This window comes from Streptomyces bullii, assembly GCF_042657145.1.
GTDB classification, from domain to species: domain Bacteria; phylum Actinomycetota; class Actinomycetes; order Streptomycetales; family Streptomycetaceae; genus Streptomyces; species Streptomyces bullii.
Genome location: NZ_JBHSNY010000014.1, coordinates 1 through 57,671 on the forward strand (window position 1 = coordinate 1; position 57,671 = coordinate 57,671).

Annotated in this window: 42 protein-coding genes (1 of these 42 running past the window's edge); 16 read left to right on the forward strand and 26 right to left on the reverse strand. The window is 71.8% G+C overall.

Annotated elements, in window-relative coordinates; genetic code table 11:
* The 4 genes from ACFPZJ_RS33445 to ACFPZJ_RS33460 all read right to left on the reverse strand — a co-directional run.
* A partial coding sequence (locus tag ACFPZJ_RS33445; protein WP_381029613.1) for a flavodoxin-dependent (E)-4-hydroxy-3-methylbut-2-enyl-diphosphate synthase occupies positions 1-507 on the reverse strand: 507 nt, incomplete at its 3' end.
* 173 nt (positions 508-680) lie between these two features.
* Positions 681-1,973, reverse strand: a complete 1,293-nt coding sequence (locus ACFPZJ_RS33450; protein WP_381030069.1) for a M50 family metallopeptidase — start codon at positions 1,971-1,973, stop codon at positions 681-683.
* Positions 1,974-1,981: 8 nt separating this feature from the next.
* Complete coding sequence (gene dxr / locus ACFPZJ_RS33455) at positions 1,982-3,238, reverse strand: 1-deoxy-D-xylulose-5-phosphate reductoisomerase (RefSeq protein WP_381029616.1); 1,257 nt, start codon at positions 3,236-3,238, stop codon at positions 1,982-1,984.
* 91 nt (positions 3,239-3,329) lie between these two features.
* Positions 3,330-5,270, reverse strand: coding sequence for an acyl-CoA dehydrogenase family protein (locus ACFPZJ_RS33460; RefSeq protein WP_381029618.1), 1,941 nt, complete (start codon positions 5,268-5,270; stop codon positions 3,330-3,332).
* Positions 5,271-5,614: 344 nt separating this feature from the next.
* On the opposite strand from ACFPZJ_RS33460, the gene ACFPZJ_RS33465 reads away from it, so the two are divergent.
* From ACFPZJ_RS33465 to ACFPZJ_RS33475, 3 genes are all read left to right on the forward strand, one after another.
* Positions 5,615-6,628 (forward strand): LacI family DNA-binding transcriptional regulator, encoded by a 1,014-nt coding sequence (locus ACFPZJ_RS33465; RefSeq protein WP_381029621.1) that lies wholly within the window; start codon positions 5,615-5,617, stop codon positions 6,626-6,628.
* Between the two features lie 175 nt (positions 6,629-6,803).
* Complete coding sequence (locus tag ACFPZJ_RS33470; RefSeq protein ID WP_381029624.1) at positions 6,804-8,846, forward strand: glycoside hydrolase family 31 protein; 2,043 nt, start codon at positions 6,804-6,806, stop codon at positions 8,844-8,846.
* Between the two features lie 115 nt (positions 8,847-8,961).
* A complete protein-coding gene (locus ACFPZJ_RS33475; RefSeq protein ID WP_381029627.1) occupies positions 8,962-10,149 on the forward strand; it encodes a sulfotransferase family protein in 1,188 nt (395 codons plus the stop codon).
* A 31-nt stretch (positions 10,150-10,180) separates the two neighbouring features.
* Here the strand turns inward: ACFPZJ_RS33475 and ACFPZJ_RS33480 are convergent, their stop codons facing one another.
* The 7 genes from ACFPZJ_RS33480 to ACFPZJ_RS33510 all read right to left on the reverse strand — a co-directional run bounded on the left by ACFPZJ_RS33480 (position 10,181) and on the right by ACFPZJ_RS33510 (position 21,124).
* A complete protein-coding gene (locus tag ACFPZJ_RS33480; protein ID WP_381029629.1) occupies positions 10,181-10,894 on the reverse strand; it encodes a glycoside hydrolase family 12 protein in 714 nt (237 codons plus the stop codon).
* 35 nt (positions 10,895-10,929) lie between these two features.
* Positions 10,930-13,137 (reverse strand): glycosyl hydrolase family 95 catalytic domain-containing protein, encoded by a 2,208-nt coding sequence (locus ACFPZJ_RS33485; RefSeq protein WP_381029631.1) that lies wholly within the window; start codon positions 13,135-13,137, stop codon positions 10,930-10,932.
* Complete coding sequence (locus tag ACFPZJ_RS33490; protein ID WP_381029634.1) at positions 13,134-15,101, reverse strand: beta-galactosidase; 1,968 nt, start codon at positions 15,099-15,101, stop codon at positions 13,134-13,136. Before ACFPZJ_RS33490 ends, ACFPZJ_RS33485 begins: the two co-directional genes overlap by 4 nt.
* Positions 15,101-17,320, reverse strand: a complete 2,220-nt coding sequence (locus ACFPZJ_RS33495) for a 1,4-beta-glucanase (protein WP_381029637.1) — start codon at positions 17,318-17,320, stop codon at positions 15,101-15,103. The genes ACFPZJ_RS33490 and ACFPZJ_RS33495 overlap by 1 nt, the downstream gene beginning before the upstream one ends.
* Positions 17,321-17,424: 104 nt before the next feature.
* A complete protein-coding gene (locus ACFPZJ_RS33500) occupies positions 17,425-18,378 on the reverse strand; it encodes a carbohydrate ABC transporter permease (protein ID WP_381029640.1) in 954 nt (317 codons plus the stop codon).
* Positions 18,375-19,415, reverse strand: coding sequence for an ABC transporter permease (locus ACFPZJ_RS33505; protein WP_381029643.1), 1,041 nt, complete (start codon positions 19,413-19,415; stop codon positions 18,375-18,377). The genes ACFPZJ_RS33500 and ACFPZJ_RS33505 overlap by 4 nt, the downstream gene beginning before the upstream one ends.
* A 26-nt stretch (positions 19,416-19,441) precedes the next feature.
* A complete protein-coding gene (locus tag ACFPZJ_RS33510) occupies positions 19,442-21,124 on the reverse strand; it encodes an extracellular solute-binding protein (protein WP_381029644.1) in 1,683 nt (560 codons plus the stop codon).
* A 363-nt stretch (positions 21,125-21,487) separates the two neighbouring features.
* On the opposite strand from ACFPZJ_RS33510, the gene ACFPZJ_RS33515 reads away from it, so the two are divergent.
* Complete coding sequence (locus ACFPZJ_RS33515; protein WP_381029647.1) at positions 21,488-24,313, forward strand: glycoside hydrolase family 3 C-terminal domain-containing protein; 2,826 nt, start codon at positions 21,488-21,490, stop codon at positions 24,311-24,313.
* A 106-nt stretch (positions 24,314-24,419) separates the two neighbouring features.
* Here ACFPZJ_RS33515 and ACFPZJ_RS33520 read toward each other — a convergent pair whose 3' ends face one another.
* The 3 genes from ACFPZJ_RS33520 to ACFPZJ_RS33530 form a co-directional block, all read right to left on the reverse strand.
* Complete coding sequence (locus ACFPZJ_RS33520; protein ID WP_381029650.1) at positions 24,420-25,865, reverse strand: aldehyde dehydrogenase family protein; 1,446 nt, start codon at positions 25,863-25,865, stop codon at positions 24,420-24,422.
* A gap of 133 nt (positions 25,866-25,998) precedes the next feature.
* Entirely contained in the window at positions 25,999-27,663 is a 1,665-nt protein-coding gene (locus ACFPZJ_RS33525; protein WP_381029652.1) for a PucR family transcriptional regulator, read from the reverse strand.
* 137 nt (positions 27,664-27,800) lie between these two features.
* Positions 27,801-29,912 carry an ATP-binding protein gene (locus ACFPZJ_RS33530; RefSeq protein WP_381029655.1) on the reverse strand — a complete coding sequence of 704 codons (2,112 nt, stop codon included), beginning with the start codon at positions 29,910-29,912 and terminating at the stop codon, positions 27,801-27,803.
* Positions 29,913-30,151: 239 nt separating this feature from the next.
* Between ACFPZJ_RS33530 and gabT the strand changes: the two genes are divergently transcribed.
* Both gabT and ACFPZJ_RS39860 read left to right on the forward strand, forming a co-directional pair.
* Positions 30,152-31,486, forward strand: coding sequence for a 4-aminobutyrate--2-oxoglutarate transaminase (gene gabT, locus ACFPZJ_RS33535; protein WP_381029657.1), 1,335 nt, complete (start codon positions 30,152-30,154; stop codon positions 31,484-31,486).
* A gap of 141 nt (positions 31,487-31,627) precedes the next feature.
* Positions 31,628-32,656, forward strand: coding sequence for a phosphatase PAP2 family protein (locus ACFPZJ_RS39860; RefSeq protein ID WP_417801338.1), 1,029 nt, complete (start codon positions 31,628-31,630; stop codon positions 32,654-32,656).
* A gap of 20 nt (positions 32,657-32,676) precedes the next feature.
* Here ACFPZJ_RS39860 and ACFPZJ_RS33545 read toward each other — a convergent pair whose 3' ends face one another.
* The 7 genes from ACFPZJ_RS33545 to ACFPZJ_RS33575 form a co-directional block, all read right to left on the reverse strand.
* Positions 32,677-33,135, reverse strand: coding sequence for a hypothetical protein (locus ACFPZJ_RS33545; RefSeq protein WP_381029661.1), 459 nt, complete (start codon positions 33,133-33,135; stop codon positions 32,677-32,679).
* A gap of 124 nt (positions 33,136-33,259) precedes the next feature.
* Positions 33,260-34,678: an NAD(P)/FAD-dependent oxidoreductase gene (locus ACFPZJ_RS33550; protein WP_381029664.1), complete on the reverse strand. Its 1,419-nt coding sequence runs from the start codon at positions 34,676-34,678 to the stop codon at positions 33,260-33,262.
* A gap of 22 nt (positions 34,679-34,700) precedes the next feature.
* Positions 34,701-35,501 (reverse strand): ABC transporter permease, encoded by an 801-nt coding sequence (locus ACFPZJ_RS33555; protein WP_381029666.1) that lies wholly within the window; start codon positions 35,499-35,501, stop codon positions 34,701-34,703.
* Positions 35,502-36,431 carry an ABC transporter permease gene (locus ACFPZJ_RS33560; protein WP_381029669.1) on the reverse strand — a complete coding sequence of 310 codons (930 nt, stop codon included), beginning with the start codon at positions 36,429-36,431 and terminating at the stop codon, positions 35,502-35,504.
* On the reverse strand, positions 36,431-37,609 hold the full coding sequence (locus ACFPZJ_RS33565) for an ABC transporter ATP-binding protein (protein ID WP_381029671.1): 1,179 nt from the start codon (positions 37,607-37,609) through the stop codon (positions 36,431-36,433). Before ACFPZJ_RS33565 ends, ACFPZJ_RS33560 begins: the two co-directional genes overlap by 1 nt.
* A 5-nt stretch (positions 37,610-37,614) precedes the next feature.
* A complete protein-coding gene (locus ACFPZJ_RS33570) occupies positions 37,615-38,862 on the reverse strand; it encodes a polyamine ABC transporter substrate-binding protein (RefSeq protein WP_381029674.1) in 1,248 nt (415 codons plus the stop codon).
* A 72-nt stretch (positions 38,863-38,934) separates the two neighbouring features.
* Positions 38,935-40,470, reverse strand: a complete 1,536-nt coding sequence (locus ACFPZJ_RS33575; protein ID WP_381029677.1) for a gamma-aminobutyraldehyde dehydrogenase — start codon at positions 40,468-40,470, stop codon at positions 38,935-38,937.
* Positions 40,471-40,683: 213 nt separating this feature from the next.
* On the opposite strand from ACFPZJ_RS33575, the gene ACFPZJ_RS33580 reads away from it, so the two are divergent.
* The gene (locus ACFPZJ_RS33580; protein WP_381029680.1) at positions 40,684-41,241 is read left to right on the forward strand and encodes an NADAR family protein; all 558 of its coding nucleotides are present in this window, start codon (positions 40,684-40,686) and stop codon (positions 41,239-41,241) included.
* Positions 41,242-41,766: 525 nt separating this feature from the next.
* Here ACFPZJ_RS33580 and ACFPZJ_RS33585 read toward each other — a convergent pair.
* Complete coding sequence (locus ACFPZJ_RS33585) at positions 41,767-42,552, reverse strand: DUF4190 domain-containing protein (RefSeq protein ID WP_381029681.1); 786 nt, start codon at positions 42,550-42,552, stop codon at positions 41,767-41,769.
* A 97-nt stretch (positions 42,553-42,649) separates the two neighbouring features.
* Between ACFPZJ_RS33585 and ACFPZJ_RS33590 the strand changes: the two genes are divergently transcribed.
* Positions 42,650-43,771 carry an adenosine deaminase gene (locus tag ACFPZJ_RS33590; protein WP_381030072.1) on the forward strand — a complete coding sequence of 374 codons (1,122 nt, stop codon included), beginning with the start codon at positions 42,650-42,652 and terminating at the stop codon, positions 43,769-43,771.
* Between the two features lie 11 nt (positions 43,772-43,782).
* Positions 43,783-44,529: a glycerophosphodiester phosphodiesterase gene (locus tag ACFPZJ_RS33595; RefSeq protein WP_381029683.1), complete on the forward strand. Its 747-nt coding sequence runs from the start codon at positions 43,783-43,785 to the stop codon at positions 44,527-44,529.
* Here ACFPZJ_RS33595 and ACFPZJ_RS33600 read toward each other — a convergent pair.
* Positions 44,474-46,135, reverse strand: coding sequence for an RNA polymerase sigma factor (locus ACFPZJ_RS33600; RefSeq protein ID WP_381029685.1), 1,662 nt, complete (start codon positions 46,133-46,135; stop codon positions 44,474-44,476). The genes ACFPZJ_RS33595 and ACFPZJ_RS33600 overlap by 56 nt on opposite strands.
* A 523-nt stretch (positions 46,136-46,658) precedes the next feature.
* A complete protein-coding gene (locus ACFPZJ_RS33605; protein ID WP_381029687.1) occupies positions 46,659-48,098 on the reverse strand; it encodes a gamma-aminobutyraldehyde dehydrogenase in 1,440 nt (479 codons plus the stop codon).
* 164 nt (positions 48,099-48,262) lie between these two features.
* Here ACFPZJ_RS33605 and ACFPZJ_RS33610 point away from each other — a divergent pair, with 164 nt between their 5' ends.
* From ACFPZJ_RS33610 to ACFPZJ_RS33640, 7 genes are all read left to right on the forward strand, one after another.
* Positions 48,263-48,781 (forward strand): Lrp/AsnC family transcriptional regulator, encoded by a 519-nt coding sequence (locus tag ACFPZJ_RS33610; RefSeq protein ID WP_381029690.1) that lies wholly within the window; start codon positions 48,263-48,265, stop codon positions 48,779-48,781.
* A gap of 19 nt (positions 48,782-48,800) precedes the next feature.
* Positions 48,801-50,174, forward strand: coding sequence for an aspartate aminotransferase family protein (locus ACFPZJ_RS33615; RefSeq protein WP_381029693.1), 1,374 nt, complete (start codon positions 48,801-48,803; stop codon positions 50,172-50,174).
* A gap of 234 nt (positions 50,175-50,408) precedes the next feature.
* Entirely contained in the window at positions 50,409-51,149 is a 741-nt protein-coding gene (locus ACFPZJ_RS33620; protein WP_381029694.1) for an ABC transporter ATP-binding protein, read from the forward strand.
* The gene (locus tag ACFPZJ_RS33625; protein WP_381029697.1) at positions 51,131-52,549 is read left to right on the forward strand and encodes a hypothetical protein; all 1,419 of its coding nucleotides are present in this window, start codon (positions 51,131-51,133) and stop codon (positions 52,547-52,549) included. The genes ACFPZJ_RS33620 and ACFPZJ_RS33625 overlap by 19 nt, the downstream gene beginning before the upstream one ends.
* A 177-nt stretch (positions 52,550-52,726) precedes the next feature.
* Positions 52,727-53,143 (forward strand): VOC family protein, encoded by a 417-nt coding sequence (locus ACFPZJ_RS33630; protein WP_381029699.1) that lies wholly within the window; start codon positions 52,727-52,729, stop codon positions 53,141-53,143.
* 25 nt (positions 53,144-53,168) lie between these two features.
* Positions 53,169-54,290 (forward strand): LOG family protein, encoded by a 1,122-nt coding sequence (locus tag ACFPZJ_RS33635; RefSeq protein WP_381029701.1) that lies wholly within the window; start codon positions 53,169-53,171, stop codon positions 54,288-54,290.
* A 221-nt stretch (positions 54,291-54,511) separates the two neighbouring features.
* A complete protein-coding gene (locus ACFPZJ_RS33640; RefSeq protein ID WP_381029704.1) occupies positions 54,512-55,177 on the forward strand; it encodes an LAETG motif-containing sortase-dependent surface protein in 666 nt (221 codons plus the stop codon).
* 180 nt (positions 55,178-55,357) lie between these two features.
* On the opposite strand, the gene ACFPZJ_RS33645 is transcribed toward ACFPZJ_RS33640, so the two are convergent.
* Both ACFPZJ_RS33645 and ACFPZJ_RS33650 read right to left on the reverse strand, forming a co-directional pair.
* Positions 55,358-56,377, reverse strand: coding sequence for an ABC transporter ATP-binding protein (locus ACFPZJ_RS33645; RefSeq protein WP_381029705.1), 1,020 nt, complete (start codon positions 56,375-56,377; stop codon positions 55,358-55,360).
* Positions 56,377-57,671: the 3' portion of an ABC transporter permease gene (locus ACFPZJ_RS33650; RefSeq protein ID WP_381029708.1), read on the reverse strand. Its footprint extends 379 nt past the window's final position; the window shows 1,295 of its 1,674 coding nt (coding positions 380-1,674); its start codon lies beyond the right edge, outside the window — the gene reads right to left on this strand; it ends in the stop codon at positions 56,377-56,379. The genes ACFPZJ_RS33645 and ACFPZJ_RS33650 overlap by 1 nt, the downstream gene beginning before the upstream one ends.

Consider the following 57,671-nt stretch of genomic DNA (forward strand, 5'->3'; position numbering starts at 1 on the left):
CTCCACTAGGGCCTCGGGCGTGGCCTTGCCGTACTTCTGGAGCAGACGCCGGTCCAGCGAACCGGCGTTGACGCCGATACGGATCGGCGTGCCGTGGTCCCGGGCCGCCTTGGCGATCTCCTTGACCTGGTCGTCGAACTTCTTGATGTTGCCGGGGTTCACGCGGACCGCGGCGCAGCCGGCCTCGATCGCGGCGAACACGTACTTCGGCTGGAAGTGGATGTCCGCGATCACCGGGATCTGCGACTTCTTCGCGATGACCGGCAGGGCGTCGGCGTCGTCCTGCGTCGGGCAGGCGACCCGGACGATCTGGCAGCCGGAGGCGGTCAGTTCGGCGATCTGCTGGAGGGTGGCGCCGATGTCGGACGTGCGGGTCGTGGTCATCGACTGCACCGAGACGGGGGCGTCTCCGCCGACCGCCACGGATCCGACCTGGATCTGCCGGCTCTTCCGGCGCTCGGCGAGCTTGGTCGGAACGGACGGCATGCCGAGAGAAATCGCAGTCATCTGCTGTGCAACCCCAAGTCGTGGATCAAGGTCCGGTCCCGTGGCAGCGGGCTCCGACCCTTGAGATTACGGCACCGACATGAACGAAGGCACACGACGCTCTGAAGGTCCGGCTGGGTGCGGCGGGAGCGGGGCGGGCCGGCCGGTGGCCGGACCGCCCCGCTCCGGGCCCGTCAGGAGATGCGCACGGGGTTGACCACGTCGGCGACCAGCACGAGCAGGGTGAAGCAGATGAAGATGCCCGCCACCACGTACGCGACCGGCATGAGCTTCGCCACGTCGAACGGGCCCGGGTCGGGTCGGCGCAGCACCTTCGCCGTGTTGCGGCGCAGCGACTCCCACAGGGCTCCCGCGATGTGGCCGCCGTCGAGCGGCAGCAGCGGGAGCATGTTGAACAGGAACAGGGAGAGGTTGAAGCCGGCGACCAGCATCACGAACATCGCCAGCTGCTGGGTCGCCGGGATGTCCAGCGTGGCGATCTCGCCGCCGACGCGGGCCGCGCCGACCACGCCCATCGGGGAGTCGGGCTCGCGCGGGCCGTCGCCGAAGGCCGCGTCCCACAGGGCCGGGACCTTTCCGGGGAGCGCGGCGAGCGAGTCGGCGGCCTCGCCGATCCGGTCGCCCATCCACGTCACGGACTCGCCGAAGTCCTGCTTGACCACGCCCGTGGCGGCGCTGAAGCCGAGGAAGCCGGCGCTGACGTACTGGCCCTCGACGATCTGTCCGCTCGAGTCCTTCTTGGCGACCTGGTTGGTGGCGATCTTCGCGTGCAGGGTCACGTCCTGGCCCTTGCGGTCGACGACGATCGGCACCTCCTTGCCGGGGTTGGCGCGGATGAGGTCGGAGAGCTGGTTCCAGCTGTCCGTCGGCACGCCGTTGAAGGAGACGATCCTGTCGCCGGCCTTGAGCCCCGCTGCCGCGGCCGGGGAGGCGGGGTCGGAGGCCTTGCAGTCGTCGCGGTTCTCGCTCTGCGCGATGACGCACCGGGAGACGGAGGCGACGGTGGTGGTCTGCTGGGTGATGCCGAAGCCCATCAGGACGGTGAGGAACAGCGCCACCGCCAGGATCAGGTTCATGAACGGGCCCGCGAACATCACGATGACGCGCTTCCAGGGCGCGCGCGTGTAGAACAGGCGGGTCTCGTCGCCGGGCCTGAGCTCCTCGAAGGCGGCGGAGCGGGCGTCCTCGATCATGCCGCGCCAGGGCGAGGTGGAGCGCTTCTCCAGCCGGCCGTCCGGGCCGGGCGGGAACATGCCGATCATGCGGATGTAGCCGCCGAACGGAATCGCCTTGACGCCGTACTCGGTCTCGCCCTTCTGGCGCGACCAGATGGTCGGGCCGAAGCCGACCATGTACTGCGGCACGCGGATGCCGAACATCTTGGCGGTGGACAGGTGCCCCAGCTCGTGCCAGGCGATGGAGATCAGCAGGCCGACCGCGAAGACGACTATGCCGAGGATGAACATCAGGGTCGTCATGCACGGGCCTCCGCCGTCTGTGCCGCCAGTTCCCGGGCCCGGGTCCGTGCCCAGGCCTCCGCTTCGAGGACGTCCGACACGGTGAGCGAGGTTCCCGTGCGCGGTGTGCCGTGTTCCTCCACGACCCGCGTGACGGTCTCCATGATCCCGAGATACGGCAGCGCGCCCCGGCGGAACGCCTCGACGCACTCCTCGTTGGCCGCATTGAACACCGCGGGGGCGGTGCCCGCGAGCTCGCCGACGTGCCGGGCGAGGTTCACCGAGGGGAACGCCTCGTTGTCGAGGGGGAAGAACTCCCAGGTGGACGCCTTGCTCCAGTCGAAGGTGGGCGCCGCGTCGGGGACGCGTTCGGGCCAGCCGAGGCCGATGGCGATCGGCCCGCGCATGTCGGGCGGGGTCGCCTGGGCCAGTGTCGATCCATCCGTGAACTCAACCATCGAGTGGACATACGACTGCGGGTGCACGACCACCTCAATGCGGTCGAAGGGAATGTCGTACAGCAGGTGCGCCTCGATGACCTCCAGGCCCTTGTTGACGAGGGTCGCGGAGTTGATCGTGATGACCGGGCCCATGGCCCAGGTGGGGTGGGCGAGGGCGTCCTCGACGGTGACGTGCGCCAGCTCCTGCTTAGTACGGCCGCGGAAGGGGCCGCCGGAGGCCGTGACGACGAGTTTGCGCACGTCCGCTCTGGTGCCGGCGGCCAGCGCCTGGAAGAGGGCGGCGTGCTCGGAGTCGACCGGGATGATCTGCCCGGGCTTGGCGAGGGCCTTGACCAGCGGGCCGCCCACGATGAGCGACTCCTTGTTGGCGAGCGCGAGGGTGCGGCCCGCCTCCAGGGCGGCCAGGGTCGGGGCGAGGCCGATGGAGCCGGTGATGCCGTTCAGCACGGTGTGGCAGTCGGAGGCGGCGAGCTGCGTGGCCGCGTCGGGACCGGCCAGGATCTCGGGGAGCGGCTCCACGGCGCCGTACTGGGCGCCGAGCGCCTCGCGCAGCGCCGGTACGACGTCCTCGCGGGCGACCGCGACCGTGCGCGCCCGCAGCCGGTACGCCTGCTCGGCGAGGAGGCCGACCCGGCCGCCGTTGGCGGACAGGCCCGTGACCCGGAACCGGTCCGGGTTGCGCAGGACCAGGTCGATGGCCTGCGTGCCGATCGACCCGGTGGAGCCGAGGATCACCACGTCCTTCGGGCCGTCTCCCGCGACGGGGTCGTACACCAGGTGCGGGTCGGCGAGGGGGGCTGGAGAGTCGCTCATTCCCCCATTGTCCCCGCCCCGGACGCCCGCGGGGACAGCGCCTCCCCCGCGCGGATCGCCCGCGCGGGGGACATCGCCGCTGTGACGTCGGTCACCGGATCGGCCGGTGCACGTTCTCCCGTCGGGACGGTCCGGGTGTGGCGTCCGCGATCCACGGGCCGTCGCCGGACGGGTCGATGACGCCCTGCTCCAGCCACTCGTAGGTGCCGGACAGCACGCCCTTGACGACCTTGTGGTCGAGGTCGTCGGTGTTGGACCACAGGCGGCCGAAGAGTTCCTCGACGCGGATGCGGGCCTGGCGGCAGAAGACGTCCGCCAGTTGGTAGGCCTCGCGGCCGTTCTCGCCCCGGCTGCGCAGGAGTTCGGCGCGGACACAGGCGGCGCTCATCGCGAACAGCTCGGCGCCGATGTCGACGATCCTTCCGAGGAAGCCCTGCTTGGTCTCCATGCGGCCCTGCCAGCGGGACATGCCGTAGAAGGTGGAGCGGGCCAGTTTGCGGGCCGTGCGCTCGACGTAGCGCAGGTGCCCGGAGAGGTCCACCTCGTGCTTGAAGTCGCCGAAGGTTCCGGGCAGTTGACCGGGACCCGCGACCAGCTTGGGCAGCCACTTGGCGTAGAAGAGGCCCGCGTTGGCTCCCGCCCTGGCCTTGTCGGAGAGGGACTTGTCCGGGTCGATGAGGTCGCCCGCGACCGAGAGGTGGGCGTCGACGGCCTCGCGGGCGATCAGCAGGTGCATGATCTCGGTCGAGCCCTCGAAGATGCGGTTGATGCGCAGGTCCCGCAGGATCTGCTCGGCGGGGACGCCCCGCTCGCCGCGGGCCCGCAGCGACTCGGCGGTCTCGAAGCCGCGGCCGCCGCGGATCTGGACCAGTTCGTCGGCGATCTTCCAGGCCATCTCGGAGGCGTACAGCTTGGCGAGGGCGCCTTCGATGCGGATGTCGTTGCGGTCCTCGTCGGCCATCTGCGAGGACAGGTCGGAGACGGCCTCCAGGGCGAAGGTGGTGGCGGCGATGAAGGAGATCTTCGACCCGACCGCCTCGTGGTGGGCCACCGGCTTGCCCCACTGTTCACGGGCCGCCGACCACTCCCGGGCGATCTTCAGGCACCACTTGCCGGCGGCCACACAGGACGCGGGCAGGGAGAGCCGTCCGGTGTTGAGGGTGGTCAGGGCGATCTTCAGGCCCTGGCCCTCCGCGCCGACGCGGTTGGCGGCGGGGACGCGGACCTGGTGGAAGCGGGTGACGCCGTTCTCGATGCCGCGCAGGCCCATGAAGGCGTTGCGGTTCTCCACGGTGACGCCGGGCGAGTTGGTCTCCACGACGAACGCGGTGATGCCGCCCTTGTGGCCCTCGCTCTTCGGGACCCTGGCCATGACGACCAGCAGGTCGGCGACCACGCCGTTGGTGGTCCACAGCTTCACCCCGTCGAGGACGTAGTCGTCGCCGTCGGGTACGGCGGTCATCGCGAGGCGGGCGGGGTCGGAGCCGACGTCCGGCTCGGTCAGCAGGAAGGCGCTGATGTCGGTGCGGGCGCAGCGCGGCAGGAACCGCTCCTTCTGCTCCGGTGTGCCGAACAGCTTCAGCGGCTGGGGCACGCCGATCGACTGGTGCGCGGAGAGCAGCACGCCGATCGCGGGGCTGGCCGAACCGGCCAGGGTGAGCGCCTTGTTGTAGTAGACCTGCGTGAGCCCCAGGCCGCCGTACTTGGTGTCGATCTTCATGCCGAGCGCGCCGAGCTCCTTGAGCCCGGTGATCACCTCGTCGGGGATCCGGGCCTCGCGCTCGATGCGGGCGCCGTCGACCTTGGTCTCGCAGAAGTCGCGGAGCTTGGCGAGGAACTCCTCGCCGCGCTGGGCGGCCTCGTCGGCCGGGAGCGGGTGGGGGTGGATGAGGTCGAGCCGGAAGCGCCCGAGGAACAGCTCCTTGGCGAAGCTGGGCTTGCGCCACTCCTGTTCCCGGGCGGCCTCGGCGACCTGGCGGGCCTCGCGTTCCGTGACGGCGGGACGGGAGGAGGGGGTGCTGGGAGCGGACATGAGGGTCACCTCGCCGCATAGTGGGATGTCTGGGACCGTACGTTACCGACCAGTGCTACTGGATCGTTGGTACCCGAAACCGGACGCTCCCACCAGTCCTCGCGCGTCCGTTCAGCCGATGCCGGCACAGCGGGACCGGACCGCGGTCCTGGAAAGGGCTTGCCGGAGGTAGCGTCGTCGCGCCGGTCCGCCCCTCCGGGCGGCCACCCCGTCCGCAATCGGTATCGAAGCGCTTCGACAACCTATGGACACCCACCCCCGCTGGGGCTACTGTCGAACCACCCTCACTCCCCGTCATCTGCAACGCGCACTGTCGAAGCGCTTCACAAAGCTTGGAGAGCTGGATGGTCACCCTCGCCGAGGTCGCCCAGCACGCCGGAGTCTCGGCGAGCACGGTGAGCTATGTCCTCAGCGGCAAGCGGTCCATCTCCGCCACCACCCGGCAGCGGGTCGAGCGGAGCATCCGCGAGCTCGGGTACCACCCGAACGCCGGGGCGCGGGCCCTGGCCAGCAGCAGGTCGAACATCATCGCGCTGATGGTCCCGCTGCGCACCGACATGTACGTGCCGGTGATGATGGAGATCGCCATCGCGGTGGCCACCACGGCCCGCACCCACGGGTACGACGTCCTGCTGCTCACCGGCGAGGAGGGGCCGGACGCGGTGCGCCGGGTCACCGGCAGCGGGCTCGCCGACGGGATGATCCTCATGGACGTCGAACTCGACGACGAGCGGCTGCCGTTGCTGCGCGCGACCGACCAGCCGTCGGTGCTGATCGGGCTGCCCGCCGACACCACCGGCCTGACCTGCGTCGACCTCGACTTCAAGGCGACGGGCGCGCTGTGCGTGGAGCACCTGGCGACGCTGGGGCACCGCGACATCGCCGTCATCGGCGAGGCTCCCGCGGTCTACGAGCGGCACACCGGCTTCGCCGAACGCACCCTGGACGGGCTCCGGTCCCGTTCCCGGGAGCTGGGTCTGCGGCTGCTGCACCGGCCGTGCGAGGGCGGGTACGACGCGATGGCCGTGACGCTCGCCCGGATCCTCGACGAACGCCCGGACACCACGGGGTTCGTCGTGCAGAACGAGTCGGCGGTCGAACCGCTGCTCGCCCTGCTGCGGCAACAGGGCCGGGCCGTGCCGGAGGACGTGTCGGTGGTCGCGATCTGCCCCGACCAGGTCGCCACCCAGGCCTCGGTGCGGCTGACGTCCGTCGCGATCCCCGCGCAGGAGATGGGCCGGCACGCGGTGGAACACCTGGTCGCCAAGTTCGACGGGCGCGGGAAGGACGAGGTCGTGCTGATCGCGCCCGAACTGACGGTGCGGGCGAGCACGGGACCGGCGCCCGCCCGGTCGTAGGCACGCACTCCGTCCGCCCCTGCGCCTCCTTCGCACGTCCGTCGGCCCGTCCTCCGTCCTCCCGACACGTTTCTCCGTCCCTAGGCACTTCTCCGTCCGTCCGTAGGCACTTCCCCACCTACCGCCCGGCCGCGCCAGGGCACCCCATGTCTGCACTCCTCCAGGAGCACGCCACGTGAATCAGCCTGCCGAAATTCAGGTCAAGGTCAGCCTCGCCCAGTCCTCCCCCACCGTCGGCACGTTCCGCGAGCGGGACGGCGCGCTGGAGTGGAGCGGCCGCCAGGAGACCCTGCGGATCGAGCCGTGGGGGCCGGACGCGGTCCGGGTCCGGGCCCGGCTCGGCGGCCCGGTCCTGGAGGGGCTGCCCGGGGCGCTGCTCGACGAGGCGCCCGAGGCGTCGTCCACGGTGAAGATCGAGGACGGGCGCGGCCGGCTGACCGTCGGCGCGCTCACCGCCGAGGTCGACGCGGAGGGCCTGATCCGCTTCACCCGCACCGCCGACGGGAGCGAGCTGCTGGCCGAGGAACGCGCCCACTTCTGGTGGCCCGGACCCCGGCTGTACACCGCCGTCGGCAACGGCCACCACCGGCTGGAGCAGCGCTTCGCCGCCTACGACGACGAGAAGCTGTACGGCCTGGGCCAGCACCAGCACGGCCGCCTGGACCAGAAGGGCCTGGTCCTGGACCTGGTCCAGCGCAACGCCGAGGTCGGCATCCCGGTCCTCACCTCCAGCCGGGGCTACACCCTGCTGTGGAACAACCCGGCGATCGGCCGGGTGGAGCTGGCCCACAACGGCACCCGGTGGGTCGCCGACTCGGCCCGCCAGATCGACTACTGGATCACCGCGGGCGCCCCGGCCGACGCCCAGCGCCGCTACACCGCGGTGACCGGCCGCACCCCGATGCTGCCGGAGTGGGCGGCGGGCTTCTGGCAGTGCAAACTGCGCTACCGCACCCAGGACGAACTGCTCGCGGTGGCCCGGGAGTACAAGCGGCGCGGGCTGCCCGTCTCCGCCATCGTCTGCGACTTCTTCCACTGGACGCACCTGGGCGAGTGGAAGTTCGACCCGAAGGAGTGGCCGGACCCGGCGGCGATGGTGCGCGAACTGGACGAACTCGGCATCAAGCTGGTCGTCTCCGTCTGGCCGTCGGTGTCGCCGCTGTCTGAGAACCACCCGGTGATGGAGCAGCGCGGCCACTTCATCGGCACGCAGTACGGCCCGATGGCGCACGCCGACTGGCCGGACAAGGAGGTCGCCTCCACCGTCCAGGTCGCCTTCTACGACGCCACCAACCCGGACGCCCGGGACTTCGTGTGGTCGCGGGTGCGCGAGAACTACCTGGAGCCGTACGGCATCACGGCGTTCTGGCTGGACGCCTGCGAGCCGGAGCTGAAGCCGGGCTTCCAGGAGAACCTGCGCTACTGGGCGGGCCCGGGTCTGGAGGTCGGCAACATCTACCCGGCCGAGAATGCCCGCACGTTCTACGAGGGCCTGCGCGCGGCCGGCGAGGAGGAGATCGTCACGCTCAACCGCTCGGCGTGGGCGGGCAGCCAGCGCTACGGCGCCGCGCTGTGGTCCGGCGACATCGGCACCGACTTCCCGACCCTGCGCCGCCAGATCGCGGCCGGCCTCAACACGGCCCTGTCGGGCATCCCCTGGTGGAACACCGACATCGGCGGCTTCCACGGCGGCGACCCCGACGACCCGGCGTACCGGGAGGTGATGGTGCGCTGGTTCCAGTTCGGCGCGCTGTCCCCGCTGATGCGCCTGCACGGCTTCCGCGACCCCGGCATGCCGCTGGGCCCGGAGATGACCGGCGGCCCGAACGAGGTGTGGTCGTACGGCGAGGAGGCCGGGGCGATCCTGGAGCGGTACCTGCGGCTGCGCGAGCGCCTGAAGCCGTACGTCCTCAACGTCATGCGCGCGGCCCACGAGGAGGGGCTGCCCGTGATGCGGCCGCTGTTCCTGGAGTTCCCCGGAGACCATGCGGCCTGGTCGGTCGACGACGCCTACCTGTTCGGGCCGGACCTGCTGGTCGCCCCGGTGGTCACGGCGGGCGCCACCGCCCGCACGGCGTACCTTCCGGCGGGCGCCACCTGGACGGACGCCTGGACCGGCGAGACGTACGAGGGCGGCCGGACCGTGACGGTCGACGCCCCGCTGGACCGCATCCCGCTGTTCCTGCGGGACGGGGCGCGGCTGCCCGTGTCGGAGTAGCCGTCCCGGAGCGGGCGACGGCCGGTCCCCGGAGGGGAGGGACCGGCCGTCGGCTTTGCGCCATGAGCCTCAACTTCCGCACCGCGCCCGGCAGTTCGGCGATAGGGTCCCTGGCGTGTCCTCGCCTCCGCTCGCCCTCACCCTGGCCGACCTGCTGCTCCGGCCGGGCTTCGGCTCCCGCCGCAGGCCCGACCGGGTCTTCGACCGCATCCTCGCCGGGGCCGGGCAGGCGGAGGGTGACGAACGGTTCGTCGAGGACTTCCGCCTGCTGCTGCGCTGGTGGGCGCAGGCGGAGAACCTCACGCCGGTCGGCTGGCAGTCGGCGCGGGCCCACGTCCGCAGACACCTCACCAACCGGGCGCGGATCCGGCGGCTGATCGCCGAGCACCCCGCCATCGAGCGGGAGCCGATCGAGAAGCCGGTCTTCGTGGTGGGTCTGCCGCGCACCGCGACGACGCTCGCCCACGGCGTGCTGACCCTGTCGGACGAGCACCGCGGCCCCCTGCTGTGGGAGCTGCTCAACCCCGGCCTTGAGGTGCCGCCCGGACAGCGCCGCAGGGCGATGGCGCCCGCGCGCCGGCTGGTCGACGGCACCAACCTGCTCGCGCCGCGCTTCCGTGACATCCACCCGATGGTCGCCGACGGCCCCGAGGAGTGCACCTTCGCCCTGCCGCACGCCCTGATGCCGCTCTCCTCGGCCCGCCTGCCCGAGTACCAGGCCTGGCACTGCGAGCGGGACTTCGTCCCCGACTACCGCCACCTCAAGCAGGTCTTCCAGGTCCTGCAGTACGGCCGTCCGCGCCGCCGATGGATCCTGAAGTCCCCGGTGCACCTGGAGAACCTCGACGCGCTGCGCACCGTCTTCCCGGACGCCACGATCGTGTGGACCCACCGCGATCCGGTCACCGTCGTGGCGTCGTTCTGCAGCCTGATCGAGCACGGCATGGTCCTCAGCACCCGGCCCGTCGACCTGCACGGCATCGGAGCGACCTGGCTCGGCCTGCTCGGCCGCTCGGCGGCACGCGGCCTCGCCGCCCGGGCCGCCATCCCCCGGGAGGCGCTGGTGGACGTGCCGTACTCCTGGCTCGGCTCCGATCCCGCCCTCGGCGCCCCGAAGCTGTACGCCGCCGTCGGCGCCCGCTGGACCGACCGCGAGGCCGCCCGCCTCCCCGAGGTCGCCGCCCGCCCCAAGGGCACCCGCCCGCACCGCTACGACCTGGCCCGCTACGGGCTGACCCGCGCCGACGTCACGTCGGTGTTCGCCGGGTACGACGCGCTGCGGGCCGAGGTCGACCGCGCCTGACGGCACGGCCGGCCCCGGCCCCGCGCCACGGTCAACTGCTGCTGACCGTGAGGTTGTTGGTGGTGAAGTTCAAGCCGCCCGAGGACGAGGTGATCTCGTAGCCGAACTGCACGTCGCCGATGGTCTCGTTGCCCATCCAGCGCTTGGTGTCCTTGATCCACTTGAGGATCGGCAGGATGTTGACCGTGCCGGAGTTGGAGTCGGACGTGCGCAGGAACGAGAAGACCTCGTTGTGGCCGTTGCTGCCCTTGTAGACGTTCCAGGTGTGGCCGCCGAGGGTCACGGAGCCCTGGGAGGAGCCGAGCGGGCCGACGGCGCCGTTGTAGTTGACCCAGAGCATGATCTCGTAGTCGTAGTCGGTGTCCCAGATGTCGTACGACGTGTTGTACGCGCCGGACGACGGGACGGTGACGTTGTAGTTGCTGGTGAGCGAGCCGATCGAGGTGATCGTCTTGTTGATCACCTTCTTGGAGTTGGGGTAGGACTTGATGCCGCCCGTGTTGGGGTGGTCGGCCCACACGCCCCAGTTCGTGCCGGAGTTGGCCCAGATGCACTGGCTGCCGGCGCCGGAGCCCCAGATGTTGTTGTAGAGCGTGTAGCCGTTCAGGGACGTGTTGCCCCACTGGTCGCAGGAGTTCCAGACGGCGGCGGAGGCGGGGGCGGAGGCGAGGCCGACGGTGGCGCCGAGCGCGAGGGCGGGGGCCAGCAGGGCCTTGCTGATTCTGCTCAGTGTGCGTGTTGCCATGGTGTCCCTTCCATGGGTGGGGGGAATTGCGGGGGTCACCACTCCCTCAGGGCGAGGGCGTGGTCTTCTCCGGCCACCAGGTCGAGGGGCTCGGCGCCGGAGGAAGTCCTGAGTTCGATGCGCAGGGTGCGGGTCGGCCGGAGGACGGCTCGGGCGCCGTCCGGGGACCAGACCAGGTCGAGGTCCGCGCCGAACCGGGTGCGGACACCACGCAGTTCACCGCTCGGGTACGCCGTCGGCAGCGCGGGCAGCAGGACCAGCCGGTGCGGGGTCGACTGCACCAGCGTCTCGATCAGCACGGCGGGCAGGGTGTGCGCCGCGTCGGCGTTGTACACGTCGCGGTTCGGGTAGTGCGCGCTCATCAGGGAGGCGTGGAAGAAGTCGCCGTCGAGGACCTGGCCGAGGGCGTGGGCGACGCGCTCGCCGTCCCGGAGCCGGGCCGCGACGAGGGCGTGGTGCAGGTGTCCGTGTGCGGAGTCGTTCTCGGCGCCGCGCAGTGTGAGGGCGCGGTGGGCGGCCGCCGCGAGGCCGGGGGTGTCGTAGGGGGTGATCTCGTCCAGCGGCCAGACGCCGTAGAGGTGGCTGAGGTGCCGGTGGTCGTAGGAGTCCTGCAGGCCGGGCCAGGCCCACTCGGCCAGCGCTCCGTCCTCGTTGGTGCGGTGCGGTGGGAGGCGGTCGGCGAGGGCGCGCCAGCGGTCGGCGTCCGGGGTGCCCGGGTGGTAGTCGGCCGCCGTGCGCAGGGCGTGGCGGGCCGCCGACAGGTCCATGGCGGCGTTGAGGGTGCCCCAACTCGCGTTCGCGGGGCGGTTCTCGGGCGAGTAGGAGGGCACCACGACGAGGTGACCGTGCCGGTCCTCGCGGGTGAGGAAGTCCTCGTAGAAACGGGCGACTTCGGCGAGGGCGGCGGCCGTGCGCGGGTCGCGTTCGCCGCGCGTCTCGTCGTGGTCGACGAGCGGCTTGAGCAGCCAGTCGGCGCCGGCCGTCCACAGGTGCAGCGGGTACTCGCGGCTGAAGTGGTAGGAGTGGCCCGACTCTCCGTCGGTGTGCGCGGGCGCGACGACGCCCCGGGTGCCGAAGACGGCGGCGGCGTTGTCCCGCCAGTGCGGGAGCTGCCGGTGGACGAGGGAGGCGAGGGCCTCGGTGACCTCGGGGAGGGCGGCGGCCGCCGCGGAGGACGTCTGGAGGTTGAGGTTGGCGTCGTTGGTGAAGGCGCCGGACCAGGCCGTGTTCCAGTCGCCGGTCCACAGGCCGGTGAGGCGGGGCGGGTTGAGGCCGCTCGCGGACAGCAGGTGGTAGCGGCCGGCCGCGAAGAGCCGCTCCAGCAGGGCAGCGGAGCGGGTCCGCTTGAGCAACTCCGAGCCGGGCAGGGCGCGTTCGGCCGGGTCGGCGGCGAGGTCCAGGGTGACCCGGTGGTAGGCGGTGCGGTGCAGGGCGAGGTGGCGGTCGAGGAGTTCGTCGTACTCCGCGGGCAACTCGCGCAGGCTCCTGCCCTCCGCCACCACGTCCAGCTCGCCGGTGTGCCGCCGCACGCGGGTGAGGAGCAGTACGGCCGCGGCGCCCTCGGCGTGCACGCCCGGCGGAGTGAGCGTCGTCGTGCCGCCCGTGACGGCGACCAGGGTCACGCCGGTGAACGCCCGGTCGCTGTCCGGGTAGCGGGCGCGCAGGCTCAGCAGGGCGCCTTCGGGGGTGAGGACGGCACCGTGGCCGATGCCCAGCCCGGCGGGCGCGCCGGGCAGACGGTGGTCCAGGGAGAGGTCGAGGGTGAGGCCGGGGGCGGTGACGTGCTGGACGATCACGTCGTCGGCGCGGGAGACGAAGACGCGGCTGGTCCACTGACCGCACGTCGCCTCCACGACACCGGTGGCGAAGTCGACGCACCGGCGGTAGGCGTACTGCCGGCCGGCACCGGACGGCTGCCGCACCCGGACCTGGAAGGCGGGGTGGAAGGGCTGCACCCACTGGTGCGGGCGGCCGTCGGTGAAGTCCTCGGCGGCGGTGAGGTCGCCTGCCAGGAGACGGTCCTGGAGAGCGGCGAGACCGGCCGCGAGCCGCGGGGGGCGGGTGTCGCTGCCGTTGGGCCGCACCAGGGTGTGATGGGTGACGATGACACGGTCGTCGTTCGGATCACCGAACACGAGGGTGCCGTGCCGGCCGTTGCCGCTCAGGAAGGCGTCCTCCCAGCGGGCGGCCGGGTGCGGCTCCCAGGTGCCGTGGACGGGTCCCCGCGTCGTGGAGGCGCTCATCGCCGCAGCACCGCCACTCCGTAGCGGCCGAGGGTCACCCGGTCGGTGACGGCTGTCTCCGCCAGCAGGTCGTGGTGGGTGCCGGGAACGTCGACGGTCACCGGCTCGCGGCCGTGGTTGAGCAGGAACAGCAGCTCACCGCGGCGCACGGCCTCGACCTGGTCCGGCAGGCCGTCGAGCACCGGGCGCACGCCCGCGCCCTCGGCGATCCGGGCGAGCAGCTCGCGCAGCGCCTCCGGCTCGGGGAGCGTGGAGACGTACCAGGCGCGGTCCTTGCGCAGTACGGCGGGCAGTCCGTCGAGCTCACCGCCCCTGTACGGGACCGTCTCGGCCGCTGTTCCGTCGGCCTCCAGCTCCTCCGACCACAGGGTCCCGCAATAGCCCTCGCACGCGACGGTCTCCTCGGCGTCCAGCGGCCACCACTCGTGCAGCGTGCGGATGCCGAACAGCTCGCGCAGCCGGGCGTCCATGCCGCCGGGCCGGACCCGGTCGTCCTCGTCGGCGACGCCGGTGAGGAAGCCGCACACGAGGGTGCCGCCGCCGTGGACGTAGGCGAGGAGGTTCTCGATCGCCGCGTCCGTCATCGCGTACAGCTGCGGCACGACCACCAGCCGGTACGCGGACAGGTCGTGTTCGGGGTGCGCGAAGTCGGTGGTGAGGTGGGCCTGCCACAGGGCGCGGTGCCAGGCGCGCAGCACGTCCGCGTGGTCGACCCGGGTCGACAGGCGGCCGTCCTGGGCGCCGGCCCACCAGGCGTGCCAGTCGTGCAGGACGGCGACGCCTGCCGTGTCGTGCCGGCCGGTCACGTGCGGGCCCAGCCTGGCCAGGTCCGCGCCCAGCTGCTTGACCTCCTGGTACGTACGGCCCTGCTCCCCCGCGTGGCTGACCATGCCGGAGTGGAACTTCTCGGCGCCCTGCCGGGACTGACGCCACTGGAAGTAGCAGATCGCGTCGGCGCCCCGGGCGACGGCCTGAAGAGACCACAGCCGGTTGAGCCCACGCGGCTTGGGGTGGTTCACGCCCCGCCAGTTGACCGGCCCGGCCGCCTGCTCCATGAGCATCCAGGGGCCGCGCGCCTGGGAGCGGGTCATGTCCTGGACGAGCGCGCCCGTCTGGGCACCGAGCGGGTCGCGCGGGTCCGGGTAGAGGTCGACGGAGACGACGTCCTCCTCCTCGGCCCAGCGCCATGCGTCCTGGCCGAACCACAGCGGCATGAAGTTGGTGGTGACCGGGAGGTGCGGGGTGTGGCGGCGCACGATGTCGCGCTCGGCGACGTAGCACTCCAGCAGCATGTCGGAGGTGAAGCGCCGGAAGTCCAGGACCTGGGTGGGGTTGCGCAGGTAGTGCGGGAGGCGGGGCGGCAGGATGCCGTCCCAGGTGTCGTAGCCCTGGCTCCAGAAGGCGGTGCCCCAGGCGGTGTTGAGGGCCTCCAGCGAGCCGTACCTCTCCCGCAGCCAGCGGCGGAAGGCGGCCGCTGCCTCGTCGCCGTAGTCGACGGTGCAGTACTCGTTGTTGATGTGCCACATGGTGAGGGCCGGGTGGGAGCCGTAGCGGGCGGCCAGGTCCTCGGTGATGGCGGCGGCGTAGCGGCGGTAGGTGGCGCTGGAGTGCGAGAAGTGCTGGCGGCCGCCCCACCACTCGGTGCGGCCGTCCTCGGTGACGGGCAGGGTATCGGGATGCAGCCGGCCCATCCAGGGGGGCGGTGCGGAGGTGGGGGTGGCCAGGACGACGCCGATGCCGTTCTCGTGCAGCAGGTCCATCAGCCGGTCCAGCCAGCCGAACTCCCGTGCCCCCGGCTCCGGTTCCAGCTTCGACCAGGAGAAGACGCCGAGGGTGACGGAGTTGACGCCGGCGTCCCTCATCAGCCGGACGTCCTCGTGCCAGACCTCCTCGGGCCACTGCTCGGGGTTGTAGTCACCGCCGTAGAGGACGCGGCCCCGGGTGACGCCGCCGAGCCCGGGCATCAGACGGGCTCCCCGTACTGGACGCCGCGCCCGTTGGTCGCGAGGTACACACGGCCGTACACGCGCGGGTCGCCGGTGATCGTCTCGCCGATCCAGCCCCACTGGTGCTGGTCGTCGTTGATCCGCACCCAGGTCTTCGCCTCGTCGTCGGAGCGGTGGACGGCGGTGCTGTCCTCCGTCGAGCCGACCTGGTAGATCGCCGGGTAGGAGGCGCCGTCGGCGGCCTTGCCGAAGCCGAGGCAGTACGAGGCCCAGCAGCTGCTGACCTTGGTGAAGCCGGCGCCGCCGTCGGTGGACCGGTACAGCCCGTGCCACTTCAGGCTCAGCCACAGGTCGCCCGAGCGCCCCGGCGCCGCGGCCAGCTTGAACTGGTTGTCGCCGGAGGCGAGTCCGCTCGCACGTGCGGTGAAGGTCGCGCCCTCGTCCGTGCTGGCGTGGAGGGTGCCCGTGCCGGTGTCGTACGCGTAGAAGCGGGTCGGGTCGGCGGGGTCGGCGACCGGGGTGGCGCCCTTCGGGAAGGAGGTCACCTCGGTCCAGGTGGCGCCGTTGTCGGCCGAGCGGTAGGTGGGGTGCTTGGTGCCGTCCCAGTGCACGAAGGACCACAGCAGCACCGTGCCGTCGGCATTCACGGCGATCGGCCCGGGCGCGTCCTTGGCGATCGAGGGCTGGGCCGCGAAGGGCTGCCAGGTCTGGCCGCCGTCGTTCGACCAGGCGCCGTTGCCGTGGTCGCCCCAGCCGGTGCGGACGACGTACGACGGCTTGAGCGCGGCCTGCGCGAGGCCCGTCGCCGAACCGAACACGGGATCGGTCGCCATGCCGCGCGACGGGGAGGCGGTGAGCGACTCGTGGTACATCACGCCGATGTCCCGGGAGCCGCTGAGCAGGTGGGCCTGCCCGGCCGGCGGCGAGACCAGCTGGACGACGGACGCCTCCTCCAGGCCGCGGATCTGCGGTGCCCAGTTCCTCAGGTCCCGGGTGCCGTAGAGGGTGGCGCCGGTGCCGTAGACGATGTGCCGCGAGTCGAACGGGTCGAGCGCCAGGGCCTGGATCCACCAGCCGAACTTGGGCTTGTCGCCGCCCCACGTGAGGTACGGGGTCTCGGAGACGTCGAAGACGGCCGTGTCCTTCAGGGACGTCCAGGTGCGGCCGCCGTCGGTCGAGCGGTGGACGGTGTCGACGGCGGCCCAGCGGTTGTTGGTGGAGACGACGACCGTGCCGGGGCGACGGGCGTCCACGGCGACACCGCCGTAGCCGAAGGTGTCGGCGGAGCCGTCGGAGGTGGTCCCGCCCGGCTCCACGGGGGTGACCTCGGTCCACTTGCCGTTCGCGGTGCACAGCTTGTGCACGCTGCCGTCCGACTGGCCGTTGGGGCCGGGCGCGTCGGCGTACGTCACGTACAGCTCGCGCGTCTGCCGGTCGTACGCGGCGCGGACCGGCACCTTGGCCGCGGTGCCGGTGGGCCGGCCGGGGACGGCCTGCCAGCTGGTGCCGTCGGTGGTGCGGTACAGGTTCGGGGCGGTGCCGTCGGAGTCGCCCCAGCCGGCGTAGACGGCCCGCCCAGCGGCGACGAGGAGGGTGATGCCCTGGCCGGTGGTGCTGGGTGTGGCCGGGAAGGGCGCCGCCTTCCAGGTCGCGCCCCGGTCGGTGGACTTGAGCAGCCCGTCGTGCCGGGTTCCGAGCCACAGCGTGTCGCTGTCGCGCGGGTCGACGAGCAGCCGCTCGCCGCAGCCGCGCCCGTCCTCGTTGGCGCCGAGCTTCACGGTCAGGTCGGTGCGCTGCCAGGTGGTGCCCCGGTCCTCCGACCGCAGGACGGCGCCGTTGCCCGCCCAGGACTGGGCGTAGGTGCCGAGGGCGAGGAACAGCCGGTCCGGGTGGGCGGGGTCGACGGCCATCGACTCGACGCCGAGCAGGTTCCAGTCGTCCCAGCCGAGGTGGTCGGTCAGCGGGGTCCAGCGTCCGAGGCGGTCCTCCCAGCGGTAGGCCCCGCCGATGTCGGTACGGGCGTAGGCCAGGCCGCGGACCGAGGGATGGAACAGCACGCCGGTGATGAAGCCGGTGCCGCCCATGACGGCGTTGCGCCAGCGGTAGGCGGGAGCGGCGGCCCGCGCCCCGCCGTCGGCGGCGTGCGCGCGCCCGGGCAGGCACGGGACGGTGGTGAGCGCGGCGGTGGCCGCGGTACCGGCGAGGACGGCTCTTCTGCTCAGAAGGGACGTGCGCATGACATACCTCGTTCTGTGCGGCTCGGGGAGGAGGTCTGGGCCCGCCGCGGCCGACCGCTGGACAGGAGCAGGTCGGCCGCGGCGGAGTCGGGCAGCGGCGCGGGTCAGCCCTTCACCGCGCCGGTGAGCATGCCCTTCTTGAAGTGCTTCTGGACGAAGGGCGACATGACGGCGACCGGCAGGAGGGCCATGACCATGACGGCCATCTGGATCGCGAGCGGGGAGAGCTGGCCGGTGTTGATCTGGGTCTGTAGCCCGACCGGGCGCTCCTGCTTCTGGACCAGCTGGATCATGACGTTCTGCAGCGGCATCATGTCCTGGTCCGTCAGGTAGATCGACGCGTTGAACCAGGCGCTCCAGTACCCCACGGCGTAGAACAGGGCGATCACCGCGATGACCGCCCGGGAGAGCGGCATCACGATCCGCCACAGGATGCGCCAGTCGCCGGCGCCGTCGATACGGGCGCTGTCGATCAGCTCCTGGGAAATGTTCATGAAGAACGCGCGCAGGACGAGGATGTTGAAGACACTCACCGCGCTGGGGAGGATCAGCGCCAGGTAGGTGTCCGTCAGGCCGAGGGCCTGCACCAGCAGGTAGGTCGGGATGAGGCCCGCGCCGAAGAACATCGTCGCGAGCAGCGTCATCAGGATCCAGCGGTGGCCGAGCGAGCCGCTGCGCGAGAGGCCGTACGCGCACAGGATCGACACGGTCATGCTGAACAGCGTGCCGACCACGGTGACGCCGACGCTGACCAACGCGGCTCTCTGCACCTGCCCGCCGCTCAGCAGCTCCTGGTAGGCGACGAAGGTGATGCCCTTGGGGATCACCACCAGGCCGCCCGCCTCGTCGATGGCCTTCTTCGACTGGAGGCTGGTGACGATCACGATCCACAGGGGGAACAGGATCGCGAAGCAGGCGAAGAACAGGGCGATGCCCTTGCCCGCCAGTCCTGCCTTGGACGGCGGCTCCTCCCAGACCGGCCGGGACGGTGCCGCCCAGGGGCTCGGTTTCTTGACCCGCGGCCTGTCGTCGGCCGACCGGTCGAGGACGGCGGTCATTTCTTGTACACCCCCTGCTCACCCATGAGATGGGCGACCTTGTTGGCGGTGAGCACCAGCGCCAGGCCCACCACGCCCTTGATGAGGCCGGCCGCGGCGGCGTAGCTGAAGTCCTGGTTGCGGATGCCGTTCCACCACACATAGGTGTCGAGGACCTCGGAGGCGTCCACGCCCACCGCCTGTCGTTGCAGGAGCAGTTGCTCGAATCCGACGGTGAGGGCGTCGCCGACGCGCAGCACCAGCAGCAGGGCGATCACCGGGCGCAGCGCGGGCAGGGTGATGTGCCACATGCGCCGCCAGCGGCCAGCGCCGTCCATCGCGGCGGCCTCGTACAGGTCGTTGGAGACGGACGACAGGGCGGCGAGGAAGACGATGATGCCCCAGCCCGCGTCCTTCCAGACGGTCTCGAACGTGACCAGGTACTTGAAGGTGTCCGGGTTGGTCATCAGGTCGAAGCCCTCGTAGCCGTGCCGGCGGAGGGTCTGCGCGATGATGCCGGCGCCGCCGAAGATCTGCATGAAGACCGTGACGACGAGGACCCAGGAGAAGAAGTGCGGCAGGTACATGATCGCCTGGGCGACCGCCCGCACCCGGGGCCTGACCACGCTGTTGATGAGCAGGGCGAGCAGGATCGGGATCGGGAAATACAGCACGAGCTGGAGGAAGAAGAGCACGAACGTGTTCTCCACCGCGTGCCAGAACGCCGAATCGGCGAAGATCCGCTCGAACTGCTCCAAGCCGATCCAGGGGCTTTCGAGGATGGCGACGAATCCGTTGTCGCTGAGGTAGGGGTCGTAGTCCTGGAAGGCGACCACGTTGCCGAGGATCGGTATGTAGTTGAAGACCAGGACGAGCAGTACCGCCGGCAGCGTCATCAGGAGCAGCGCGCGGTCCCGCCGGAATCTGAGCCTCAGACTCAGCTTCTCCGAGCGCTTGGTGGCGCGGGAGCCGGGTCCGGCGGCGCCGCCGGACGCCGCCGTGGTCTTCTCGGGGGTCCTCGCCTCGGGCTCGCTCCGAGGCACCGTGCTGTGGGACACGGCCTTCTCCTTGCGTCAGCCCCGGGTCACTTCGCCGAGCCGGTGTCGTCGAGCAGCTTCTTGTACCAGTCACGCAGGTCGTCGCCGCCCTTCTTCTTCCAGTCGGACACGGCCTGCTGCACGTCGCTGATCTTCTTGCGGCCGCGCACCACGTCGTCCTCCAACTGCTCGAAGTCGTCGGCGAGGTTGGACCAGCGGCTGGGCTCGGTGACGGTCAGCCCGAAGAAGGAGGTCTTCTTGGTGAAGGCGCCCATGCGCTGCTGCCACTCGACGATGCCCCGGGTGACGTCGGGGAAGTCGGGGTAGGCCACGTACGGCGCGGGGTTCCCGGTGTAGTCGAAGGCGCCGTTGACCTCGTTGACGCCCTGCTGGCTCTTGACCGGCAGACCCTTCTTCATGTCGTAGTCGGTGCCCTCGACGCCGTAGGCCGTGAGCATGAACTCCTTGGTGCCGTACGGGGCGGCGCAGAAGTTGCAGACGGCGAGGAAGTCCTTGATCTGCTGCTCGGAGGCCTTCTTGGAGACGAAGGTGAAGATGTTGGCCGGCTGGACCGCCCACAGCGTCGGGTCGCCGCCGTCGGGGCCGAAGATGTCGAACGCGGCCATGTCGAAGTCGCTGTCCTGGGTGGCCTGTTCGGAGACCGATCCCCACCAGCCGGAGATGTTGCCGTTGTAGACGAGGACCTGACCGGCCGTGAACCGGTTCCTGGCGTCGCCGCCGGCCTTGCCGGAGACCGCGTCCGGGTGGACCACGTCCGCCGCGTAGAGCTTGCGGGTCCACTCCAGGGCTTCGAGGTACTCCTCGGTCTCGATGCGGTTGACCAGCTTGCCGTCCCGCATGTTCCACCACAGCGCCTTGTCGCTGCCCGGGTAGGCGCCGAAGAAGTTGAACGCCGACCACTTCATGTCGTCGCAGGCCCAGACCTTCGACTTGGCGTCGGTGGCCTCCTTGGCCCAGGACAGGAACTCGTCGGGGCTCTTCGGGACGCTGTAGCCCTTCTTCTCGAACAGGTCCCGGCGGTACATCGGCGCGATGTCGGTGACGTAGGAGCCGGGCATCGGGATCGCGCGGAGCTGGCCGCCGAAGATGCCGCGCTGCCAGGCCTCGGTGGGGACGGCCGCGAGGTTCGGGTAGTCCTTGACCTTGTCGCCGGACAGGTACGGCCCGAGGTCCGCGAACTTGGCGTTGATGGCGCTGGGTATCCGGCCCATCAGGTTCCAGCCGGGCACGACCACGACGTCGGGGATGTCGCTGGAGGCGAGGACCGCGCCGAGCTTCTGGTCATAGGTGACGCCGTCCTGGTTCTGCCAGGTCACCTCTACGCCGATGGCCTCGTTCATGGCCGTGTAGTACGGGTTGTCGTTCTTCGGCGGGGTGCCCCAGAACGGGGACATGATCTTCAGCCTGCCGCCGCTGCCCAGCTTCTTCGGCACCGACGTCTTCAGCTCGGCCGTCGGGATGGCCTTGGTGAAGCCGGCCGCCGAGCCGTTCTTCGCCGGGATGTCGGGGGCGACGACGCTCGACGCCACGAACGCCGGGAGGAGCCTTTGGGCGTCCTTCCCGGACGTGGCGCCCTCCTTGCGGCCGTCCTGTCCGCCGCCGCAGGCGGCGAGCAGCGGCATCCCCCCGGCCACCGCGGCGGTGGCGACCGCCGTGGAGGCGAGGAAGCTTCTCCGGCTGGGTCCGGCGGAGGCGGCGTTCGGCGTCATTGCGTCAACCCTTCATGGCGCACCAGGACACCCGGCGGAGGAGCCGTCGGCTGCGGTGTCTCGAGTGGAACTGGCTGAGCTGAAGCGGTCATCGGAGGACGGCGCGCCCTCCCGGAGGCTGACCTCGCAGTCGAAGCGCTTCGATGTCGCTGTGAGGTTAAGTGAACACCCAGGGGTGCACAAGGGTCGCTTCCAAGATTCCTCGGGGGTGTGCGGGATCGCCACAGACTCGTACGACCCTTGGAAAGCCGAGCGAGAGACCTGCATTGGTGCGCCGAGGTGTCTTGACACCCGACCGTCGGTCGAATGAGCATCGAAGCGCTTCGAAAGCGCCGCACCGCTCCGTCCCAAGGGGAACCCCACGTGACCGCACCTACGCCGCCCACGCCGCCTTTTCGCGATCCGCAACTGCCGTTCGCGAAGCGCATCGACGACCTCCTGTCGCGGCTGACCCTGGAGGAGAAGACCGGGTTCCTGCACCAGTTCGCACCCGCCGTCGAGCGGCTCGGTGTCGCCGCGTTCCGCACCGGCCAAGAGGCGCTGCACGGCGTGGCGTGGATGGGCCCGGCGACGGTGTTCCCGCAGGCCGTGGGGCTCGGCGCGACCTGGAACCCCGAGCTCGTGCGGCGCGTCGGCGAAGCGGTGTCCCGCGAGGTCCGCGCGATGCGGGGACGGGACGAGCGCGTCGGCCTCAACGTCTGGGCGCCGGTGGTGAACCTGCTGCGCCATCCGCTGTGGGGCCGCAACGAGGAGGGCTACTCGGAGGACCCCGGGCTCACCTCGGCGATCGCCACCGCCTTCACCCGCGGCCTGCGCGGTGATCACCCGACGTACTGGCGCACCGCACCGGTCCTGAAGCACTGGCTCGCCCACAACAACGAGACGGACCGCTCCACCACATCGAGCTCGGTCCGCCCGCGCGTGCTGCACGAGTACGATCTGCGCGCCTTCCGCGAGACGGTCGAGGCGGGCGCGGTGGCCGGTGTGATGCCGGCGTACAACCTGGTCAACGGCCGCCCCAACCACGTCTCCCCCTATCTGCGCGAGCACCTGCGCAGCTGGACCGGCGAGGACCTGCTGGTCTGCTCGGACGCGGGCGCGCCCTCCAACCTGGTGGACTCCGAGCACTACTTCGACACCCACGAGGAGGCGACCGCCGCCTCCCTGCGGGCCGGCGTCGACAGCTTCACCGACCACGGCACGGACAGCTCGCGGATCGTCGCGCGGGTCCGCGGCGCCCTGGAGCGGGGCCTGCTGACCGAGGCCGACATCGACACGGCCGTGCGCCGCCAGCTCTCGGTCCGCTTCCGCCTCGGCGAGTTCGACGGCCACATCGACGACGGGGAGTTCGACACGCCCGGCCACCGCGCGCTCGCGCGGGAGGCCGCCGAGCAGGCGATCGTGCTGCTCAAGAACGACGGCGTCCTGCCGCTCGCCCCCGACGCCCGGGTCGCCGTGGTCGGTCTGCTCGCCGACGAGTGCAAGCTCGACTGGTACAGCGGCACGCTGATCCACCGCTCCACTCCCCTGGACGGCCTGTACGAGCGGTTCGGCGCCGAGCGCGTGGAGTTCGCGGAGGGCGTGGACCGGGTGCTCCTGAAGACCGGTGAGGGCACCTTCCTGCACGTCCCGCCCGCCGACGACGCCGACTCCGGGGTACGCGGCGCCGAGGGCGCCCTCGACCCGGCGCTGCTCGCGGGCCGCACCGACCTGCCCCCGCTGACCACCGACGCCACCGGCACCGAACTCGCGCTCGTCGACTGGGGCGAGGGCGTCCTGACGCTGCGCGCACCCGACGGCCGCTACCTCTCGGTCGCCGAGGACGGCTACGTCCGCGCCTCCGCCGACCAGCCCGGCGGCTGGATCGTGCAGGAGACCTTCCGCCTCGAACCGCACGGGAACGGTCACCTCCTCAGGCACATCGGCACCGGTCGCCACGTCCGTGTCGCCGCCGACGGCGTGAAGGTTGCCGACGCGGACCCGGAGGTGTTCGACCTCGTCGTCGTCGAGCGCGGCGAGGAGGCGGTGACGCGGGCCGCCGCACGGGCCGACGTCGTCGTGGTGGTCGCGGGCAACGACCCGCACCTCAACGGCCGTGAGACGGAGGACCGTACGACCCTGCGCCTCCCGGAGCACCAGGAGCGGCTGCTGCGCGCCGCGCGCGCCGCGAACCGGAGCACGGTGCTGACGCTGGTCTCCTCCTACCCGTACGCGGTGGACCCGGCGGCGCTCCCGGCGGTGCTGTGGACGGCGCACGGCGGCCAGGCGGCGGGCACCGCCCTGGCCCGTGTGCTGGCCGGTGACGTCTCCCCCGCCGGCCGTCTCCCGCAGACCTGGTACGCCGACGACACCGACCTTCCCGACCTGCTCGACTACGACGTGATCGGCGGCCGGCAGACGTACCTGTACTTCGAGGGCACTCCGCTGTTCCCCTTCGGGCACGGCCTGTCGTACGCGTCCTTCTCGTACCGCGACCTCACCGCCCGGGTCGAGGGCGGGACCGTGCGGGTGTCCTTCACGGTCACCAACACCGGTGACCGCACCGCCGACGAGGTCGCCCAGCTCTACACGCGGGCCGTGGACCCGTCGGTCCCCCACCCGCGCCGCGAGCTGGCCGCCCATCGCCGCATCACGCTCGCCCCCGGCGAGCGGGCCGAGCTGTCCTTCGAACTGCCGCCGTCCGTCTTCGAGTTCTGGGACGTCGCTCAGGGCCGGTGGCGCCTGGATCCGGGCCGGTACGACCTGCTGGCCGGTGCCTCCAGCGAGGACGTCCGACTGCGGACGACCGTCACGCTCGACGGTGAGCCGGGTGCACCGCGCCCGGTCGCCGAAAGGGGCCTGGAGGCCGCCGACTTCGACGAGCAGAGCGGCACGCAGATCGTCGACCGGACGAAGGTGTCGGGCGACGCGGTGACGCCCCTGGCCGGGCAGACGGGCGAACTGGTCTTCCGAGCCTGCGACTTCGGGCCGGGGGTCGCGCAGGTGACGGCGGAGGTCGCGGGCGAGGGCGTGGTCGAACTGGCGCTGGACGGCGGCCCGGCGCTCGTCACGCTCTCCCCGGACGCGCCCACCGCCGGCCCGTACGACTACACCTCGCTCAGTGCGGCGTTCGCCGCCGAGGGCGTGCACGACGTGCACCTCAGGCTGCGCGGCCCGCTGCGGCTCGCGCACGTCGGCTTCTCCGGTTGAGGGTCCGGACGAAGCCGGCACACAGAAGAGGCCCGGCACCGGAAGGCATCGGTGCCGGGCCTCTTCCCCGAGCTTATCTGAAAATGGTTCCCATGAGCCAGAGGTCTCAGAGGGCGAGTCCGGTCAGGACCAGGACGCGCTCGTAGGTGTAGTCCTCCATCGCGAACTTCACGCCCTCGCGGCCGACTCCGGACTGCTTGGCGCCGCCGTACGGCATCTGGTCGGCGCGGTAGGACGGCACGTCGCCGATGACCACACCACCGACCTCCAGCGCGCGGTGCGCCCGGAAGGCGGTCTGCAGGTCGTGGGTGAACACGCCCGCCTGCAGGCCGTACTTGGAGTCGTTGACGGCAGCGAAGGCCTCGGCCTCGCCGTTCACCTTCTGCACGGTCAGGACGGGACCGAAGACCTCCTCGCAGGAGATCGTGACGCCGGCCGGCACGTCGGTCAGGACGGTGGGCGCGTAGGAGGCGCCGTCCCGCTTGCCGCCGGTGAGCAGCGCGGCGCCGGCCTCGACGGCCTCCTGCACCCACGCCTCGACGCGCTGGGCGGCGTCCTCGCTGATCAGCGGGCCGACGTCGGTGGCGTCGTCGGTGGGGTCGCCGGTGACCTGCGCCTCGACGGCGGCGACGATGCGCGGCAGCAGACGGTCGTACACGGAGGCGTCCGCGATGACCCGCTGCACGGAGATGCAGGACTGCCCGCCCTGGTAGTTGGAGAAGGTCGCGATGCGGTCGGCCGCCCAGTCCAGGTCCTCGTCGCTCGCCCAGTCGGCGAGGACGACGGCCGCGCCGTTGCCGCCGAGCTCCAGGGTGCAGTGCTTGCGCGGCACCGAGTCCATGATCGCGTAGCCGACCTTCTCGGAGCCGGTGAAGGAGATGACCGGCAGGCGCTCATCCTGGACGAGGGCGGGCATGCGGTCGTTGGGGACCGGCAGGATGCTCCAGGAGCCGGCCGGGAGCTCGGTCTCGGCGAGCAGTTCACCGATGACCAGGCCGGACAGCGGGGTCGCCGGGGCCGGCTTCAGGATGATCGGCGCGCCGGCGGCGATGGCCGGGGCGACCTTGTGGGCGCACAGGTTGAGGGGGAAGTTGAAGGGCGCGATGCCCAGCACGACCCCCTTGGGGAAACGGCGGGTGAGGGCGAGCCGGCCCTGGCCGCCGAGGTCGGTGTCGAGCCGCTGGGCCTCACCGCCGTTGAAGCGGCGGGCCTCCTCGGCGGCGAACCGGAACACGGACACGGCCCGGCCGACCTCGCCGCGGGCCCACTTGACCGGCTTGCCGTTTTCGGCGGAGATCAGCCGGGCGATCTCCTCGGTGCGCTCGGCGAGGCGCTTGCTGACGTGGTCGAGGGCGGCGGCGCGCACATGGGCCGGGGTGGCGGCGAACTCCTCCCGCACGGCGTACGCGGCGGCCACGGCCTCCTCGATCTGCGCGTCCGTCGGCACACCGACCCGGCCGACGAGACGGCCGTCCCACGGGGAGGTGACGTCGAAGCTGTCCTCGCCGGTGACCTGGCGGCCGGCGAGCCAGAAGGCGTGGGTGGAAGTCATGTGTGATTCCCGGCCCTTCCGCGTTGGGGGTGATGGCTTGGCTTGCAGGGTCCACGGTAGGGCGGGGGTGGCCGGGAGGCGCTTGTCCGGGGTGGAGTGGCGGGGGACTGAGACACTCCGGTTTGGCGTACGTCTAGTCGGTCGAGGTCGTCTTCAGGGCCAGCCACAGTTCCATCCGGACGTCCGGGTCGTCCAGCGAGCGGCCGAGGATCTCCTCGACCCGGCGCATGCGGTAGCGCAGGGTGTGCCGGTGCACTCCGAGGTCGGCCGCCGCCGCGTCCCACTGCCCGTGCCGGGACAGCCAGGCCCGCAGGGAGGCGACCAGATCCCCACGGCCCGTGGCGTCGTGCTCGTACAGGGGCCGCAGCAGCCCGTCGGCGAAGGCGCGCACCGCGTCGTCGGCGAGCAGCGGCAGCACCGATCCGGACGCCAGCTGCTCGTGCTCCACGAGCACCCGCCCCCGCCGCCGTGCCACGGACAGCGCCTGTTCGGCCTGCTTGTAGGCGGCGGCCGCGGCGATGGGGCCGACCGGGGCCGACAGGCCGATCACGAGTTCGTCGTCGCCCGCGGCCGACTCCGCCACCGTGCCGGTCCGTGCCGCCTCCAGGGCCGCCGCGTAGTCGCCGCAGGCCGCGACGGCCGCGCCGCCGTCCGCGGCGAGCACCACCAGCCGCTCCCCCTCGGGAACCACGAGCACCGCCTCGCCCGCCCGGGCCGCCGCGGACTCCACCACGTCGGCGAGCGCGCCGAGGGGGTCTCCGTCCGTGTCGGCGGCGGCGAGCGCGGCGGCCGACACGGGCTTCGCGGCGGGGACGCGCGCGGAGGCGTCCACCCGGGCCCGCGCCGCCGAGGCCGCCACCGACTCGGCGACGATCATCCGGAACGGGGCGTCCAGCAGACCGCCGTACAGGTCCCCGGCGACCGCGCGGGCGTGGTCGGGCTCCCCGGCGAGCAGCATGCGCAGCACGGCCGCGCCGACCCGCTGCTCGGCCGCCTGCAGGGACCGGGAGCGTTCCGTGGTGAGGGTCAGCAGGGCGATCGCCGAGTGTACGGCGTACCGCTCGGCGGTGCCGAGGGCCGAGGCCGTGCCGACGGCGAGCGCGGCGCGCGGCCGGCGGCCGGTGCCGAGGGAGTGCAGTTCGACCCGGTCCTCGGTCTCCGGGCCGCCCACCACCGAGGAGGCCGGCGCGGACCGCTCGCGCAGCCGCCGCACCTCGTCCGTGAGCCGCGCGGCGCGCCGCCCCGCCCACTCGGGCGCGGCGGCGACGACGGCGCCCGAGGCGTCGTACAGCGCCGCCCACCCGTCCACCTGCCCGGCCAGCCCGGCGAGCAGCCCCTCCGGCCCGTCGGTGAGCGCCTGCCTGGTCAGCTCACGCTGCGCCGCGAAGCCCGCCGTCACGGCCCGGTACTGGTCGGCGGCGATCGCGGCTGAGACGGCCTTGCTGATGGCGAGGAACGGGGTGCGGCGCGGCACCTCCAGCAGCGGCAGTCCCTCCTCCTCGGCCGCGTCGACGAGGGCCTTGGGGATCTCCTCGTAGTTGACGCCGACGGCGAAGCCGAGCCCGACCACCCCCGCGCCGACCAGCCGCCGCACATAGCGGCGCATGGCCTCCGGGTCCTCCGCGTCCAGCTTGAGCGCGGTGATCAGCAGCAGCTCCCCGCCCTCCATGTAGGGCACGGGGTCGGCGAGCTCGCTGACGTGGGCCCAGCGGACAGGTACGTCGAGGCGGTCCTCGCCCGCGCGCACGGTCAGTTTGAGCGCGGAGTGGTGGACGAGCGAGGCGAGCGTCGGGGGCATGAGGCCTTCAGATCTGCGTCAGGACTGTGATCTTTGTGATCTGTTGGCCGGTACGTATGAACGGCCTATGTCGATTCTGCCTCACTGTACGGTCCTCGCGTCACCGGATCTCCACGCCACCGCGTCGGCGGCCCGCCTCAGCTCCTGAGGTCCACCAGCAGCGGCGGGGCGTGCTCGCCCTTGACGTTGGTCAGCGACAGCACCGCGTGGCCCGGCGGCACGGCGTGCGCGAGCTCGGAGGCCGACCAGCGTTCCCGCTCGACCTGCCGCACGGTCACCGCCCGCGCGGTCGGCGCCTTGCCGGTGATCAGCCGGCGCAGCGTGTGCACGGCCTTGCCGGCCGGGGTCTCCGCGATGATCTGCCGGTCGGTGACGTCACGGGCCTCGGTCCACTCCTTGCCCCACACCTCGGCGAAGTCCTGCCCGTCCCACGGTGTGAGCCCGGACAGCGCCATCCGGCATCCGGTGGCCCCGAGCAGCGGGCCGCGCAGCGGCCGCGGCACGTCGTCCAGCGTGCGCAGGGTCAGCACGACCCCGGCGTTGGCGGACCGCAGTCGCTGGATGCCCCGGACGGCCTCCGGGGTCACCACGCCGGTGGCGTCGTCGACGACGAGGCAGGCGAACAGCGACCGGTCCTCGCGCACCGCGACGCTCGCCGTGAACTGGGCGAGCACCAGCCGCGCCAGCATCCGGGAGGCGTCCGCGTGCCCCCGCTCGGGCAGGTCGATGCGCACCCGCACCGGGTGGTCGAGGGCCTTCAGCGAGAACGGCCGCGAGGCCCCGGACGTGTCGAAGAAGCCGGCGAAGGCGGGCCGGTCGAGCAGCGCGACACGGTCCGCGAGGACCCCGCTGACATCGCCGGGCCGGCCCATCTGCCGCTCCCGGGCGTCGAGTTCCCGCAGCAGCGGCTCCTGTCCGGAGGTCTGGAGCGCCTGACGCAGCGCGTCCAGCGGCCCGGGCGCCCCGTCCAGCAGCTGCCGCAGCTCCGGTACGGAGGGGAAGCGCCCGTGGACCGCGCGGAACGGCCCGAGCAGCTGGGCGAGGACGGTGGTGGACCGGCGGCTGTCGCTGCCCGGATGCGGATCTGCGAGGTCCCCGACCAGCGCCTCGGCGAGCACGGCCGCGGCCTCGTCCGGGTCGGTCGTGCCGCCGTACAGGTCGAGGTCGTACACGGACTCCTGGTTCCCGATCCGTACGACGACGTCGTAGGCGTCGGCCGGGCCGAGCCCCGCGCCCGCCGCGCCGACCACCACGACCGCGGCCCGCCCGGCGAGCGCGTGCAGGCACAGCGACTCGGCGAGCGGCCGGACGACACTGCCGGTCTTGCCAGAACCGGCCGGGCCGACGGCGAGCAGCGAGGTGCCGAGCAGGTCCGGGCCGAGCCCGAGGCCGGTGCCGCGGTAGGCGTACGGGTTGCGTGGGTCGTCGGCGGTGGTGCCGAGCCGGACCTGTCCGGTGACCAGGTCGTGCCGGGCCTGCCGGGCGGGCAGGTCGCGGGCGCCGGAGGGGTGCAGGCAGGCGGCGGCGCCGTCCCTGAGGACCGCGCCGGTGAAGGTGGTGAGGCTGTGCCGTCCGCTGCGTACGCCCTGCCAGGCGCGGGCGATCCGGGCGTAGTCGACGTCCCGCATCAGCCCGGCGCGCGCCTCGGAGGCGAGCCGCTCGGCCGCGTCGGGCGCACCGGCGGCCCGCAGCTGCGGCCACTCGGCGGGGTCCTGCTCCGGGGCGGGCGCGGGTTCGGCACCGGGGGTGGTGCGGCGCCAGGCGGGGGGGCCGTAGCGGCGCCAAAGTTCCGGCCAACGGCCGATCTTTCCGAAAATCGTGAAGATGATGGCGAAGACCGTGCCCTCGTACGCGTAGGACGCCACGCCCCCCACATGACCACCCTGGCCGAGGGTCCAGGAGTCCGGAGCCAGCACGAACCACGGCCACAGCCAGAAGCTGCCCAGATAACCGTTCCACAGCAAAGAGCAGAGCAGCCAGGCGCTCAGACCCGCGATCACCGCACCGCTCAACAACTGCCGCGCCGGAACGGCCTCGGCTTCCTCCTCCGGACGCGGCCGGTGCGCGAACCGCCACACGCCCGGCAACGTTTCCGGCCGCGGCGTCCGCAGCCAGGCCAGGAACGCCGAGCCGTCCGGCATCGGTGGCGCCGACGGTGCCACCGAGGGCATCGGTGGGACAGCGGAGCGTGCCTGCGGCACAGGATTCGCATGCGTACCCCGCGCGTCCCGCGTCCCGTCGCTGTCCATCGCGCTTGCCCCCTGACCAGCCGTTCCGTCCACCATCGCCGAGCCAATCTAACGCCCGGGCAAGGCGAGTTCACCGCATACGCGGCCGGTTCCGGGGAGACTCGGTGCCGTGCATCTATGTCCACGGCGGACAACGGACACCACCGACAGCGCCCACATGGAGCATGCCCACTCCTCCTCACCGGTCCTAGCCTGCGAGAAAAGAAGGCAAGGAACCGCAAGACCCCCAGGAGCCCCTCATGACCGCACTTCCGCAGGAGCGCCGCGTCGTCACCGCCATCCCCGGCCCGAAGTCGCAGGAGCTGCAGGCCCGCCGTACCGCCGCGGTCGCGCAGGGCGTGGGCTCCGTGCTGCCCGTGTTCACGGCGCGCGCGGGCGGCGGCATCATCGAGGACGTCGACGGCAACCGTCTGATCGACTTCGGCTCCGGCATCGCGGTGACGAGCGTCGGCGCCTCCGCCGAGGCCGTCGTACGCCGGGCGACCGCCCAGCTCGCCGACTTCACGCACACCTGCTTCATGGTCACGCCGTACGAGGGCTACGTCGCCGTCGCCGAGGCGCTGGCGGAGCTGACCCCGGGCGACCACGCCAAGAAGTCCGCGCTGTTCAACAGCGGTGCGGAGGCCGTCGAGAACGCCGTCAAGATCGCCCGCGCGTACACCAAGCGGCAGGCGGTCGTCGTCTTCGACCACGGCTACCACGGCCGTACGAACCTCACCATGGCGCTGACGGCGAAGAACATGCCGTACAAGCACGGCTTCGGGCCGTTCGCGCCCGAGGTCTACCGGGTGCCGGTGGCCTACGGCTACCGCTGGCCGACCGGCCCGGAGAACGCGGGTCCGGAGGCCGCCGAGCAGGCCATCGACCAGATGTCCAAGCAGGTCGGCGCCGAGAACATCGCCGCGATCATCATCGAGCCGGTGCTGGGCGAGGGCGGCTTCATCGAGCCGGCCAAGGGCTTCCTGCCCGCGATCCGCCGGTTCGCGTCCGACCACGGCATCGTCTTCGTCGCGGACGAGATCCAGTCCGGCTTCTGCCGCACGGGTCAGTGGTTCGCCTGCGAGGACGAGGGCATCGTCCCGGACCTGATCACGACGGCGAAGGGCATCGCGGGCGGTCTGCCGCTCGCCGCCGTCACCGGCCGCGCGGAGATCATGGACGCCGCGCACGCGGGCGGCCTCGGCGGCACCTACGGCGGCAACCCGGTGGCCTGCGCGGGCGCGCTCGGTGCCATCGAGACGATGAAGGAGCTGGACCTCAACGCCAGGGCGAAGGCGATCGAGGCCACGATGAAGGCCCGCCTGACCGCGATGCAGGACAAGTTCGACGTCATCGGCGACGTCCGCGGCCGCGGCGCCATGATCGCCATCGAGCTGGTCAAGGACCGTGCGACCAAGGAGCCGAACCCGGAGGCGACCGCCGCGCTCGCCAAGGCCTGCCACCAGGAGGGCCTGCTGGTCCTGACCTGTGGCACCTACGGCAACGTGCTGCGGTTCCTGCCCCCGCTGGTCATCGGCGAGGACCTGCTGAACGAGGGCCTCGACATCATCGAGCAGGCCTTCGCGCGCATCTGAGCCGACATCAGGGCAGGTGAGCCGCCCCGGAGCGCCGCCGGGGCGGTGAACGGCAGAGCGTGTGAAGAAGGTGTGCGAGGTGGATGACAGGAGCCCTTTCACCCTGTCGCACACGCACCCCCTGTCGTACGTTCTACCCAGATGAGAGATACACCCCGCCCGCAGGGGACTGCGGGTGACATCAGGCCGGGGCCTCCCCAGCTTCGACCTGGTCGTGCCCTCGCGCACACAACCGGAGCCCGAGGCTCTGGATCTCCTCACCGATCGGACGGTCGCCCGCCCCAAACCCCCCGGGGCGCGCGACGTTCCGATCCGGACGGCCGCCTCGGAACTACCCCCCTGTTCCGGGGCGGCCGACCTCCCTCTTCGCGGACCCACGCAAGCGCCGCCCGCTGTCCCAGCGGGCGGCGCTTGCGGTCGTCCCGGTCCAGCGCCGGTGAGCCCCACGCCGCCGCCCACCGCCCGCCGCGGGGCGCAATCCCCGTCCGTGCCAAGCTGTCCGGCATGCCGATCTCCGGGAACTCGCCACGGCCGGCCTTCCTCGCCCTCCTGCTCGGCGTCCCGGCCCTCCTCTTCGCGTCGACCACCTGGCAGGTGGTCGCCGGCGGACCGCTCCTGGACGTCGACGAGCGGGTCAGCCGCGCCCTGCTCCACCCCGACCGGTTCTCCGAACTCCTCGCCGATCTCGGCAACATCCAGGTCGCGGTGCCGGTCCTCGCCGTCGCCCTGGCGTACGCCGCCCGGCGGGCCCGCGTCGCCGGCACGGACCGCTGGTGGCTGCCGCCGGTCGCGACCGCGCTGCTCATGGTGCTGCTCCCGGCGCTGATCGTCCCCCTCAAGGAAGGGACCGACCGCGCGGGCGGCCCGGCCATGCCGCCAGGCACCGGCTACTACCCCTCGGGACACACGGCCACGGCCGCCGTCGCCTACGGCGCCGCGACCCTGCTCCTGCTGCCCTGGCTCCGTTCCGCCGCGGCCCGCCGCCTCCTCGTCGTCGTCTGCGCGGTCCTCAACCTGGGCGTCGGCTTCGGCCTCGTGCGCCACGGCTACCACTGGCCACTGGACGTGGTGGCCAGTTGGTGCCTCTGCGCGATGCTGCTGACCGGACTGGCCCTGGTGGTGGGCCGAAGCACCCGTCGAACGTCCTCGGGAACGTGCGACGGCCTGTGATCCTGGCTGTCCTCGTCTGATCACTGGATGTCCTCGTCCCTCGCCAGTGACGCCACCGCCTCGTGCATGGCCAGTTCGAGCAGCGCCGGGTCCGTGAGCGTGCCCGAACCGTCCGGGGGCACCAGCCAGCGGATGCCGCCGGCCGCCGAGCGGCCCGGGTGCGGGACGACGATCCAGGTGCCGTGTCCCGCCGTGCGGATGCCCGTGCCCAGCCAGTGGGACGCGGTGCCCGGCGGGACGAAGAAGCCCATGCGGGCGTCGCCGAATCCGGCCAGCACCGGGCCCGGTCGGTCCAGGAAGCGGCTGAGCACATCGAGCGTGGCGTGACCGAGCCCGCCGGGCAGGACGAGGACGTCCCATGCCCTGCCGGCCGGCAGCAGCGCCACCGCGTGCGGGTCGCGTTCCCACTCCCAGCGGCAGGCCCCGGGATCGGGTGCGACGGATGCGAGCCACTCGACCGCCGTCTTCGCCCCAGTCATCAGGAAGCCCTCCCTCTCTCACATGGACGCGACACGGGTCGCGTCATGAGGGAGAGGGAGGTCTCCCGGCGAGCATTACGCGGGTTCTGCACCTCTTTGGGGTGAACCGCGTCACCACCGCGGGTCAGCTGTCGAAGCCCAGGCCCAGCCGGTCCATGGTGCGCAGCCACAGGTTGCGCCGCCCGCCGTGCGCGTCCGCCCGGGCCAGCGACCACTTGGTGAGCGCGATGCCGGTCCAGGCGAGCGGCTCCGGCGGGAAGGGCAGCGGTTTGCGGCGGACCATCTCCAGCGAGGTGCGCTCCGTGCGCTCCCCCGCCAGCAGGTCCAGCATCACCTCGGCGCCGAAGCGGGTCGCGCCGACGCCCAGGCCCGTGTAACCGGCCGCGTACGCCACCCTGCCCCGGTGCGCCGTGCCGAAGAACGCCGAGAAGCGCGAGCAGGTGTCGATCGCGCCCCCCCAGGCGTGCGTGAAGCGGACGCCCTCCAGCTGCGGGAAGCAGGTGAAGAAGTGCCCGGCGAGCTTGGCGTACGTCTCCGGGCGGTCGTCGTACTCGGCGCGCACCCGGCCGCCGTACGGGTAGACCGCGTCGTACCCGCCCCACAGGACGCGGTTGTCCGCCGACAGGCGGAAGTAGTGGAACTGGTTGGCGCTGTCCCCGAGTCCCTGGCGGTTCTTCCAGCCGATCGACGCCAGCTGGTCCGCGGTGAGCGGTTCGGTCATCAGGGCGTAGTCGTAGACCGGGACCGTGTAGGAGCGGACCCGTCTGAGCAGGTTGGGGAAGACGTTCGTGCCGAGCGCGACCCGCCGGGCACGGACCTGGCCGTACGGGGTGCGCACGGCCATGCCGGCGCCGTACTGCTTCAGGGTCAGGGCCGGGGTGTGCTCGTAGACGCGGACGCCCAGGCTCAGGCAGGCCCGCTTCAGGCCCCACGCGAGCCGCGCCGGGTTGAGCATGGCCACGCCCCGGCGGTCCCACAGGCCCGCCTGGAAGGTGGGCGAGTTCACCTGTTCCCGTACCGCGTCCGCGTCCAGGAACTCGACGCCGTCGGCGAGGCCCCGGCGCTCCATCTCCTCGTACCAGTCGCGCAGTTCCCACGCCTGGTACGTCTCGGTGGCGACGTCGATCTCGCCGGTGCGTTCGAAGTCGCAGTCGATTGCGTGCCGGGCGACCGCCGCCTCGATCTCGTCGAGGTTGCGGGCGCCCAGCTCCTGCAGCCGGTGGATCTCGTCCGGCCAGCGGGTGAGGCCGTTGGGCAGGCCGTGGGTGAGGGAGGCGGCGCAGAAGCCGCCGTTGCGGCCCGAGGCGGCCCAGCCCACCTCGCGCCCCTCCACCAGCACCACGTCCCGCCGCGGGTCGCGCTCCTTGGCGATCAGCGCCGTCCACAGCCCGCTGTAGCCGCCGCCGACGACCAGCAGGTCGCAGGTCTCGGAGCTGGTCAGGGCGGGTTCGGGGCGGGGCTTTCCGGGGTCGTCCAGCCAGTACGGGACCGGCTGGGCTTCGGACAGGGATCTCGTCCAGTGGTTCATGGCGCCTGGGGCCATGATGTCAACTCCCTACAGTGGCTTATGCCTTCTGCTTGTTTCTGCGATTGCCGACGGCCATCGAGGCCAGGACGAACAGCACGGCGACGACGAACATGGCCGTACCGATGACGTTGATCTGCACGGGCGTGCCGCGCTGGGCCGAACCCCAGACGAACATCGGGAAGGTGACGGTCGAGCCCGCGTTGAAGTTCGTGATGATGAAGTCGTCGAAGGACAGCGCGAAGGCGAGCAGTGCGCCCGCCGCGATGCCGGGGGCGGCGATCGGCAGCGTCACCCGCACGAACGTCTGGAAGGGGCCCGCGTAGAGGTCCTGCGCGGCCTGCTCCAGTCGCGGGTCCATCGACATCACGCGCGCCTTGACCGCGGTCACCACGAAGCTCAGGCAGAACATGATGTGCGCGATCAGGATCGTCCAGAAGCCCAGCCGGGCACCCATGTTGAGGAACAGGGTGAGCAGCGAGGCGGCCATCACGACCTCGGGCATCGCCATCGGCAGGAAGATCAGCGAGTTGACGGCGCCGCGGGCGCGGAAGCGGTAGCGGGCCAGCGCGAAGGCGATCATCGTGCCGAGGAGGGTGGCGCCGAGCGTCGCCCAGAACGCGATCTGGAGGCTGACCGACAGGGAACCGCACAGGTCGGAGACTCCGCACGGGTCCTTCCAGGCGTCCAGTGAGAACCGCTGCCACTCGTAGTTGAAGCGCCCCTTCGGCTGGTTGAAGGAGAACACCGTCACGATCACGTTCGGCAGGATGAGATAGGCGAGCGTCAGCAGTCCCGCGATGACGACGAGATAACGCTTGAGCCAGTTGACGAAGGGCATTTAGACCAGATCCTCCGTCCCGGACCTGCGGATGTAGAGGGAGACCATGACCAGGATCGCGGCCATGAGGATGAAGGAGAGCGCCGCCGCCGTCGGGTAGTCCAGGATCCGCAGGAACTGCGACTGGATGACGTTGCCCACCATGCGGGTGTCCGTGGAGCCGAGCAGGTCCGCGTTGACGTAGTCGCCGGCCGCCGGGATGAAGGTCAGCAGCGTGCCGGAGACCACGCCCGGCATCGACAGCGGGAAGGTGACCTTGCGGAAGGTGGTCCAGGGCCGCGCGTACAGATCGCCCGCCGCCTCGTGCAGACGTGGGTCGATCCGCTCCAGCGAGGTGTACAGCGGCAGGATCATGAACGGCAGGAAGTTGTACGTCAGACCGCAGATGACCGCGAGCGGGGTGGCCAGGACGCGGTCGCCCGCGGTCAGGCCCAGCCAGCTGGTGACGTCCAGGACGTGCAGCGTGTTCAGGGCGCCGACGACCGGGCCGCCGTCGGCGAGGATCGTCTTCCAGGCCAGGGTGCGGATCAGGAAGCTGGTGAAGAACGGCGCGATCACGAGAATCATGATCAGGTTCCGCCAGCGGCCCGCGCGGAAGGCGATCAGGTACGCCAGCGGGTAACCGAGCAGCAGGCACAGGACGGTCGCGGTGCCCGCGTACAGCACCGAGCGGACGAACTGCGGCCAGTACTCGCTCAGCGCGTCCCAGTACGTCGCGACGTGCCAGGTGACCTCGTACCCCTCCTCCAGGGAGCCCGTCTGCACGGACGTGGAGGCCTGGTAGACCATCGGCAGCGCGAAGAAGACCAGCAGCCACAGGATGCCGGGGAGCAGCAGCCAGTACGGCGTGAGGCGGCCCCGTCTGCGGGGTGGTTTCCGCTCCGGGACGGTGGGGACGGGAGGCGGTGGCGCCTCGGTGAGGGTGGTCATCAGGGAGCCGCCCCCTCTTCCGGCGCTCCCACCGTCTCGACGCCCGCGTCGATGTCCTGCGCCGCGTCGAGGCCGAAGGTGTGGGCGGGGTTCCAGTGCAGGACGACCTCGGCGCCGGGCACCAGCCGCGGGTCGCGGTCGATGTTCTGGGCGTAGACCTCGAACCCGGGGCAGACGGGGCTGTCCACGACGTACTGCGTGGAGACGCCGATGAAGCTGGAGTCGGCTATCCGGCCGGTGATGCGGTTGCGGCCCGCGGGGATCTCGCCCGCGTCGTCGGCGTGCGTGAGGGAAATCTTCTCCGGGCGGACACCGACCAGCGCCTTGCCGCCGGTGGTGGTGGGCGCGCCGCACCGGGCCCTGGGCAGGACCAGCTTGCCGCCGCCCGCCTTCAGCACGATCTCGTCACCGGCCGTGGAGTCGACCTCGGCCTCGATGAAGTTGGAGGTGCCGAGGAAGTTGGCGACGAAGGTGGTGCGCGGGTTCTCGTACAGGTCGGCGGGCGAGCCGAGTTGCTCGACGCGGCCGGCGTTCATGACGGCGACCGTGTCGGCCATCGTCATGGCCTCCTCCTGGTCGTGCGTGACGTGGACGAAGGTGATGCCGACCTCGGTCTGGATGCGCTTGAGCTCCAGCTGCATCTGGCGGCGCAGCTTCAGGTCGAGCGCGCCGAGCGGCTCGTCGAGGAGCAGCACCTTGGGGTGGTTGATCAGCGCGCGGGCCACGGCGACGCGCTGCTGCTGGCCGCCGGAGAGCTGGTGCGGCTTCTTGCGCGCCTGCTCGCCGAGCTGCACGAGCTCCAGCATCTCCTCGACCTGCTTCTTCACGCTCTTGATGCCGCGCCGGCGCAGACCGAAGGCGACGTTCTCGAAGATGTCGAGGTGCGGGAAGAGGGCGTAGGACTGGAAGACGGTGTTCACGGGCCGCTTGTACGGCGGGAGGGCCGTGACGTCCTGGTCGCCGAGGTGGACGGTGCCCGCCGTGGGCTCCTCCAGTCCGGCGATCATGCGCAGGGTGGTGGTCTTGCCGCAGCCGGAGGCGCCGAGCAGGGCGAAGAAGGATCCCTGGGGCACGGTCAGGTCGAGCGGGTGCACGGCGGTGAAGGAGCCGTAGGTCTTGCTGATCCCGGAGAGGCGGACGTCGCCGCCGGTGTCCGCCGTGGTGTTCTTCGTCGTCATCGCCGTCACGCCCCCGTCAGCTTCGCGAACTTCACTTCGTACGCCGTCTCTTCCTTCGAGCTCAGGGAGCGGAAGGCACGGGACTTGGCCTGCATGGCCTTGTCGGGGAGGATCAGCGGGTTGTCCGCCGCGTCCTCGTCGATCTTCGCGAGCTCCTCCTTCACGCCGTCGACGGGACAGACGTAGTTGATGTAGGCGGCGAGCTCGGCCGCGGGTTTGGGCTCGTAGTAGAAGTCGATGAGCCGCTCGGCGTTCGTCTTGTGCCGGGCCTTGTTGGGGATGAGCAGGTTGTCGCTGGACGTCATGTAGCCGCTGTCCGGGATGAGGAAGTCGACGTCCGGGCTGTCCGCCTTGAGCTGCACCACGTCTCCGGCCCAGGCCAGGCAGGCGGCGAAGTCGCCCTTGGTGAGGTCGGAGGTGTAGTCGTTGCCGGTGAAGCGGCGGATCTGGCCCTTGTCCACGGCCTTCTGGAGGCGGGCGATCGCCGCGTCGTAGTCGTCGTCGGTGAAGTCCGCCGGGTCCTTGCCCATGTCGAGCAGAGTCATGCCGATCGAGTCGCGCATCTCCGTCAGGAAGCCGACCCGGCCCTTGAGCTTCGGGTTGTCGAGCAGGTCGGAGACCGACTTCACCTCGACACCGTCGAGGGCCTTCTTGTTGTAGGCGATGACCGTGGAGATGCCCTGCCAGGGGTACGAGTAGGCGCGGCCCGGGTCCCAGTCGGGGCTGCGGAACTGCGGGGAGAGGTTGGCGAAGGCGTGCGGCAGGTTGGCCGGGTCGAGTTTCTGCACCCAGCCCAGGCGGATCAGGCGGCCGGCCAGCCAGTCGGTGAGGACGATCAGGTCCCGGCCGGTGTCCTGGCCGGCGGCGAGCTGCGGCTTGATCTTGCCGAAGAACTCGTTGTTGTCGTTGATGTCCTCGGTGTACTTGACCTTGATGCCGGTCCGTGCGGTGAACTGCTCCAGCGTCGGGTGGTGCTTGCCGCTGTCGTCGACGTCCATGTACTCGGTCCAGTTGGAGAAGCTGACGGTCTTCTCCTTGGCCGAGTGGTCCTCCGACGAGACGCCGCCCTGTGACGTGCCCGCCGCGGGGATGCCGCAGGCGCTCAGTGCGCCGAGTCCGCCGGCCGCGAGCGCACCGCCCGCGGAGGCGCGCAGCAGCGAACGGCGGGTGAGGGCGGCCCGGCCGTTGCGGAAACTGCGCCGCATGGCGGCCACTTGGGCCGGTGACAGGCGGTCGGGCTCGTACTGCTCCATGCGCGTGGTGCCCTTTCGGGAGGGTTCCGGAGAGTGATCGGCCGTGGGTCGGGCGGCCGTGCTCCTGTCTGACTATCGGTCCCCGAAGATCGTGCGGTGCCAGTCCTTCGCGGCGACCGCCGTATTGTCGAACATGACGTGCTTGACCTGCGTGTACTCCTCGAAGGAGTAGGTGGACATGTCCTTGCCGAAGCCGGACGCCCGGTATCCGCCGTGCGGCATCTCGCTGATGATCGGGATGTGGTCGTTGACCCACACGCAGCCCGCCTTGATCTCGCGGGTGGCGCGGTTCGCGCGGTACACGTCCTGGGTCCACGCGGAGGCGGCGAGCCCGTACGGGGTGTCGTTGGCGAGCGCGAGGCCCTCATCGTCGGTGTCGAACGGCAGGACGACCAGCACGGGACCGAAGATCTCGCACTGGACGACCTCGCTGTCCTGGGGAGCGTCGGCGATGAGGGTCGGCCGGTAGTAGGCGCCCTTGGCGAGCTCCCCTCCCGGCGCCTCGCCGCCGGTCACCACGCGCGCGTACGCACGCGCCCGGTCGACGAACCCGGCGACCCGGTCCCGCTGCACGTGCGAGATCAGCGGGCCGAGGTCGGTGCCCGGTGCGAAGGGATCACCGAGCCGGACGGTCTCCATGAGGGCGGCGGTCCGCTCGACGAACTCCTCGTAGTGGGGCCGCTGCACGTACGCACGCGTGGCGGCCGTGCAGTCCTGCCCGGTGTTGATGAGCGCGCCCGCGACCGCGCCGTGCACGGCCGCCTCCAGGTCGGCGTCGTCGAAGACGACGAAGGGCGCCTTGCCGCCGAGCTCCAGGTGGAGGCGCTTCACGGTCGCGGTGGCGATCTCGGCGACGCGCCTGCCCACGGCGGTGGAGCCGGTGAAGGAGGTCATGGCCACGTCGGGGTGGGCCACGAGGTGCTCGCCCGCCTCCTTCCCGGTGCCGGTGACGATGTTGATCACACCGTCCGGGATACCGGCGTCGCCGGCGGCCCGGGCGAACAGGAGCGAGGTCAGCGGCGTGAGCTCGGCGGGCTTGAGCACGACGGTGTTGCCCGCGGCGATCGCCGGGAGGATCTTCCATGCTGCCATCTGGAGGGGGTAGTTCCAGGGCGCGATGGAGCCGACGACGCCGATGGGCTCGCGCCGGACGTACGAGGTGTGGTCGCCGGAGTACTCACCGGCGGACTGCCCCTGCAGGTGCCGGGCGGCACCGGCGAAGAACGCGGTGTTGTCGATGGTCCCCGGGACGTCGAACTCGCGGGTCAGCTTCAGCGGCTTGCCGCACTGGAGGGACTCGGCGCGGGCGAACTCCTCGGCGCGGTCGGCGAGGACGGCGGCGAAGCGGTGCAGGGCGTCGGAGCGCTCGCCGGGGGTGGCCGACGCCCAGGCCGGGAAGGCCTCACGAGCCGCGGCGACGGCGAGGTCGACGTCGTGCGTGCTCGCGAGTTCGTACGTGTGGATCTCCTCGCCGGTCGCGGGGTCGACGACGGCATGGGTACGGCCGGAGGTTCCCCGCGCGGGACGGCCCGCGATGTACTGCGCACCGTCCGCGAAGCGGTCCTGGGCCGGGAATCGTTCCGGGGTGGCGTTGCCCGGGTTGTGCATGTCGCTCTCCTCCGTGTCCCCGTGACGGGGGCCGGCGTAGCTCAAGCTCGATTTGAGTGCCGATCCTGACAGAGGCACGGCACTCCGACAAGGGATTCCGTTGTTGCCTTTCGATTACGCGACGGAATCTGTCGACCCGGTGTCGAGTTGCCCTGGAAAAGGGGGGACGGAGTGTCAGTGGTGTCTGCCAGACTCGCGTGCAGGGAGGGAATCGTGGAAGCGATCGGATCGCGCGAGGCGCTGATCAGGGAGGTCCGGGCGGGGACCAGGCTCAGGTATCTGCACTTCTGGGGACACCGGCCGCGGCCGGACGGCCGGATCGGGGCGAGTTGCCTGAGCCAGTGGTGGCCTGCGCCGTTCACGGTCGACGGTGTCACGTACGCGACCGCCGAGCACTGGATGATGGCCGAGAAGGCGCGGCTGTTCCAGGACACGGAGGCGGAGCGGCAGGTACTGGCCGCGGCCCACCCCGCGCAGGCGAAGAAGGCCGGACGGCTGGTGCGCGGCTTCGACGAGGCGTCCTGGGAGCGGGAGCGGTTCCGCATCGTCGTGGAAGGCAGCGTCCACAAGTTCGCCGCCCACCCGGACCTCGGGGCGTTCCTGCTGGGCACGGGCGAGCGGGTGCTGGTCGAGGCGAGCCCCGTGGACCGCGTGTGGGGCATCGGCCTGGCGGCGGACGACGAGGCGGCAGTGGATCCCGAGCGGTGGCGGGGTTCGAACCTGCTGGGCTTCGCGCTGATGGAGGCGCGGGGGCGGTTGCGGGTGCGGTGAGTGGTCGGGCGGTGAGCGGGGGCCCGGACGGTGAGCCGTCCGGCGGTCAGCGGCCGGACTGTGAGCGAGCGCCAGGGCCGTGAGCGGCCGGAGCCGTAAAACAAGGGCCCGGGCGGTGAGCCGTCCAACGGTGAGCGGCCGGAGCCGTGAACGCGCGCCCGGACGGTGAGCCGTAGAGGGTGAGCGGGGGCTGGCTCGGTGACCGGGGGGCCGGGGCCGTGAGCGGGGTGCCGGGGCCGTGAGCGACCGGACAGTGAGCGAGGGGCCGGGACAGTGAGCGGTCCGGCGGTGAGCGGCCGGACTGTGGCGGGGGCCGGGACCCTGAGCTGCCGGACCGCGAACGGGGGCCCGGACGGTGAGCCGTCCGCGGTGAGCGGACGGGGCGCGGGGCCGCCCAGCGGGTCGCTGTCGCCGAGCCGGTCGTCGTGACCGAGCCTGCCGCAAACGGTCCCCCGCGCTCGTGACGGCCTGGCGGGTCGCGGTGACCCGAGCACGTCGCAGTCGGTGCGCCGAACCTGTGACGGCCTAGCGGGTCGCGATGACCAGCACGCCCATGCCGATCCCGAGGGCAAGGCCCACGGCGCCGCAGATGATTCCGGCCAGGGACTGGCCCGGGTTCGTGGCCTCCCCCCGGGTCGCCTTCTGTCGGCCGATGATGCCGAAGATCAGGGCCAGGACGCCCAGGACGATGGCCAGCGGCCACAGGCAGAAGCCCGCCGCCGCGATGATCCCGAGCACCAGCCCGGCGGTGCCCAGCCCGTTGCTCGGCAGCGGCGTGACGCCGGGCCAGCCGTAGTAGCCCTGCGAGGGCGTACCTCCCTGGCCAGGCCCGCCCACGGCCGGGTGTCCGTACCCGCCGGGATAGCCGTAGGGGACCTGCCCCGGGCCGTCCGGGGCGATGGGCGGCGGGGGGACCGGCGCGTCCTGCGGATGGGGAGCGGGCGGGGCCGGGGCCGCGAAGGGGTTGGCCGGGCCGCTGCCGGGCGCCGTGGGAGCGGGCGGGGAGAAGGGTCCGGCCCACGGCCGGGACGGCGACGGGGCGTCGGACGGCGCAGGCGGGGACGCGGGCGCGCTGCCCGCGCCCCCCATCGCCTCATCCATCGCCGGCATCGACGTGACCGTCTGCTGGTCGTGGACGGACGGAACCGGCCAGGTCAGCGGCGTGTTCGAGGCGAGCGTGTGCCCGGGGCCGCCGGTTTTCGGCCGGTGGGCGGCGGTGTCGTGCGTCGGCGGGGCCCACGGATCGCCGGCGGTCCCGGCCGGCACGTCGGGCGCACCCGGCGCGTCCGGCTTCCGCGCGTCGTCGGACATGCTCGGGCCCCCTCCGTAGAACGTTCCGTCATGCTACGGCCCGTCCCCGCCCGCCACCGGCCCGGCCTACGATGATCCCCGAGTCACCGATCAGCCGATCATCCGCGTCCCGCCGCACCGCGGCCGGGGACGCCGTTCCCGGGGAGGAACCTTGACCGACCGTCCCGCCGCACACGCCGCCGGTGAGGCACGCGACCTGCACGCCTTCATAGCCGGACTGCCCAAGGCCGAACTGCACGTGCACCACGTCGGCTCCGCCTCCCCCCGGATCGTCTCCGAGCTGGCCGCCCGCCACCCCGACTCCAAGGTGCCCACCGACCCCGAGGCCCTGGTCGACTACTTCACCTTCACGGACTTCGCCCACTTCATCGAGGTCTACCTGTCCGTCGTCGATCTGATCCGCACCCCGGAGGACGTACGGCTGCTGACGTTCGAGGTGGCCCGGGAGCTGGCCCGGCAGCAGGTGCGCTACGCCGAGCTGACCATCACCCCGTTCTCCTCCACGCGCCGCGGCATCGACGAGCGCGCCTTCATGGACGCGATCGAGGACGCCCGCAAGGCTGCGGAGGCGGAGTTCGGGACCGTGCTGCGCTGGTGCTTCGACATTCCCGGCGAGGCCGGGCTGGAGGCCGCCGAGGAGACGACCCGGCTCGCCACCGACGACCGGCTGCGCCCGGAGGGCCTGGTCTCCTTCGGGCTCGGCGGGCCCGAGATCGGCGTGCCGCGGCCGCAGTTCAAGCCGTACTTCGACCGGGCCGTCGCCGCCGGTCTGCGCTCCGTGCCGCACGCCGGTGAGACGACCGGCCCGCAGACGGTGTGGGACGCCCTCACCCACCTGCACGCCGAACGCATCGGCCACGGCACCAGCTCCGCGCAGGACCCCAAGCTCCTCGCGCACCTCGCCGAACACCGCATCGCGCTGGAGGTGTGCCCGACCTCGAACATCGCCACGCGCGCGGTGCGCACCCTCGACGAGCACCCCATCGGGGAGTTCGTGCGGGCCGGTGTCCTGGTGACCGTCAACTCCGACGACCCGCCGATGTTCGGCACCGACCTCAACAGCGAGTACGCGGTCGCCGCCCGCCTCCTCGACCTCGACGAGCGCGGCCTCGCCGCCCTCGCGAAGAACGCCGTCGAGGCGTCCTTCCTGGACGAGCCCGGCAAGGCGCGGCTGGCGGCCGAGATCGACAGCTACACGTCGGCCTGGCTCGCGCGCTGACGCCCCGAACCATGAGCCCCGTCCCCGTCGGCTCCCTGCGGAACGTCACCGCCGTGGCACACCGCGGCGACCCCTACCGCGCCCGGGAGAACACGGTCGCCTCACTGCGTTCCGCGCTCGCCCGGGGCGCGGACGCCGTCGAGGTCGACGTACGGCTCACCCGGGACGGCGTACCGGTGCTGCTGCACGACACGACGCTGAAGCGGCTGTGGGAGCTCGACCGTCCGCTGCTCGCGCTGTCCTGGGAGGAAGTGCGCGGGCTGACCGGCGGCGGCGTGCCCACGCTGGCGGACGCGCTGACCGCGACCGACGGACACCGGGTGATGCTCGACCTGCCCGGCACACCCGACGTGCGGGCGGCCCGCCGGATCGTGGACGTCGTGCGCGAGTGCGGGGCGCGGGATCGTGTGTACTACTGCGCGGGCGCCCCCGCCATGCTCGCCGTGCGCGCCGCCGACCCGGCCGCCGAGATCGCCCTGACCTGGACCACCCTGGCACCACCCCGCCCGGTCCTGCTGGAGACGATCCGCCCGCGCTGGCTCAACTACCGCTTCGGCCTGGTGAGCCGGGCGCTGGCGGACCGCGTCCACGGCGGCGGCTACCTGCTGTCCGCCTGGACCCCGGACACCCGCCGCGCCATGCGCCGCCTCATCGGCCTGGGCGTCGACTCGATCACGACGAACCGCGTCGACGTCCTGTGCGCTACACGCGCGACCGCTGCGGCACCGTCGCCGGGTCGGCCGGCGTCGCGCGGGTGACGTACTGCGGGACCGGGGCGGCATCGGTCCCGGTGTCCCTGACCAGCCCGTATCTCAGGGCGCCCTGGGGCGGGCCGGTGTTGACGTCCTTGTCGACCGCCTCCCAGCTGGAGGGGAAGACGGTGAGACCGTAGTCGGCGCCCCGTTCGTTCTGGGTGAGCGTGACCGAGCCGTCGACGTAGAAGTACTCGTTCTGCCACATCTGCTGGGTCCCGTCCGGCAGGACCGCGTAGCCGATGTCCGGTCCGCCCATGCCGGTGACGTAGCCGTTCGGGGCGCCGGTCAGCGGGTCGTCCATGCGTCGCCAGCCGCCCGACGCCACATGGAACAGCCTGCCCTTCAGGCCGGTCCAGGCCGGCATGACCAGCGCGCCCGGCCGGGAGGCGGGTGAGATCTGCCAGCGCACCAGCACGTAGCCCTGGCCGGTCAGCGTCACGCTGTCCCCCCGGTGCTGCATCACCGCCTTCGGGCCGCCGGTGCTGGTGATGCCGGCCTCGGGGCGGCGCGGCAGGGCCGCGGGCCGGGCGTCGGGGTCGGGCGCCCGGTCGACGGCGTCGACGACCGTGCCGTACAGGTCGCGCTTCTTCGTCGCCGACGGCGACGACGACGGCGACGGGGTGGGCGCGGGCGGGGCGGCGGGGGACGGCGGGCCGGGGGTGACCGCCGCGGTGGGGGTCACCGCGGCCTGCGATGGCGGGGCGGCGGGCGGCTGGGAGACGACGTACGCGCCGCCCGCGACGATCGTCGCGCCCGCCGTCATGGCGACGGCCGGTTTGGTCAGCGCGCTCAGCGCCTTGGCGGACCAGCCGGCGGAGGCGGTGGCCGCGGCGGCAGCGGCCGTCTTGCCGCCGAACGCCAGCGACAGCGTGAAGCCGACGGGCAGCGGGACGAGGGCGATGCCGACGAGGAGACGTTCCGCCGGTACGACGGACTCGCGGGTGTCGCCGCAGTAGCAGCAGCCGCGGATGTGCCGGGCCAGCCGCTTGCGCCACACCGAGTCGGGCCGGCCGTTCCAGCGGACGGTCAGCTCCCGCAGATCCGGGCAGGCGCCGTCCAGGGCGCGCACGATGCCGCGCGCGGTCTCCAGCCGTTCCTTCATCCGCTGCACGCGGACGGCGGCGTGCTGCCGGGTGATGCCGACGGCGGCGGCCAGTTCACGCCGGGTCAGTTCGCCGGCGACCTCCAGCCACCACAGCGACAGCAGGTGCCGGTCCTCGTCGTCGAGCCACCGCACCGCTTCGGCGACCTCGCGCCGCTGGCCCTCCAACTGGAGCCGCAGCACGGTCAGTTCGGCGAAGTCGGCGGCCTGTGTCGCGCCCTCCTCCAGCCGGTCCGGGGAGGTGCGCCGCGCCCGGTCGCGGATCTGCCGCATGGCGATCGCCACCAGCCAGGACCGGAAGCTGTCCGGGTCGCGCAGCGAGCCGAGGTTGTGGACGGCGCGCAGCATGGTCTCCTGGACGACGTCGTCGACGTCGGCGTGGCCGTTCAGGGCACGGCCGACGATGTTGTAGACCAACGGCAGCCAGCCTGCGACCAGTTCGTCCAGCGCCCGCCGGTCGCCGGCCTGCGCCGCGGCGATGGTGGGGCGCCAGTCCTGACTGTCCACGGTGCCCTTCCGGTGGCTGAGGTGACTACTTTTCCGCACGCACCCTCTCAGGCAGGACGGGGATCCTGGCTATGTCGGGGATCACAGGGGGAGACGGTGTGAAGGCCGGGTGGATAACACTTTTTCGCGCCCTGCCGCGACTCGACGGCGAGGGGCGGGACGGTACGGGAGCGGTGCACGGTGGTCGAACCGTGCCCCCCGACCGCGGCGGCACCCCGGTTCCCGCGACGGCGACGCGACGCTCCGCCATGACGCCCCCCTCGTCCCCCAGCAGACCTGCTGACCGGCTGCGACGATGCGGTGCTCCGGCCGCAGGGGCGTCGAGAACGACTGGATCACTCTCCCGGCCCTCTTGACCGGCCCGGCGGCGAGCACACCCGGCTGCACATCCGGCCGACGGCAGCTCGTCCCTGGCGGCCCCGCGAGCCCGCGAAGACGATGCAGCAAGAACGAGAGCGCGGCCCCGGACGGGAGTTCCCCGTCCGGGGCCGCGCCGTGCGCAGAGCCGCTGGGACCGCGGAGGCTACGCGTCCAGCGACGTCATCACGTGCTTGATCCGCGTGTAGTCCTCGAAGCCGTAGCCCGACAGGTCCTTGCCGTAGCCGGACTTCTTGAAGCCGCCGTGCGGCATCTCGGCGACCAGCGGGATGTGGGTGTTGATCCACACGCAGCCGAAGTCGAGCTTCTTGGACATCCGCATCGCGCGGCCGTGGTCCTTGGTCCACACCGAGGAGGCCAGCGCGTACTCGACGCCGTTGGCCCACTCCACGGCCTGGTCCTCGTCCGAGAAGGACTGCACGGTGATGACCGGGCCGAAGACCTCCTTCTGGATGATGTCGTCGTCCTGCTTGACGCCGGAGACGACGGTCGGCGCGTAGAAGTAGCCCTTGTCGCCGACGCGCTTGCCGCCGGCCTCCACGCGCGCGTGCGCGGGCAGCCCCTCGATGAAGCTTTCCACCTGCTTGAGCTGGTTGGGGTTGTTGAGCGGGCCGAACAGCACGTCCTCGTCGTCCGGCATGCCGGTCTTCGTCTCGGCGGCGGCCTTGGCGAGCGCGGAGACGAACTCGTCGTGGATCGCCTCGTGCACGAGGACGCGGCAGGCGGCCGTACAGTCCTGGCCGGCGTTGAAGAAGCCCGCGACGGAGATGTCCTCGACGGCCTTGGCGATGTCGGTGTCCTCGAAGACCACGACCGGCGCCTTGCCGCCGAGCTCCAGGTGGACGCGCTTGAGGTCCTTCGACGCCGTCTCGGCGACCTGCATGCCGGCCCGGACCGAGCCGGTGATGGAGGCCATCGCCGGGACCGGGTGCTCGACCATCATGCGGCCGGTCTCGCGGTCGCCGCAGATGACGTTGAAGACGCCCTTGGGCAGGATCGAGCCGATGATGTCGGCGATCAGGACGGTCGAGGCCGGGGTGGTGTCCGACGGCTTCAGCACGACCGTGTTGCCCGCGGCGATCGCCGGGGCGAACTTCCACACGGCCATCATCATCGGGTAGTTCCACGGCGCGACCTGGGCGCAGACGCCGACCGGCTCACGGCGGATCATGGAGGTCATCCCCTCCATGTACTCACCGGCCGAGCGGCCCTCGAGCATCCGCGCCGCGCCCGCGAAGAAGCGGATCTGGTCGATCATCGGCGGGATCTCCTCGGAGCGGGTCAGCCCGACCGGCTTGCCCGTGTTCTCCACCTCCGCCGCGATCAGTTCCTCGGCGCGCTCCTCGAACGCGTCCGCGATCTTCAGCAGCGCCTTCTGGCGTTCGGCGGGGGTGGTGTCCCGCCAGCCCGGGAAGGCCTCGGCGGCGGCCGCCATCGCGGCGTCCACGTCCGCCTGTCCGGACAGCGGAGCGGTCGCGTACGCCTCGCCCGTCGCGGGATTGACCACCTCGGTGGTCCGTCCGTCGGCGGCGTCCCGGAACTCACCGCCGATGTAATTGCGCAGACGACGCAGCTCGGTGCTCACTGCAGGCCCTCCTGGTGGATTGTCCAATCTTTGAGACACCCACCCTAATCCGTCCCCCGACGTTTTCAACACCCCCGCCCGCTCCCCTCCTGCGAAATCCGCAAGATGGACGTCTTCAAACAACGAAATTCATCGATCGAGGCTTGCGAAACTGCCGAGACGTCGTGCACAGTGTGGCCGTGGCCAGTCGAAGCGCAGAGCAGAAGGACCCCCGCGAGTCCCGGAACGGCGGCAGCCCCCAGCTGGACGCCGTCTCGCTCGCCATCATCGAGCAGCTCCAGGAGGACGGCCGGCGGCCGTACGCCGCCATCGGCAAGGCCGTGGGCCTGTCCGAGGCGGCCGTGCGCCAGCGCGTCCAGAAGCTGCTCGACCAGGGCGTGATGCAGATCGTCGCCGTCACGGACCCGCTCACCGTGGGCTTCCGCCGGCAGGCGATGGTCGGCGTCAACGTGGAGGGCGACGTGGAGGCCGTCGCGGACGCGCTGACCGCCATGTCCGAATGCGAGTACGTGGTGATGACCGCCGGCTCCTTCGACCTGATGGTGGAGATCGTCTGCGAGGACGACGACCACCTGCTGGAGGTCATCAACAAACGCATCCGGGCCGTCCCCGGAGTGCGCTCCACCGAGAGCTTCGTCTACCTCAAGCTCAAGAAGCAGACCTACATGTGGGGAACCCGATAACCGTGAGGACCCGATAACCGTGAGCACCGACAGCCCCAAGGACCTCAGCAGGACCGCGTACGACCACCTGTGGATGCACTTCACCCGCATGTCCTCGTACGAGAACGCCCCCGTCCCCACCATCGTCCGGGGCGAAGGCACCTACATCTACGACGACAAGGGCAAGCGCTACCTCGACGGTCTCGCCGGTCTGTTCGTGGTCCAGGCCGGGCACGGCCGCGTCGAGCTCGCCGAGACCGCCTTCAAGCAGGCGCAGGAACTCGCGTTCTTCCCGGTCTGGTCCTACGCCCACCCCAAGGCCGTCGAACTGGCGGACCGGCTCGCCGACTACGCGCCGGGCGATTTGAACAAGGTCTTCTTCACCACCGGCGGCGGCGAGGCGGTGGAGACCGCCTGGAAGCTCGCCAAGCAGTACTTCAAGCTGGTCGGCAAGCCCACCAAGCACAAGGTGATCTCCCGCGCGGTCGCCTACCACGGCACCCCCCAGGGCGCCCTGTCCATCACGGGCCTGCCCGCCCTGAAGGCGCCCTTCGAGCCCCTCGTCCCCGGCGCGCACAAGGTCCCGAACACCAACATCTACCGCGCCCCGATCCACGGCGACGACCCGGAGGCCTTCGGTCGCTGGGCCGCCGACCAGATCGAGCAGCAGATTCTCTTCGAGGGCCCCGACACGGTCGCGGCGGTCTTCCTGGAGCCGGTGCAGAACGCGGGCGGCTGCTTCCCGCCCCCGCCCGGCTACTTCCAGCGGGTCCGCGAGATCTGCGACCGCCACGACGTCCTGCTCGTCTCGGACGAGGTCATCTGCGCCTTCGGCCGCCTGGGCACGATGTTCGCCTGCGACAAGTTCGGCTACGTCCCGGACATGATCACCTGCGCCAAGGGCATGACCTCGGGCTACTCCCCCATAGGCGCGTGCGTCATCTCCGACCGCATCGCCGAGCCGTTCTACAAGGGCGACAACACCTTCCTGCACGGCTACACCTTCGGCGGCCACCCGGTGTCGGCCGCGGTGGGCGTCGCCAACCTCGACCTGTTCGAACGGGAGGGCCTCAACCAGCACGTCCTCGACAACGAGGCCGCCTTCCGCGCGACCCTGGAGAAGCTGTACGACCTGCCGATCGTCGGCGACGTGCGCGGCAACGGGTTCTTCTACGGCATCGAGCTGGTCAAGGACAAGGCGACCAAGGAGTCGTTCGACGCCGAGGAGACCGAGCGCGTCCTGTACGGCTTCCTGTCCAAGAAGCTGTACGAGAACGGCCTGTACTGCCGTGCCGACGACCGCGGCGACCCGGTCGTCCAGCTCGCCCCGCCGCTGATCTCCGACCAGGAGACGTTCGACGAGATCGAGCAGATCCTGCGCGCGACGCTGTCGGAGGCGTGGACGAAGCTGTGAGCCGGCGAGGCCCTCTCGCTGATCTTCCTCTGGAATGATCATTTACGGCCCCGGAGCCGCCCGTTCGAGTGAGAAACGGGCGTCCGGGGCCGCGTGCTGTCCGGCGTCCCGCCGCCGCCTGCCTAGCGTGCCAGTGACCGATCGGCCCTGCCTTCGTTCCCCCGCACGGGGGACTGCGCGGAATCCAAACGCCATCCCGCACGGCATTCTTCGATCCGAACCGAGGTGTACGCCATGGTGGCCCCGCCGGACAACGACGTGCTCTGGGCACGCGCCCTGCACTTCCAGCACAACGACGGCTCGCCCGCGCTCAGCGGCGTCTCGCTCGGCGTCCGGGAGGGCGAGATCCTCGCCGTCAGCGGCCCGCGGGGCAGCGGCAAGACGACCCTCCTGCGCTGCCTGTCCGGCCTGGTGCCCGTCCGGCGCGGCGAGGTCTGGTTCAACAGCGTCCCCGTGCACACGATGGGTCCGCTGGTCCGCGAACGGCTCCGCAGGGACCGCTTCGGCTGGATCGACCCGGCCCCCGCGCTCGTCCCCGAGCTGAACGTCTGGGAGAACACGGCCCTCCCCCTGATGCTGCGCGGCACCAGCCGGCGCCGCGCCAAGACGGCCGCCATGGAGTGGCTGGAACGCCTCGACATCGGCGACCGGTCCCGCAGACGCCCGCTCGAACTGACGCAGGCCGAACGGCAGCGCGTCTGCATCGCCCGCGCCCTGGCCCCCGCTCCCTCGGTCCTGTTCGCCGACGAGCCCACGGCCCCCCTGCACCGCGCGGACCGCGCCCACGTCCTGCGCACCCTCACCACGGCGGCCCGCTCGCACGGCATCACCGTCGTCCTGGCCACGCACGACGCGGAGACGGCCGCCCTGGCCGACCGCACGGTGGCGCTGCTGGACGGGCGGCGCGTGAGGACCGTGCACCTGCCGCCCGCCACCGAGACGGAAGGCCGGGCCACGTGCTCGCTCTCCGCCTGACCCGCGGCGCCCACCCCGCCGTCCAACTGCGCCGGCTCCTGGTCGCGGCGGCGTCGGCGGGCACGGGTTTCCTGCTGCTCTGCGCGCTGGGCTACGCACTGGGCCACCCGGACTCCCCCGGCGCCTCCCTCCTGCGCCTGGCCTGGTGCACGGCTCCCCTGGCCGCCACGGTGTACCTCGCGCTGGCGGTGGCCCGCACGGACCCGGGCACGACCCCGCGCCCCGGCCTGTCGGCGGTCGGTCTGGGCCCGGCCCGCCTGATGGCCGTCTCCGCGACGACGACGGCCCTGTCCTGCGTGCTGGGCTCGATGCTGGCCCTGCTGTTCTTCCTCCACCTGCGTGGCGATCTGACGGGCATGCCCTTCGACGGCGCGGCGGCGGAGTTCCTCGCGGCGGACCAGCCGTTGCCCCTCCCGGGGGCGCTGACGCTGCTGGCGGTCGTACCGGTGATCGCGTCGGTGACGGTCGCGGTGGCCAGGCGGCCCCTCGAGGCGCGGCCGTCCCCGACGAGCGGCGCGCCCCGGCGCTTCGGCCGTTTCGGCGCGTACGGCCTCGGGGTGGCGCGGGAGACGTTCGGGGCGTACGGCCGCTACGGCAAGCACCTGGCGAGCGCCGGACCGGCCACCCGGCCCGCGCACCGTCGCGCCGCCGAGCCCGCTCCCGTCCCGCGCAACGGCGACACCACCCAGACACGGACCGGCGACGCCCACTCCCCGGCACCGGCGCCGGGCGGCGACCAGGGCCCCGCCCAGGAACCCGAACTCCACACGGTGACGCCGGGCAGCCTCGACGGCACCCGCGCCCATACCGACGTACCCGGAGGCCTGCCCTGGGGCATCGCCGTCCTGGCCGCCGGTCTGGCCGTGGAGACCTACGCGAGCCACGCCGCCGACGCCACCGGCGCCACCCCCGCCGGCCATCCCGGCGTCCTGATCGGCTGGGCTCTGACCGCCCTCGGCCTCGCCCTCGCCGGCCCGGGCCTCACGCACCTGTGCGGCCGCCTGCTGCAGGCGGTCCGCCCCGGCGCACTGCGCCTGCTCGCCGGACGCGTCCTGATGGCGGAGGCCACCCGGATCGGCCGTCCCCTCGGTGTCGTCTGCGCGGTGGCGTCGGCCGCGTTCGCGCTCGCCTCGCTGTCCGCACCGGACAGCCCGTCCTTCGGACCGCTCGGCACCCTCGGCGCGCTCCTCGTGTCCGGCTGCACCGTGGCGACGCTGCTCACGGCAGCCGTCGAGGCCAGGCAGGCCCGCGCCGAGACGATGGCCGCGCTGCTGCGGCTCGGCGCGCCCGCGACGATGCTGCGCGGCGCCGCCGCCGTCCGCGCCGGCGCGCTGCTCGCCCTGTTCGGCCCGCTCACGCTGATCGTCGCCGCGCTGGCGGCAGTGCCGCTGGCCCGCTGAGACCCGTACGGAACACCGCACCACAGGCAGCGCGAGACCCAGGGGAGGGGCGGCGCGGCCGGCTTCTTCGAGGGTGTCCGGGAATCCCGGCGAAAAAATCTCCCGGACACCGATGAGTTCCGCCGGGGCGCCCGGTCTACCCCACCGGACGGCACGCATCCGATGGGAGAGACTCCGATGACCGCGACCTACCAGCAGATGATCTTCGTGAACCTGCCCGTGAACGACCTCGACGCCTCGAAGAAGTTCTTCACGGAGCTCGGCTACTCGATCAACCCGCAGTTCAGCGACGAGAACGCGGCCTCCGTCGTGATCAGCGACACCATTGTGGCCATGCTGCTGACCAAGCCGTTCTACGCGACCTTCACCCAGAAGGAGATCGCGGACGCCACGAGGACCAGCGAGGTGCTCATCGCGCTGAGCGCCGAGAGCCGTGAGAAGGTCGACGAACTGGTCGAGAAGGCCGTCGCCGCGGGCGGCACCGCGTCGGAGAAGGTCCAGGACATGGACTTCATGTACGGCCGCTCCTTCGACGACCTCGACGGCCACACCTGGGAGGTCGTGTGGATGGACCCGGCGGCCATCGAGGGCTGACACCCGCTGTGCCTAGCATGGGCGGGTGCAGACGATGCCCGCCCACGCGGCCCACCACGACGACCGTGAGATCGAGACGCTCGAGGAGTTCGACGCCGCCGTCGCGGCGCGCGGCTCCCTCGCCGGATTCCGCGTCCAAGCCGTCGATCTGACGGACCGTACGCGCGAACTGCTCGGCACGGACACGGCGGGCGCCGTCTTCCTCGGCTGTCCGATGCGCGAGGAGGCCGCCGCGAAGATCCGCGGGGACGGCGCCCTGGTCTTCCCGCCCGTTCCCGGCCTGCCCTTCGACCCGTACCGGGGCCTGGTCTACTCACCGGAGGAGCTCTTCGCCTCTCTGCCGGACGGTTACGAGGCCACGCCCGACGCCCGGGCGTACGCCTGGTTCCAGCGGACGAAGGCGGACGGCGACATCTACGCCTCCATGCTCCGCGCGGTCCACGACGACTCCGTCTCGGACGCCCTCGACGAACTCCTCTCCGGCGCACGCGTGGTGGGCGTGATGGGCGGCCACGCGATGGCGCGCGGCAGTCAGGCGTACGCCGGTGCGGCGCGGCTCGGCCGGGAGCTGGCCCGCGCCGGGTTCACGGTGGCCACGGGCGGGGGCCCCGGGGCGATGGAGGCCGCCAACCTCGGCGCGTACGCGGCCCCGTTCGACGACGGCATGCTGGACGACGCGGTGCTGCTGCTCGCCAAGGCACCGTCGTTCGTCCCGTCGGTCACCGACTGGGCGCGCACCGCGTTCGAGGTGCGCGACCGCTGGCCGAGGGGCGGCACCTCCGTCGGCATCCCCACCTGGTTCTACGGCCACGAGCCGCCGAACCCCTTCGCCTCGCACATCGCCAAGTACTTCGCCAACGCCACCCGCGAGGACGGCCTGCTGGCCCGCTGCAACGCGGGCGTGGTCTTCCTGCCGGGCGCCGCCGGCACCGTGCAGGAGATCTTCGACAACGCGACGCCGAACTACTACGAGTCGCGTGGCGAGCCCACGCCGATGGTGCTCGTGAACCGTGCCCACTGGACGGAGAAGCTGCCGACGTGGCCGCTGCTCCAGTCGCTCGCCGAGGGCCGGTCGATGCAGGCGCGGATCGCCCTGGTGGACCGGATCGAGGAGGCTCCCGAGGCGTTGAAACGTCTCGGCGGTTAATAAGAAGGCAAAGCCAACCGCTTGCTGTCGGTCCTCACGTTGACACTGCTTATGCGGCGCTTATAGACCTGTGAGCCTCCGGGGAGTGCTGACGCGTTGTCAGTGCTGACGCATCGTCAGTACTCCCTCCACCCCCCGCATTTGCGCATCCTCTAAGGACAAACGTGGCAGTCCTGTCCATATTCCGTCGTGCGGCATCCCGTCGTACCGTCGCGCGTTCCGTGCGCGTCCTCGGTGTCGCCTCCGCCTCGGCCGCGCTCGCGCTCGGTGTCGCCGGCAACGCCCTCGCCTGTGACATCAGCGAGTTCTCGGCCGAAGCCAAGTGCGACGGCGCCAAGGGCGTCATCACCGTCACCGACGTGGACCCCTCCGGCGTCCCGGCGACCGTGACCGTCTACCTGGAGAACAACGGCGCCGACGTGAAGAAGGTCGGCGAGCAGGTGGTCAAGGGCTCGCGCGAGGGTGTCACCATCACCTTCGACGAGGACTGGAAGCCGAACGCCGAGTACCGCGTCCACGTCAAGGCCGAGGGCTATGTCGACGAGGACATCAAGCCGAACCTGATCACCCCGGCCACGGCCTGCAAGAAGGAGGAGAAGCCTCCGGCCCCGCCGGCCGAGCCGACCCCCTCGGACTCCAACTCCGCCCCGGCCGGGGACACCGGCACCCCGGCCCCCTCACCGTCGAAGAGCGAGAGCACCGCTCCCTCGGGCGCCTCCAGCAACGCCCCGTCGCCGGCGGCCGGTGCCGGTGACTCGAACCTCGCCGAGACCGGCGCGAATTCCCAGACGGGGATCATCGCCGGGATCGCGGCCGTCCTGGTCGTGATCGGCGGTGGCGCGGTGTTCTTCGGCATGCGCCGCCGTGGAGCGAGCAGCGACCGCTGACGCCCTGAACAACCGGTGGCCCGCCCCCTTGTCGTACGGGGGCGGGCCACTGCCCTCTTCAGTCGAAAGCGGCCGCTCCAGCCGGAACCCCGGCAGCAGACACGCACCTCCGCCTCGGGTACGTCAACGGCAGCCGGTAGGGCGAGTGCCGTCATGTCCCTCGGCCCAGGAACTGGTCGATCACCCGAGCACGACGACTTCCGCCGCCTCGAACTCCACCCCGACCTCGTCCCCGACCTCCGGCGCGTCCCGCAGCGCGCACGCCGCCTCCAGCCGCGGCCCGTCCTCGGGCTGGAGGTGCACCGCGACATGGGTGCCCTTGAAGGTGCGGCCCGTCACCGTGCAGCGCAGGCCCGCGTCGGCGGGGACCAGGAGCACGCCGGCGGGCCGTACCAGCAGCGTACGCGTGCCCTGTGCGGCGTCCTCGGCAACGGGCACCTTGCCCCACGGAGTGACCGCGGCGCCGTCGCCGACCGTCGCCTCCACCACGTTCTCGAAGCCGAGGAACCGGGCCACGAACGCGTCGGCCGGCCGCTGCCACACCTCCAGGGGCGTGCCGGACTGGGCGATCCGCCCGTCCCGCATCACCACGACCCGGTCGGCCAGCGCGAAGGCCTCGCCCTGGTCGTGGGTCACGGCCAGCACCGTGGTGCCCAACCGGCCGAACAGCTCCCTGAGTTCGACGACCAGCCGTTCCCTGAGCGACCGGTCGAGCTGGCCGAGCGGCTCGTCCAGCATCAGCAGCCGGGGGCTGGGGGCAAGGGCCCGGGCCAGCGCCACCCGCTGCTGCTCACCGCCGGACAGCGCGGCGACGGCCCGGCGTTCGGCGCCCGGCAGCCCGACCAGATCGAGCAACTCGCGTACGCGCTCCGCCTGCCGGCCCTTCGACGCCCCGTGCATCCGCAGCCCGAAGGCGACGTTGCCGCCCACGTCCCGCTGCGGGAACAGCTGGTGGTCCTGGAACATCAGGCCGACCCCGCGCCGGTGCGCGGGCACGCCCGCCTGGTCCCGCCCGTCGAGCAGCACCCGCCCGGAGTCCAGGGGCTGCAGTCCGGCGACGGCCCGCAAAAGCGTCGACTTGCCGCTGCCGCTGGGCCCGAGCACACACACGATCTGGTGCTCGGCGACCTCCAGGTCGACGGCGTCGAGCACGGCCCGCCCGCCGAAGCGAACGGTCGCGGCCTCAAGGCTCAGCAGCATCAGAACTCCCCTGTCCGGTCGGTCCGCAGACGCTCCAGCACCAGCAGCGCCACCGCGCACACGATCATCAGAATCGTCGACAGGGCCATCGCCTGCCCGTAGTTGAGGTCACCCGGCCGCCCCAGCAGCCGCGCCACCGCCACCGGCAGCGTCGGGTTGTCGGGCCGCGCCAGGAACACCGTCGCCCCGAACTCCCCGAGCGACACCGCGAAGGCGAACCCGGCCGCGATCAGCAGTGCCCGCCGCACCATCGGCAGGTCCACCTCCCGCCACACCCGCCACGGCGACGCCCCGAGCACGGCCGCCGCCTCCCGCAGCCGTACGTCCACCGCCCGCAGCACCGGCAGCATGGTCCGTACGACGAAGGGGACGCCCACCAGCGCCTGCGCGAGCGGCACCAGGATCCAGGAGGACCTCAGGTCCAGCGGCGGCTCGTCGAGGGCGATCAGGAACCCGAAGCCGACGGTCACCGCGGACACCCCGAGCGGCAGCATCAGCAGCGCGTCGAACCCGCGCACGAACCGCCCGGCGTCCCGGCGGGTCAGGGCGACGGAGGCGAGAGAGCCGATCAGCACGGCGATGACGGTGGCGGCGAGGGCGTACCGCAGCGAATTGCCGACGGCGGCGACCGGCGGGACGAGGAAGGTGCCCCCGTCCTCACGGGTCAGCGCCCGGAAGTAGCCGAGGCCGGGCGCGTCCAGGGACCGCTGCACCAGCACCGCCAGCGGCAGCAGGAGCAGGACCGCGATCGTGACCAGGACTCCGGCCAGCAGCGCCCACTGCCCGGCCCCGCGCGGCCGGCGCGCGGTCACGGAGGCGTCCACCAGCCGCAGCGCCGTCTCCCGGCGCCGGACGGTCCAGGCGTGCAGGGCGAGGATCGCCCCGACGGCGACGAACTGGATCACCGTCAGGACGGCCGCCGTGGACAGGTCGAAGATCTCGGACGTCTGCCGGTAGATCTCCACTTCGAGGGTCGAGAAGAGCGGCCCTCCGAGGATCTGGACGACGCCGAAGGAGGTGAAGGTGAACAGGAAGACCATCAGCGCCGCGGCGGCGACCGCGGGCGCGAGCGCGGGCAGGGTTACCTTCCGCCAGGCGGCCGCCGACGACGCGCCCAGCATCCGCGCGGCCTCCTCCTGCCGCGGATCGAGCTGCGCCCACAGCCCGCCGACGGTCCGTACGACGACGGCGTAGTTGAAGAAGACGTGCGCGAGCAGGATGGCCCACACGGTGGTGTCCAGCCGTACGCCCCACAGCTCGTCGAGCAGCCCGCCGCGCCCGACGAGCGCCAGGA

Bases quoted from the DNA above. Each gene is read 5' to 3' on its own strand.
- ACFPZJ_RS33595 (WP_381029683.1), top strand. From the start codon at position 43,783: ATGAGCCCCGTCCCCGTCGGCTCCCTGCGGAACGTCACCGCCGTGGCA.
- ACFPZJ_RS33550 (WP_381029664.1), bottom strand. From the start codon at position 34,678: ATGGCCCCAGGCGCCATGAACCACTGGACGAGATCCCTGTCCGAAGCC.
- ACFPZJ_RS33620 (WP_381029694.1), top strand. From the start codon at position 50,409: ATGGTGGCCCCGCCGGACAACGACGTGCTCTGGGCACGCGCCCTGCAC.
- ACFPZJ_RS33530 (WP_381029655.1), bottom strand. From the start codon at position 29,912: ATGGACAGCGACGGGACGCGGGACGCGCGGGGTACGCATGCGAATCCT.
- ACFPZJ_RS33480 (WP_381029629.1), bottom strand. From the start codon at position 10,894: ATGGCAACACGCACACTGAGCAGAATCAGCAAGGCCCTGCTGGCCCCC.
- ACFPZJ_RS33645 (WP_381029705.1), bottom strand. From the start codon at position 56,377: ATGCTGCTGAGCCTTGAGGCCGCGACCGTTCGCTTCGGCGGGCGGGCC.
- ACFPZJ_RS33460 (WP_381029618.1), bottom strand. From the start codon at position 5,270: ATGTCCGCTCCCAGCACCCCCTCCTCCCGTCCCGCCGTCACGGAACGC.
- gabT (WP_381029657.1), top strand. From the start codon at position 30,152: ATGACCGCACTTCCGCAGGAGCGCCGCGTCGTCACCGCCATCCCCGGC.
- dxr (WP_381029616.1), bottom strand. From the start codon at position 3,238: ATGAGCGACTCTCCAGCCCCCCTCGCCGACCCGCACCTGGTGTACGAC.
- ACFPZJ_RS39860 (WP_417801338.1), top strand. From the start codon at position 31,628: ATGAGAGATACACCCCGCCCGCAGGGGACTGCGGGTGACATCAGGCCG.
- ACFPZJ_RS33575 (WP_381029677.1), bottom strand. From the start codon at position 40,470: ATGCACAACCCGGGCAACGCCACCCCGGAACGATTCCCGGCCCAGGAC.
- ACFPZJ_RS33450 (WP_381030069.1), bottom strand. From the start codon at position 1,973: ATGTTCATCCTCGGCATAGTCGTCTTCGCGGTCGGCCTGCTGATCTCC.
- ACFPZJ_RS33565 (WP_381029671.1), bottom strand. From the start codon at position 37,609: ATGACGACGAAGAACACCACGGCGGACACCGGCGGCGACGTCCGCCTC.
- ACFPZJ_RS33500 (WP_381029640.1), bottom strand. From the start codon at position 18,378: ATGACCGCCGTCCTCGACCGGTCGGCCGACGACAGGCCGCGGGTCAAG.
- ACFPZJ_RS33525 (WP_381029652.1), bottom strand. From the start codon at position 27,663: ATGCCCCCGACGCTCGCCTCGCTCGTCCACCACTCCGCGCTCAAACTG.
- ACFPZJ_RS33585 (WP_381029681.1), bottom strand. From the start codon at position 42,552: ATGTCCGACGACGCGCGGAAGCCGGACGCGCCGGGTGCGCCCGACGTG.
- ACFPZJ_RS33555 (WP_381029666.1), bottom strand. From the start codon at position 35,501: ATGCCCTTCGTCAACTGGCTCAAGCGTTATCTCGTCGTCATCGCGGGA.
- ACFPZJ_RS33510 (WP_381029644.1), bottom strand. From the start codon at position 21,124: ATGACGCCGAACGCCGCCTCCGCCGGACCCAGCCGGAGAAGCTTCCTC.
- ACFPZJ_RS33630 (WP_381029699.1), top strand. From the start codon at position 52,727: ATGACCGCGACCTACCAGCAGATGATCTTCGTGAACCTGCCCGTGAAC.
- ACFPZJ_RS33560 (WP_381029669.1), bottom strand. From the start codon at position 36,431: ATGACCACCCTCACCGAGGCGCCACCGCCTCCCGTCCCCACCGTCCCG.
- ACFPZJ_RS33545 (WP_381029661.1), bottom strand. From the start codon at position 33,135: ATGACTGGGGCGAAGACGGCGGTCGAGTGGCTCGCATCCGTCGCACCC.
- ACFPZJ_RS33465 (WP_381029621.1), top strand. From the start codon at position 5,615: ATGGTCACCCTCGCCGAGGTCGCCCAGCACGCCGGAGTCTCGGCGAGC.
- ACFPZJ_RS33570 (WP_381029674.1), bottom strand. From the start codon at position 38,862: ATGGAGCAGTACGAGCCCGACCGCCTGTCACCGGCCCAAGTGGCCGCC.
- ACFPZJ_RS33495 (WP_381029637.1), bottom strand. From the start codon at position 17,320: ATGCGCACGTCCCTTCTGAGCAGAAGAGCCGTCCTCGCCGGTACCGCG.
- ACFPZJ_RS33490 (WP_381029634.1), bottom strand. From the start codon at position 15,101: ATGCCCGGGCTCGGCGGCGTCACCCGGGGCCGCGTCCTCTACGGCGGT.
- ACFPZJ_RS33485 (WP_381029631.1), bottom strand. From the start codon at position 13,137: ATGAGCGCCTCCACGACGCGGGGACCCGTCCACGGCACCTGGGAGCCG.
- ACFPZJ_RS33520 (WP_381029650.1), bottom strand. From the start codon at position 25,865: ATGACTTCCACCCACGCCTTCTGGCTCGCCGGCCGCCAGGTCACCGGC.